General features: G+C 35.7%; 69 protein-coding genes and 1 other RNA gene. 63 read left to right on the plus strand and 7 right to left on the minus strand.

Features of this window, described 5'->3' with window-relative positions; translation table 11 throughout:
* Positions 1–803 (plus strand): ImmA/IrrE family metallo-endopeptidase (locus QUF91_RS00005; RefSeq protein ID WP_289416361.1); only part of this gene is annotated, 803 nt, incomplete at its 5' end.
* A gap of 33 nt (positions 804–836) precedes the next feature.
* Entirely contained in the window at positions 837–1,538 is a 702-nt protein-coding gene (locus QUF91_RS00010; RefSeq protein WP_289416363.1) for a serine--tRNA ligase, read from the plus strand.
* A gap of 816 nt (positions 1,539–2,354) precedes the next feature.
* On the opposite strand, the gene QUF91_RS00015 is transcribed toward QUF91_RS00010, so the two are convergent.
* Entirely contained in the window at positions 2,355–3,542 is a 1,188-nt protein-coding gene (locus tag QUF91_RS00015) for a tyrosine-type recombinase/integrase (protein WP_289416365.1), read from the minus strand.
* A 353-nt stretch (positions 3,543–3,895) separates the two neighbouring features.
* Here QUF91_RS00015 and QUF91_RS00020 point away from each other — a divergent pair, with 353 nt between their 5' ends.
* Positions 3,896–4,069, plus strand: coding sequence for a hypothetical protein (locus QUF91_RS00020; RefSeq protein WP_289416366.1), 174 nt, complete (start codon positions 3,896–3,898; stop codon positions 4,067–4,069).
* Here QUF91_RS00020 and QUF91_RS00025 read toward each other — a convergent pair.
* A complete protein-coding gene (locus tag QUF91_RS00025; protein ID WP_289416367.1) occupies positions 4,061–4,435 on the minus strand; it encodes a helix-turn-helix domain-containing protein in 375 nt (124 codons plus the stop codon). The two genes, QUF91_RS00020 and QUF91_RS00025, sit on opposite strands and share 9 nt — an antisense overlap.
* Positions 4,436–4,587: 152 nt before the next feature.
* Here QUF91_RS00025 and QUF91_RS00030 point away from each other — a divergent pair, with 152 nt between their 5' ends.
* The 53 genes from QUF91_RS00030 (at position 4,588) to QUF91_RS00295 (ending at position 39,147) form a co-directional block, all read left to right on the plus strand.
* Positions 4,588–4,764 (plus strand): hypothetical protein, encoded by a 177-nt coding sequence (locus tag QUF91_RS00030; RefSeq protein ID WP_289416368.1) that lies wholly within the window; start codon positions 4,588–4,590, stop codon positions 4,762–4,764.
* Between the two features lie 94 nt (positions 4,765–4,858).
* On the plus strand, positions 4,859–5,620 hold the full coding sequence (locus QUF91_RS00035) for a Rha family transcriptional regulator (protein WP_289416369.1): 762 nt from the start codon (positions 4,859–4,861) through the stop codon (positions 5,618–5,620).
* A 5-nt stretch (positions 5,621–5,625) separates the two neighbouring features.
* The gene (locus QUF91_RS00040) at positions 5,626–5,796 is read left to right on the plus strand and encodes a helix-turn-helix domain-containing protein (RefSeq protein WP_289416370.1); all 171 of its coding nucleotides are present in this window, start codon (positions 5,626–5,628) and stop codon (positions 5,794–5,796) included.
* 127 nt (positions 5,797–5,923) lie between these two features.
* Positions 5,924–6,349 (plus strand): hypothetical protein, encoded by a 426-nt coding sequence (locus QUF91_RS00045; RefSeq protein ID WP_289416371.1) that lies wholly within the window; start codon positions 5,924–5,926, stop codon positions 6,347–6,349.
* Positions 6,333–6,488: a hypothetical protein gene (locus QUF91_RS00050; RefSeq protein WP_289416372.1), complete on the plus strand. Its 156-nt coding sequence runs from the start codon at positions 6,333–6,335 to the stop codon at positions 6,486–6,488. The genes QUF91_RS00045 and QUF91_RS00050 overlap by 17 nt, the downstream gene beginning before the upstream one ends.
* A 14-nt stretch (positions 6,489–6,502) precedes the next feature.
* Positions 6,503–6,652 (plus strand): hypothetical protein, encoded by a 150-nt coding sequence (locus QUF91_RS00055; protein WP_289416373.1) that lies wholly within the window; start codon positions 6,503–6,505, stop codon positions 6,650–6,652.
* A 3-nt stretch (positions 6,653–6,655) separates the two neighbouring features.
* The gene (locus QUF91_RS00060) at positions 6,656–6,922 is read left to right on the plus strand and encodes a transition state genes transcriptional regulator AbrB (RefSeq protein WP_289416374.1); all 267 of its coding nucleotides are present in this window, start codon (positions 6,656–6,658) and stop codon (positions 6,920–6,922) included.
* Between the two features lie 8 nt (positions 6,923–6,930).
* Positions 6,931–7,113 carry a hypothetical protein gene (locus QUF91_RS00065; RefSeq protein ID WP_289416375.1) on the plus strand — a complete coding sequence of 61 codons (183 nt, stop codon included), beginning with the start codon at positions 6,931–6,933 and terminating at the stop codon, positions 7,111–7,113.
* Entirely contained in the window at positions 7,110–8,216 is a 1,107-nt protein-coding gene (locus tag QUF91_RS00070; protein ID WP_289416376.1) for a hypothetical protein, read from the plus strand. The genes QUF91_RS00065 and QUF91_RS00070 overlap by 4 nt, the downstream gene beginning before the upstream one ends.
* On the plus strand, positions 8,216–8,779 hold the full coding sequence (locus QUF91_RS00075) for a host-nuclease inhibitor Gam family protein (RefSeq protein WP_289416377.1): 564 nt from the start codon (positions 8,216–8,218) through the stop codon (positions 8,777–8,779). Before QUF91_RS00070 ends, QUF91_RS00075 begins: the two co-directional genes overlap by 1 nt.
* A 10-nt stretch (positions 8,780–8,789) precedes the next feature.
* Entirely contained in the window at positions 8,790–8,996 is a 207-nt protein-coding gene (locus QUF91_RS00080) for a hypothetical protein (protein ID WP_289416378.1), read from the plus strand.
* Positions 8,997–9,012: 16 nt separating this feature from the next.
* Complete coding sequence (locus QUF91_RS00085; protein ID WP_289416379.1) at positions 9,013–9,405, plus strand: organic solvent tolerance protein OstA; 393 nt, start codon at positions 9,013–9,015, stop codon at positions 9,403–9,405.
* A 21-nt stretch (positions 9,406–9,426) separates the two neighbouring features.
* Positions 9,427–10,125, plus strand: a complete 699-nt coding sequence (locus QUF91_RS00090; protein ID WP_289416380.1) for an AAA family ATPase — start codon at positions 9,427–9,429, stop codon at positions 10,123–10,125.
* Between the two features lie 2 nt (positions 10,126–10,127).
* Positions 10,128–10,622: a DUF669 domain-containing protein gene (locus QUF91_RS00095; RefSeq protein ID WP_289416381.1), complete on the plus strand. Its 495-nt coding sequence runs from the start codon at positions 10,128–10,130 to the stop codon at positions 10,620–10,622.
* 74 nt (positions 10,623–10,696) lie between these two features.
* Positions 10,697–13,072 (plus strand): phage/plasmid primase, P4 family, encoded by a 2,376-nt coding sequence (locus tag QUF91_RS00100; RefSeq protein WP_289416382.1) that lies wholly within the window; start codon positions 10,697–10,699, stop codon positions 13,070–13,072.
* 294 nt (positions 13,073–13,366) lie between these two features.
* Positions 13,367–13,792, plus strand: coding sequence for a hypothetical protein (locus QUF91_RS00105; protein WP_289416383.1), 426 nt, complete (start codon positions 13,367–13,369; stop codon positions 13,790–13,792).
* Positions 13,793–13,906: 114 nt separating this feature from the next.
* On the plus strand, positions 13,907–14,278 hold the full coding sequence (locus QUF91_RS00110; RefSeq protein ID WP_289416384.1) for a beta barrel domain-containing protein: 372 nt from the start codon (positions 13,907–13,909) through the stop codon (positions 14,276–14,278).
* Positions 14,275–14,814, plus strand: a complete 540-nt coding sequence (locus QUF91_RS00115; RefSeq protein WP_289416385.1) for an ERCC4 domain-containing protein — start codon at positions 14,275–14,277, stop codon at positions 14,812–14,814. Before QUF91_RS00110 ends, QUF91_RS00115 begins: the two co-directional genes overlap by 4 nt.
* Before the next feature lie 5 nt (positions 14,815–14,819).
* Positions 14,820–15,059 (plus strand): hypothetical protein, encoded by a 240-nt coding sequence (locus tag QUF91_RS00120; protein ID WP_289416386.1) that lies wholly within the window; start codon positions 14,820–14,822, stop codon positions 15,057–15,059.
* Positions 15,040–15,426 carry a hypothetical protein gene (locus QUF91_RS00125; protein WP_289416387.1) on the plus strand — a complete coding sequence of 129 codons (387 nt, stop codon included), beginning with the start codon at positions 15,040–15,042 and terminating at the stop codon, positions 15,424–15,426. Before QUF91_RS00120 ends, QUF91_RS00125 begins: the two co-directional genes overlap by 20 nt.
* On the plus strand, positions 15,417–15,644 hold the full coding sequence (locus QUF91_RS00130; protein ID WP_289416388.1) for a hypothetical protein: 228 nt from the start codon (positions 15,417–15,419) through the stop codon (positions 15,642–15,644). Before QUF91_RS00125 ends, QUF91_RS00130 begins: the two co-directional genes overlap by 10 nt.
* Positions 15,631–15,783, plus strand: a complete 153-nt coding sequence (locus tag QUF91_RS00135) for a YopX family protein (RefSeq protein ID WP_289416389.1) — start codon at positions 15,631–15,633, stop codon at positions 15,781–15,783. Before QUF91_RS00130 ends, QUF91_RS00135 begins: the two co-directional genes overlap by 14 nt.
* Positions 15,784–16,023, plus strand: a complete 240-nt coding sequence (locus tag QUF91_RS00140) for a YopX family protein (protein ID WP_289416440.1) — start codon at positions 15,784–15,786, stop codon at positions 16,021–16,023.
* A complete protein-coding gene (locus tag QUF91_RS00145; protein ID WP_289416390.1) occupies positions 16,010–16,537 on the plus strand; it encodes a nucleoside triphosphate pyrophosphohydrolase family protein in 528 nt (175 codons plus the stop codon). Before QUF91_RS00140 ends, QUF91_RS00145 begins: the two co-directional genes overlap by 14 nt.
* A gap of 31 nt (positions 16,538–16,568) precedes the next feature.
* Positions 16,569–16,859, plus strand: a complete 291-nt coding sequence (locus QUF91_RS00150; protein WP_289416391.1) for a hypothetical protein — start codon at positions 16,569–16,571, stop codon at positions 16,857–16,859.
* A 118-nt stretch (positions 16,860–16,977) separates the two neighbouring features.
* Positions 16,978–17,505 carry a CopG family transcriptional regulator gene (locus QUF91_RS00155; protein WP_289416392.1) on the plus strand — a complete coding sequence of 176 codons (528 nt, stop codon included), beginning with the start codon at positions 16,978–16,980 and terminating at the stop codon, positions 17,503–17,505.
* Positions 17,506–17,550: 45 nt separating this feature from the next.
* Positions 17,551–18,336, plus strand: coding sequence for an FAD-dependent thymidylate synthase (gene thyX, locus QUF91_RS00160; RefSeq protein WP_353957830.1), 786 nt, complete (start codon positions 17,551–17,553; stop codon positions 18,334–18,336).
* 37 nt (positions 18,337–18,373) lie between these two features.
* A complete protein-coding gene (locus QUF91_RS00165; protein ID WP_289416393.1) occupies positions 18,374–18,793 on the plus strand; it encodes a transcriptional regulator in 420 nt (139 codons plus the stop codon).
* Positions 18,793–18,960 carry a hypothetical protein gene (locus QUF91_RS00170; protein WP_289416394.1) on the plus strand — a complete coding sequence of 56 codons (168 nt, stop codon included), beginning with the start codon at positions 18,793–18,795 and terminating at the stop codon, positions 18,958–18,960. Before QUF91_RS00165 ends, QUF91_RS00170 begins: the two co-directional genes overlap by 1 nt.
* A 248-nt stretch (positions 18,961–19,208) precedes the next feature.
* Positions 19,209–19,424, plus strand: a complete 216-nt coding sequence (locus QUF91_RS00175; RefSeq protein WP_289416395.1) for a hypothetical protein — start codon at positions 19,209–19,211, stop codon at positions 19,422–19,424.
* A gap of 3 nt (positions 19,425–19,427) precedes the next feature.
* On the plus strand, positions 19,428–19,916 hold the full coding sequence (locus QUF91_RS00180; protein ID WP_289416396.1) for a hypothetical protein: 489 nt from the start codon (positions 19,428–19,430) through the stop codon (positions 19,914–19,916).
* A gap of 4 nt (positions 19,917–19,920) precedes the next feature.
* The gene (locus QUF91_RS00185; protein WP_289416397.1) at positions 19,921–20,256 is read left to right on the plus strand and encodes an HNH endonuclease; all 336 of its coding nucleotides are present in this window, start codon (positions 19,921–19,923) and stop codon (positions 20,254–20,256) included.
* A gap of 121 nt (positions 20,257–20,377) precedes the next feature.
* On the plus strand, positions 20,378–20,716 hold the full coding sequence (locus tag QUF91_RS00190; RefSeq protein WP_289416398.1) for a P27 family phage terminase small subunit: 339 nt from the start codon (positions 20,378–20,380) through the stop codon (positions 20,714–20,716).
* Positions 20,713–22,425 carry a terminase TerL endonuclease subunit gene (locus QUF91_RS00195; RefSeq protein ID WP_289416400.1) on the plus strand — a complete coding sequence of 571 codons (1,713 nt, stop codon included), beginning with the start codon at positions 20,713–20,715 and terminating at the stop codon, positions 22,423–22,425. Before QUF91_RS00190 ends, QUF91_RS00195 begins: the two co-directional genes overlap by 4 nt.
* A 52-nt stretch (positions 22,426–22,477) precedes the next feature.
* A complete protein-coding gene (locus QUF91_RS00200) occupies positions 22,478–23,644 on the plus strand; it encodes a phage portal protein (RefSeq protein ID WP_289416401.1) in 1,167 nt (388 codons plus the stop codon).
* Positions 23,622–24,392, plus strand: coding sequence for a head maturation protease, ClpP-related (locus tag QUF91_RS00205; RefSeq protein ID WP_289416403.1), 771 nt, complete (start codon positions 23,622–23,624; stop codon positions 24,390–24,392). The genes QUF91_RS00200 and QUF91_RS00205 overlap by 23 nt, the downstream gene beginning before the upstream one ends.
* 25 nt (positions 24,393–24,417) lie before the next feature.
* Complete coding sequence (locus QUF91_RS00210) at positions 24,418–25,557, plus strand: phage major capsid protein (RefSeq protein ID WP_289416405.1); 1,140 nt, start codon at positions 24,418–24,420, stop codon at positions 25,555–25,557.
* A gap of 34 nt (positions 25,558–25,591) precedes the next feature.
* Positions 25,592–25,771: a termination factor Rho gene (locus QUF91_RS00215; protein ID WP_289416406.1), complete on the plus strand. Its 180-nt coding sequence runs from the start codon at positions 25,592–25,594 to the stop codon at positions 25,769–25,771.
* Between the two features lie 9 nt (positions 25,772–25,780).
* Positions 25,781–26,074 carry a hypothetical protein gene (locus QUF91_RS00220; RefSeq protein ID WP_289416408.1) on the plus strand — a complete coding sequence of 98 codons (294 nt, stop codon included), beginning with the start codon at positions 25,781–25,783 and terminating at the stop codon, positions 26,072–26,074.
* Positions 26,061–26,426: a phage head closure protein gene (locus QUF91_RS00225; protein WP_289416409.1), complete on the plus strand. Its 366-nt coding sequence runs from the start codon at positions 26,061–26,063 to the stop codon at positions 26,424–26,426. The genes QUF91_RS00220 and QUF91_RS00225 overlap by 14 nt, the downstream gene beginning before the upstream one ends.
* Position 26,427: 1 nt before the next feature.
* Complete coding sequence (locus QUF91_RS00230; protein WP_289416411.1) at positions 26,428–26,787, plus strand: HK97 gp10 family phage protein; 360 nt, start codon at positions 26,428–26,430, stop codon at positions 26,785–26,787.
* A complete protein-coding gene (locus QUF91_RS00235) occupies positions 26,784–27,101 on the plus strand; it encodes a hypothetical protein (RefSeq protein ID WP_289416412.1) in 318 nt (105 codons plus the stop codon). Before QUF91_RS00230 ends, QUF91_RS00235 begins: the two co-directional genes overlap by 4 nt.
* Positions 27,102–27,113: 12 nt before the next feature.
* Entirely contained in the window at positions 27,114–27,689 is a 576-nt protein-coding gene (locus QUF91_RS00240) for a major tail protein (protein WP_289416414.1), read from the plus strand.
* Positions 27,690–27,710: 21 nt separating this feature from the next.
* Positions 27,711–28,067, plus strand: coding sequence for a hypothetical protein (locus QUF91_RS00245; protein ID WP_289416415.1), 357 nt, complete (start codon positions 27,711–27,713; stop codon positions 28,065–28,067).
* 264 nt (positions 28,068–28,331) lie between these two features.
* Complete coding sequence (locus QUF91_RS00255; RefSeq protein ID WP_289416416.1) at positions 28,332–33,056, plus strand: hypothetical protein; 4,725 nt, start codon at positions 28,332–28,334, stop codon at positions 33,054–33,056.
* A gap of 13 nt (positions 33,057–33,069) precedes the next feature.
* Entirely contained in the window at positions 33,070–33,945 is an 876-nt protein-coding gene (locus tag QUF91_RS00260) for a phage tail domain-containing protein (RefSeq protein ID WP_289416417.1), read from the plus strand.
* A gap of 4 nt (positions 33,946–33,949) precedes the next feature.
* Positions 33,950–35,047 (plus strand): siphovirus ReqiPepy6 Gp37-like family protein, encoded by a 1,098-nt coding sequence (locus QUF91_RS00265; RefSeq protein ID WP_289416419.1) that lies wholly within the window; start codon positions 33,950–33,952, stop codon positions 35,045–35,047.
* 2 nt (positions 35,048–35,049) lie between these two features.
* Positions 35,050–35,943: a hypothetical protein gene (locus QUF91_RS00270; RefSeq protein WP_289416421.1), complete on the plus strand. Its 894-nt coding sequence runs from the start codon at positions 35,050–35,052 to the stop codon at positions 35,941–35,943.
* Positions 35,943–37,340: a hypothetical protein gene (locus QUF91_RS00275; protein WP_289416422.1), complete on the plus strand. Its 1,398-nt coding sequence runs from the start codon at positions 35,943–35,945 to the stop codon at positions 37,338–37,340. The genes QUF91_RS00270 and QUF91_RS00275 overlap by 1 nt, the downstream gene beginning before the upstream one ends.
* A 2-nt stretch (positions 37,341–37,342) precedes the next feature.
* Positions 37,343–37,693 (plus strand): hypothetical protein, encoded by a 351-nt coding sequence (locus QUF91_RS00280; RefSeq protein ID WP_289416423.1) that lies wholly within the window; start codon positions 37,343–37,345, stop codon positions 37,691–37,693.
* A gap of 49 nt (positions 37,694–37,742) precedes the next feature.
* Positions 37,743–37,886 (plus strand): hypothetical protein, encoded by a 144-nt coding sequence (locus QUF91_RS00285; protein ID WP_289416424.1) that lies wholly within the window; start codon positions 37,743–37,745, stop codon positions 37,884–37,886.
* Positions 37,887–37,984: 98 nt separating this feature from the next.
* Positions 37,985–38,404: a phage holin family protein gene (locus tag QUF91_RS00290; protein WP_289416425.1), complete on the plus strand. Its 420-nt coding sequence runs from the start codon at positions 37,985–37,987 to the stop codon at positions 38,402–38,404.
* Entirely contained in the window at positions 38,404–39,147 is a 744-nt protein-coding gene (locus QUF91_RS00295; RefSeq protein WP_289416426.1) for an N-acetylmuramoyl-L-alanine amidase, read from the plus strand. The genes QUF91_RS00290 and QUF91_RS00295 overlap by 1 nt, the downstream gene beginning before the upstream one ends.
* 87 nt (positions 39,148–39,234) lie before the next feature.
* Here QUF91_RS00295 and QUF91_RS00300 read toward each other — a convergent pair whose 3' ends face one another.
* Complete coding sequence (locus tag QUF91_RS00300) at positions 39,235–39,927, minus strand: Slp family lipoprotein (protein ID WP_289416427.1); 693 nt, start codon at positions 39,925–39,927, stop codon at positions 39,235–39,237.
* A gap of 76 nt (positions 39,928–40,003) precedes the next feature.
* Positions 40,004–40,213 carry a helix-turn-helix domain-containing protein gene (locus QUF91_RS00305; RefSeq protein WP_289416428.1) on the minus strand — a complete coding sequence of 70 codons (210 nt, stop codon included), beginning with the start codon at positions 40,211–40,213 and terminating at the stop codon, positions 40,004–40,006.
* 389 nt (positions 40,214–40,602) lie between these two features.
* Here QUF91_RS00305 and QUF91_RS00310 point away from each other — a divergent pair, with 389 nt between their 5' ends.
* The 5 genes from QUF91_RS00310 to QUF91_RS00330 all read left to right on the plus strand — a co-directional run bounded on the left by QUF91_RS00310 (position 40,603) and on the right by QUF91_RS00330 (position 44,374).
* The gene (locus QUF91_RS00310; RefSeq protein ID WP_289416429.1) at positions 40,603–41,502 is read left to right on the plus strand and encodes a helix-turn-helix domain-containing protein; all 900 of its coding nucleotides are present in this window, start codon (positions 40,603–40,605) and stop codon (positions 41,500–41,502) included.
* A 138-nt stretch (positions 41,503–41,640) separates the two neighbouring features.
* The gene (locus QUF91_RS00315) at positions 41,641–41,805 is read left to right on the plus strand and encodes a hypothetical protein (protein ID WP_289416431.1); all 165 of its coding nucleotides are present in this window, start codon (positions 41,641–41,643) and stop codon (positions 41,803–41,805) included.
* Between the two features lie 194 nt (positions 41,806–41,999).
* A complete protein-coding gene (locus QUF91_RS00320; protein ID WP_289416433.1) occupies positions 42,000–43,295 on the plus strand; it encodes an FtsK/SpoIIIE domain-containing protein in 1,296 nt (431 codons plus the stop codon).
* Positions 43,296–43,299: 4 nt separating this feature from the next.
* A complete protein-coding gene (locus QUF91_RS00325) occupies positions 43,300–43,827 on the plus strand; it encodes a replication-relaxation family protein (RefSeq protein ID WP_289416434.1) in 528 nt (175 codons plus the stop codon).
* 13 nt (positions 43,828–43,840) lie between these two features.
* The gene (locus tag QUF91_RS00330; protein ID WP_289416436.1) at positions 43,841–44,374 is read left to right on the plus strand and encodes a hypothetical protein; all 534 of its coding nucleotides are present in this window, start codon (positions 43,841–43,843) and stop codon (positions 44,372–44,374) included.
* Between the two features lie 161 nt (positions 44,375–44,535).
* Here the strand turns inward: QUF91_RS00330 and ssrS are convergent.
* Positions 44,536–44,728: non-coding RNA, 6S RNA (gene ssrS, locus QUF91_RS00335), on the minus strand.
* 246 nt (positions 44,729–44,974) lie between these two features.
* Between ssrS and QUF91_RS00340 the strand changes: the two genes are divergently transcribed.
* Complete coding sequence (locus tag QUF91_RS00340; protein WP_285399725.1) at positions 44,975–45,313, plus strand: zinc ribbon domain-containing protein YjdM; 339 nt, start codon at positions 44,975–44,977, stop codon at positions 45,311–45,313.
* Between the two features lie 81 nt (positions 45,314–45,394).
* Here the strand turns inward: QUF91_RS00340 and QUF91_RS00345 are convergent, their stop codons facing one another.
* Together QUF91_RS00345 and QUF91_RS00350 are read right to left on the minus strand one after the other, a co-directional pair.
* Complete coding sequence (locus QUF91_RS00345) at positions 45,395–45,907, minus strand: zf-HC2 domain-containing protein (protein ID WP_289416438.1); 513 nt, start codon at positions 45,905–45,907, stop codon at positions 45,395–45,397.
* 104 nt (positions 45,908–46,011) lie between these two features.
* Positions 46,012–46,650 (minus strand): YfbR-like 5'-deoxynucleotidase, encoded by a 639-nt coding sequence (locus tag QUF91_RS00350; protein WP_285399723.1) that lies wholly within the window; start codon positions 46,648–46,650, stop codon positions 46,012–46,014.
* Positions 46,651–46,915: 265 nt separating this feature from the next.
* Between QUF91_RS00350 and QUF91_RS00355 the strand changes: the two genes are divergently transcribed.
* Positions 46,916–47,356, plus strand: coding sequence for a hypothetical protein (locus QUF91_RS00355; protein ID WP_285399722.1), 441 nt, complete (start codon positions 46,916–46,918; stop codon positions 47,354–47,356).
* The last annotated feature ends 279 nt before the right edge of the window (positions 47,357–47,635 follow it).

Below are 47,635 nucleotides of genomic sequence, written 5' to 3' on the forward strand. Positions count from 1 at the left end.
ATATTTTTTATCGAAAGGGTGATAAGATGTCAGAAAAAATAAAATTCACTGATCTTCTAATGGAGTTTGGTGAACAATTAGCTGAAATTACAGCTAGGCGTATGTTAGAAAATAATTTCGGTTCATCCACTTTTATCGGAGCCTATATTGAGCAGTTTGTGAGAAATTTAAGTAAATCAGCAATTATCTATGAATATATGAATGATCCATTTTTATTTGGTGGGAAAGTTCAATATTATAAAGATGGAAAAGAAGACAGTTATGTTTTTATTAATACATATCAATCGTATAGAGTTCAATACTTTACTTTAGCTCATGAATTATTTCATTTAACTCCTGAGCATGAGAAATTAATTAAAGCGTTTGATGCGAACAATTCTAACAATGATGAAAATCTAAAAAAAGTCGTTGAACGTTCAGCGGATCGTTTTGCAGCGACTTTATTATTACCGGAAAACTTAGTTAAAGGTATTTGGGAAAAACTCATTGATGAAGTGAAAGACCAAGAAAGAATTATCTATAACCTTGCAGACATGAGTTGTGCACCGTATGAAGCTGTTGCGAGAAGATTAGTTGAGTTAAACTTACATACATCAAGAAAGTTAGACAAATCATTTAAAGACAAAATCAAGAATTATAAAGATAGTGATTGGGAAAAAGAGCGCATTGATTTTATGGCTATCCCTAGTCCTCTTGATATTGCAATAATTGATAATGAAAAGCTGTATAAGCAAAGAATAGAAGACACTACTCCTAATCCCTCAACTTCTGATGAAGAAGATCCGTTGAAGGAATTTTTATAGAATAGTACTGGTTATAATTGGAAGGTGGTGAGGGTGAAAATGAAGAAGGGATACGGCTTACGTAATACCAATAAAGTATTAGACGAAAATGTATTTTTTAGTACTTACTACTCTAATGATTTTAGTTTTATACGATTATTGGACAAACTAGGTGGTATTATGTTCGTAGATGCTGCTGTTCTTGATGAATTGTTAGTAACCAATAAATTTCGACCGATTTTAACCGATTTATTTCAGCGGGGAATATTGATGTTATGCGATCCAGAAAATAAATATTCAGAAATTTCCGATAAAGTCGAATTGACAGATGAAGAACGAAGTATTTATCGTTTTGAACTAAGAAATATTAGGTCTGAATTCAACAAAATTGAAGCAGCTAAATCTAAAGCAAATCCTAATCGTCGGAAACCTAAAAATGATGGGGAAGCTGCATCACTTGCTTTAGCTAGAGTTCTGCATTTACCCATTATCTGTACAGATGATACGAGCGTTCCGCATGTAATTAAACAGTTAGAATTGCAAATTGTAACTAATTCTGATAGTGAAGAAAAATCTGAGTTTATTCGAACATATGGATTATATGATTTGTGTGAAGAGTTAATTATAGGTGGGGTAGTCACAAAGACAGCGTTGAAAAAAATCTATAAAAATGCAATAAAAGGCGACCGGAATGAAGAACATAAGTTGGGTAAATTCAACTCAATTCCAGAACCAGTAAACATAACGGACAAATGAAATACATATTAGAGGCTAGGACAAAACCTCATTTTTCTGCAGCGAAATTGGAGTAGAGCGCAACGCAGCGACAGAAATCTTTAATGAGCTGCAGTTTTGAGATTTGTCGAGAACTTTTGATTGTTTATCCAACTTTATCGATTTATCAACCAACTTTTTTAATTTATCGACCAACTTTTGAAAAATATCGACATCTATCTTCATGCAACGCTCTCGGACCGCACTAATGATTTACGTCGCTTATGACAAAAACATATTTTTTTACGCAAAATTTAAAAACTTAACATCAAAAAACGCGAGAAATCAACGTTTCTAAATTGAATTATCGTGCTTTTTAAGGTTTTGACCAGTTTTGTCCCACCCACTTTAAATTTTTCTTTAAATAATTGAACTGAGATTTTATTCAGAGGAAATAATTGGTGGAGTGCCCAATGAGAAGTAAACACCAGAATTACTTTGTTTTATGTTTTGAAACAATCTTTTAAAAAACATCCTCTCTCATGCGATTTTAAAACACACGATATGCACACGACACGAAAATCACATAAAAAAATCACCCTCCAATAATGAAGGGTGATTTGTTCAAAAGCCGTGTGGCTGTAAGATTAAATTAAAAAAGCCGCGTATGCCGTAGTTATTATAGAAAGTTTTAAACCACCACTCCTCAAATGTGAAAACCAGTGTGTTAATACATGTTAAGTAATATCGTAAATAGCTGTAATAAAAGGTTTTTGTGTTATTTAAGTGTTGTGTTTTATCAAATTTAATTTGGGGTTATCGTAAATTTTAACCCCAAATTAACCCCATTAACCCCAGTTATTTAACATTGGTATTGAATAATACTTCCAACTTATCAGCAGCAGCGCGATCTGCTGATTTGAAAGCATGTCCATAAGTATTCATGGTGATTGAAATATCTGAATGTCCTAAGCGCTCAGAAATGATTTTAGCATGTACACCTTGAGCAATTAACAACGATGCAGATGTGTGACGTAAATCGTGCAACCTAATATATTTAAACTTATTAGCCTTAAGAAACTTACTCCATTTATTTGTAGGGCTAGAAGGATGTAAATGATGTCCTTTTTCATTGCAGAAAACCCATTCATATTTATCTTCTTCCCATTGGTCAGCATATTTCAATTTGTTTTTAACCCATTGTTTACGATACCTTTTTAATTCCTCAATCATACTTGAAGGTAATGTAACGATACGTTTAGATGTTTTTGTTTTAGTTGTTTTAATATGAGGACCAGTTTTTGTTAACACAATTGTTTGTTTAATTTCGATTTGATTATTAACAATATCAACATTCTTCCATTCAAGACCTAATAGTTCACCTCTACGTAATCCAGCTGCTAATGCCAATGTAAACATAATCCTCCAGTGTTCAGGTTCATGTTGAACAAGCTTCATCAATTGAGCAATTTCATTTTCATCATATACTTGTAAATCTGCATGTTCATATTCTGTATCGTTAGGTTTCGGCTTTTCGATACCATCCATCGGATTGTTTGCTATGACTCTCCATTTCGTTGCGTATTTAAAAACACTTTGGAGAGTTCTATAAATATCTTGTTTTGAATGGAAAGATAATTCGCCTTCTTTTCCATCTTTACGTTTTAAGTTAGACAATAGATCAAGGAGAATAAGTTCATTTATTTTGTTTATTTCCATGTGTCCTATAACTGGAAGTATATGATCATTTAATTTTCGTTGATGATTTCCATAAGTTGTGCCAGCGAGAGTAGAAGCATATTTCTCTTCCCATTGTTTTGCGAAATCAGAAAAAATCATCTTTTTCGTCTCAATGAAATTACCGGAAAGTACTTCATTTTTAAATCTTAAATACTCGCTATCCAAATATTCTTTAAGTTGTTTTGGGGTATATTTGCCTTCTACAGTTATTGATTTTCTTTTTTTAGGATACTTTCCTTGCGCATCTTTTGGAAGGTATACTGTGAAGCGATAAGAATTGTCTCCTCGTTTCTCAATATTAGCCATTTCGTTACCTCCTTTGTCGTTATTTTCTTGATTATAACAGAATGAAATTATTTTCATGTGAATTAAAGCTATTTGGAAGAAAATACATTACAACATGATTCACCATTTTTCGATAAATAATGACAAATATTAAAACATTTTAGTCGGAGGAAATGTATAACGAGGAAAATATTTCTTCATATGTCGAGTCACGTAATGTAAAAGCTTTTCACAAAATAATAATTTATGTATACAATATAATTGAAAACAAAAATGTCGAATGTTGTGAAATTTGTATTGATTCCTTTGTTACATAATTATTATTGATTAAGAACAAGTGTTCTTATATAATTTAAAAATAAGAGGTGATTGGCGTGAAAAAAGAGCTGATTAAGTTAATTGAAAATTCAAGTGCAGAGATTACAATTACAAAAGAACATTTGGGAATTGTTGAAATGTTACTACAAATTTCCACACCTGTTAGATTGGATAATCTTTTGTACTTAACAAAAGCCAATTATAAAAAAGAAAAAAGCAGCTCAATTTGAGTTGCCTTTTTTCTTTGCGTTCATTAATCTTATTAAATTAAGAAATGTTTCTAATTCCTCATCACTTAATTCGTGAGCTTCAATAATTAAATCCCTTATCTGTTCATTTCCACGTTCCATTGCGTCAGTAACTATATCTGCATATAGCTCTTTAGATGATATGAACATCTCACCTTCTCCAGTTCTAAGCCATTCCTCATTTATGTTAAAACTACTACATAAATGTTTGATAAAAACATCATTAGGTGTCACTTTTCTTAATTCATAACTTGCTATCATAGGTCGTGTAACAGATAAAGCCTCTGCGAATTTATCTTGTGTAAGGTTTGAATTTTTCCTCACTAATTTAATTCTATCCCCTAACATTTTGTTCACCTCTTTTTCTTTATATTCTTATTATATACAAACAATTATGTATTCACAACTACAAAATAAAATAAAATTTTGTGTTTATGTATTTACAAATACTTTTATTCGTGATAAATTGTATTCACAACTACAAAAGAGAGGTGATAAATATGGAAAAGCAACATAGTGATCGAGAAAATACATTCAGACTTCTGTTGGCAGAATCATTAGAACTTGATAAAGAAGAAATTCCGATGGCTAGAGGTTTCTTGATGGGTTTAAAAGCTCAAAGACATTTAAAGAAAGATTTGGGACCAGAAGAAAACCTTAATCAAAACATTATCTAATGCACTCAGCTAAAATCCTAATAATCTAGCATATTCAAACTTATAGCTTATATGACGGTAGCAACGTTAATAAAGATCATAAGGAGAAAATATAGTGGAAATTGCTAATTTAGACGGTCAGTTAGTGATTGATAGTCGAGATATTGCAGAAATGGTCAGTAGACCACACAACGATGTATTGAAAGACATTCGAAGAATCGTTGATCAATTAGGTGAGGGAACTTCTTCCCAGTCCTATTTTATAGAATCAACTTATACAAACAGTCAAAATAAAGAGTTGCCTTGTTTCTTATTAACGAAGAAAGGTTGCGAACTATATGGAACTCGTATGACTGGAGCGAAAGGTACTCAATTTGCTGTAGCATATATTGACCGTTTCAATGAAATGGAACAAACATTACTTGACCAGCAACCAGATTATCATCTTCCCTCTACATTCAAAGAAGCGCTCTATACGCTCGCTGAATCTGTGGATGAAAACGACAAGCTTAAACAGAAAATAGAAAGTGATCGTGAAAAAGTTGTTCTAGCTAATGCAATCACCACAAGTGATGAAGGTCTTCTAATTGAAGGTGCTGCAAAGTACATGCGGCAAAATGGTGTAAACATTGGGCGTGACAGATTATTCAAATGGTTGCGTGGACAAGGTTATTTAGTTAGTCGTCAAGGTCGAGAGTTTAACAAACCTACTCAAAAATCATTAAATCAAGGGCTGATGAAAATACATGCCCAACAGTACTTTGATTCAGAAGGTGAGTTAAAAGTTAATAGACAAGTAGTTGTTACAGGAAAAGGTTTGATGTTCTTCATTAATAAATTCTTACATGATGGACAACTAACTTTGAGATTGGAGTGATCAATTTGGAAAAAATCACATTGTCAGTTGATGAAGTAGCTAAATTACTTGGTTTAGGTAAAACAACCATTTATACGATGGCTCGTCAAAATGAGATTCCGCACAAAAAAGTACGTGGACGAATTTTGTTTCATCGTCAAACTATTGAAAGTTGGTTAGGTGGTGAAACCAATTGAAAATCAAAGTAGCAGAGTGGTTGGCATTACCAGTTGAGCAACGTTTAGCTTTAATCAGCAATGCGATTAATAAAGCAGTAGCAGCACGTCAAAAGTAAAACTATCAAACTATTTGGAGGTTATGAGAATGCAACCAATTATAAATGTAAAAGGTACAAAGTTATCAGTAGTTTCAATTCATTATCGTGCGAATGGGAAGCCTTCCACAGTTTATGCAGCAGATGAAAATGGCCGTGAATCACTATTTGTTGAAAAGTCTCAAAGCCAATATGATGATCGCCCTCATGTTGCTGTGGAAAACTTGGCTGAATTGCTTGAGTATCCAGATGCTAATAAACAGATTGTGGATGACTTAGTTGAACTAGTTAAGGATTCCAAAGACCATTTGAAAGTATTGGGTAATCAAATAATTCAGGAAGTGTTAACTCATGATGGGTTACCGTTTGGTGATAGTGCATTACCAAATCTAGCAAAAGAGTATAAGGAACAAAGTGATTATATTGATGGGGTTGTATCAGCACTGGAGATAGTTAAACGTGACAACTATGCATAAGCAGTTGAAACGCAAAGCGGTAATCCAACAACTGAATAAACTTGGCATCCACAGTGTTGAAGGACAACCACTTGAAGATGCCATTTACACAAAGTTACTAAAAACATTAGCTCGTAAACGTGCATCACAGGATTGCTAGGAGGTGAATAACTGATGATACAAGTTTACTGTAATGATGAAAACGGCATAAACAAATGGTTAAAAGAGAACCACAATCTGGTTGATATTATCGATGTAAAAATCGCAATGAATAATGATGGCGAGTGGATAATGGTTGTTTATAAAAAATTAAGGAGTGAATGAGTGATGAAATCAACAGGAATTATTCGTAAGGTAGATGATTTAGGTCGTGTGGTAGTCCCAAAAGAATTACGTCGCACATTAGGGATTGAAAATGGTGATCCACTCGAAATCTTTATCGATGGTGACCAAATCATTTTAAAGAAGTACAAGCCAAATATGACGTGTATAGCGACTGGTGAAGTCTCTGATGATAATTACAGTTTGCTAGGTGGCAAGTTGATATTAAGTCGTGAAGGTTTAGAAAAGCTTCTTGATGAGATTGAAAAGTAGGTGATTCTATGCGTATAGGCTACACACACGCTGATTTATACGATAGAGAATCAGATTACTATCAAGACATCGAAGATGCACAAAATGCCCAAATAGAGGCACAAAAAAACTCGTCAAAGGCGGGAACCAATGGCGAGCGTGAAAATTTTATAAATGACACTGGTATTGTACCACAGGAGGATGTTAAATGACAAAATTTAATGTTGGGGATGAATTAACGTTCCTTAATAATACAAGCTCTTTTTTCACTAAAGGTAAAAAGTATAAAGTTATCAAAATTGATAAAACGATGTATAGCTTTATTGATGATAAAGGAAACAAGCATCATTGGGATTTTGATAAAGCACACAAAGCGTTTGGTGAAAATTCATCGAAAAAACAACGTATCACAGCATTAGAAAATGAAGTAGCTGAATTAAAGTTAATTGTTCATGAATTACGTGGTAAGAAATCGATTGAGCCTTCCACAATTAATACTGTGGAGGACATCATCGAATTTGAAGGTAAGCAATATCGCAAGGTTGATCGTGAAGCACGTGAAGGTGATGTGGTTGTATTTGATAAAACAGTAAATTTCAAAGGCGATGAAATTGTAACTAAAGGTCAGCTTTACAAAGCTAAAATAGGTGTCCTTGGTGAACTTGCTTTTGTTGATAATGAAGGCACTCCACTGAATGTTTATGATGGCGGTATTACTAAATTCATACCTGAAAATGTTAGTGTTTACGAACTAATCGAAGCCAAACCACTAACACCAAATCAAAAACGTGCTGTGATTATTGAGAAGGCTAAGAAGTTTGTAGAGGACAACAAAACGGAAATTACAGGAGAAGCGCTTTACGGCAAGTATAAAGGCAAGGTTCAAACTTGGCGCAGCATCTATGTATTCGCAAATAAATCAGGGAAACATGCTTGTAATGTTGAGTTTGTAGTCGATGCAGAAAAACGTACAATCACTGCTTTGATGCGAGGTGTTGATACAAATAACCTTTACGAAGAAGCTACTGCAAAATGCAATCCAAATGACGTATTCAACGAACACATTGGAAAAGCAATTGCGTTAGGACGAGCACTAGGTCTAGATGTTAGTGAGTTTGAACAGGCGGTGCAGCCAAATGAAATTGCAGTAGGTCATAAAATAGAAGGTAAGTATAAAGATTTTTTTGACATCACATCGATAAGTGAAACTAGATTCGAGACAAATCCAGGTATTGGTTTTCACAAATGGCGTTTTGATGAAGGTGAATTAAAAATCATCAACGACACTAACACTAAGTATGGAGGTGTTGAATAATGTTAGCAAACAAACTTGAACAATTAGACGAGCAGTTACAAGACAACTCGGTTGAATTAACAAAAGAAGAAGTGGTTGAGCAATTTAAAATCGATGGTTTAGATTCAGCAGATTGGGCATTACGCAAAATTGCTATTAACAATAAAGCACTACAAGAAAAGGAAGAACTTTTCGCTAAGTATGAACAATGGATTAAAGCAGAACGTGCTAAAACAGAACGTGATAATAGCTTCTTTGAATATTTACTAACGGATTATCATGCGCGTATTTTAGCCGAAAATCCAAAACAAAAATCGATTAGCACACCAAACGGTAAAGTTCAATCTACTACTCGCAAGCCAGCAATCGTTAAGCCGGAAAAAGATAGCCTTCCACAGTTGATTGAGTATGCAGAGCAAAATGAATTTGCTGATTTTGTGGAAGTCAAAAAGGAACTAAAGTGGACTGAATTTAAGAAGGAATTAACACTAACAGACGATTTGAAAGTCGTTGATTCTAATGGTCAAGTCGTTCCAAACATTCCGATTTCAGAAGGCGGCACAACATTTAAAATCACAACTTAGGAGGGTAATCATGGTACAAGTAAATGGCTTAACAGATGCATTAACAGAAGTTGATAACTTTAAAGATTCAGCAGTTTCAGAAATAAATCATGCATTAGACACACTTTCTGACATCGATTTCACAGTCAATTCAGAAGAAGATGTCCAATATATCGAATCAGAAGTAAAAAGCGCAATGGATGCTTTGAAAGAAGCACTTAGTACATTAGAAAGCTAATTAGGAGGAAAAACACTTGAAAAAATTACTTAATCAAAAAGAACAATGGTATGCAGATACAGCAGAAGATGCAGAGGAAATTGTTACTGAAGCGAAAGAAAATGAAGCGTTAGTTATGAAAAAAATCAGCGAAAAATACAACAAATACGGTCAGTATTTCCTTGTTGATTTAACGTACCAATATGGCACACCTAAAGAGGTAATGGAAGGTAAGCCGAAGGATGATGCTCCAGATGGTCAAATGAGCATTGAAGAAGTACATGAAGGTGTACCATATACAGTCAATCAAGATGGCAGTGTAAAAGTGGAAAATAATGATGAAGAATTGCCAGAGTTCGAAGATCCATTCGCTGATAAGGAAGAGGAAGAAAAGAAAAATGATGTCGATGATGAGAACTTGCCATTTTAATAGAAAAGGAGTGTGGAAGAATTGGAATTAACGAATGGAGCTCAAATCACTAAAAGTAAAAAAGCTCACATCATCATGTATTCGAAACAAGGTGATGGCAAAACAACGGTAGCTGGATTATTACCAGGCAAAACATTGGTGTTCGATATTGATGGTACAAGCCAAGTGTTAGCAGGTTATGAAAATGTCGATGTAGCGAAGATTGATGGAGAAAACCCTCGTGAAAGTATTCTTAAGTTTTACGCAATCGCTAAAGCTAACATCAAAAAATATGACAATGTTTTTATCGATAATCTTACGCACTATCAAAAGTTATGGTTGCTACAAAAAGGAGAAAAAACAAAAAGTGGTATGCCAGAATTGAAAGATTATGCATTACTGGACAACCATCTATTGAAGCTTGTTGAAACCTTTAACAGTTTAGATGCAAATATCATTTTCACATCATGGGAAACAACACGCGAAATCATTGAAGAGGGCGGTACAAAGTATAACCAATTCATACCTGATATTCGGGATAAAATTGTAAATCATATCATGGGCATTGAACATGTGGTTGCTCGTTTAGTAAAGAAAGCAGATGGTACACGAGGTTTCATATTAGAGGGCAATCAAAGCATGTATGCGAAAAACCACTTGGATGATCGTAACGGTTGTTTACAAAATGAATTATTAAATATTGGAAGTATGCCTTCCACAGACAATAAGGAGGAAAAATAATTATGGGTTTCAAAATTAATTTCGACGAAGAGAATGTATCATCAGGTGAATTTCAATTAGTAGCAGAAGGGAAATATGAAGCTGCAATAATTAACGCCGAGGCTAAAGAGTGGCAAGGTCAATATTCAATTGGATTTGATGTAGAAATTCGTTCTGATGTTGATCAAAAACATCAAGGAGCAAAAGTTCTGTATAACACGCTTTATTTAAGTAGCGATAAACCTGAATACGCTGAAAGTACAGAAAAGAAAAGAAACTCATTCTTAGTAGCTTGCGGTTATAGCGGTAAGCAAAGTCTTGATTTAGATGAAGTAGTTAAAAATATCATCGGTAAAAACGTATTAGTGTATATCAAGCATGTGGAGGATAAAAATGATAAGGAACGTAAATATCCACGAGTATCATTTGTAGCACCTTCTAAAGTGTCCAAGAATGAAGATCCGTTTGCTAACAACAAGGGTCCGATTGACATATCCGAAGACGATTTACCATTCTAAAAAACTTAATAGAGAGGTCTGTTTTAGGCGGACTTCTCTTTTTTATACAAAAAAACTGGTGAAAAGGTGAAAAAATGAAAGTACCAATCAATTTTAATGAAATACCATCTGAATTAAGGTCACTTTCCCAGTGGATATTGTGGAAGTCAGAAGAAAAAGGCGGACGATATACAAAAATACCGTATCAAACAGATGGTAACGAAGCTAGAAGTAATGACCGAAGAACATGGTCCACTTTTGCAACTGCAGCTAAATTCTATATGGAATCAAATGCAAATGGTATCGGCTTTGTATTCTCGCGTCAAGACAACTATATCGGTATTGATATTGATAAATGCGTTACGTATGCAGCAGAGGATACAGATAAAGTTAATCCGATTATAAGTGATTTTGCTAAAGAAATTATAGATACACTGGATAGCTATACAGAGTTTAGTGTGAGTGGTACTGGCATCCATATCATCATCAAGGGGAGCCTTCCACAAAGTGTGGTGGGTACAGGGCGTAGAAGTACAAAACGTGGCTTAGAAATTTACCAATATGGTCGTTATTTTACAATGACTGGGAATCGTGAAAATTCAAATGAAATTTATGATCGTACAGATGAGTTGGCCGAGATATTTGAAAAATATTTTGATGACAGCGATGTACAAGGTCGAGTCAATTTAGCAGAGTTTGAAAAAGACGAAATCAAGCTATCGAATGAAGCGCTTTGGGAGCGGATGTTCCGTAGTAAATCGGGCGATGAAATACGCTCTTTGTATAACGGAAATTTAACGAATAATGACCATTCATCCAGTGATTTATCATTGTGTAATCATCTTGCATTCTGGACAGGTAAAAGCTCATCAAGAATGGATTCGATGTTTAGAGAAACAAGCCTTATGCGCGACAAATGGGACAGAATCCATTTTAGCGATACTGGTGAAACATATGGTGAACGTACCATAGCAGAGGCTATTACCTCAACTACAACTACCGTATTGGACCACAAGCATGAAGAAGAATATGCTGAGTTCGATGTGTCATTCACAGTTGATACAGTAGCAGATGATGTAGAAAAAAAACCGAAAAAGAAATTCCGACTTAATGAATTAGGAAATGCCGAACGTATTGCGTATGAATATGGCCATGTAATCAGATTTGTTGGCGATACAGGACATTGGTATTTATGGGACGGAAAACGATGGAAAGTTGACCGGGCAATGCAGATTGAGCGTATAGCAAATAAAGTTTTGCGTGAACTTGAAAAATCAGATAACGAATTAGAAGTAAAATGGGCACGTAGTTGCGGAAAGAGGAATATACGTATGAATAGCATAAAAGATTTAATGCCATTAGTACCAGCTGAACGTGAAGAGTTTGACCGCCATAAATATTTATTCAACGTAGATAACGGAGTTATTAATTTACGTGATGGCAAGTTACAACAACATGATCGTGAGTTGCGGTTATCAAAAATATCAAATGTTCCTTTTGATGAAAAAGCCGAATGTCCAACATGGTTAAACTTCCTGGATCAAATTTTTAAAGGTGATAAAGATTTAATTGAATATATGCAACGATTAATCGGTTACTCACTTACAGGTGATATTTCTGAGCAAGGTATGTATTTTCTTGTTGGTGGAGGCTCTAATGGTAAATCAACATTTGTGAATACTGTTAAAAATTTAATGGGCGATTATGGATTGCAAACTAAATCAGATACGTTTATCAAGAAAAAAGACCAAGGCGCAAATAACGATATTGCGAGGTTGGCCAGTGCGAGATTTGTATCAGCAGTTGAATCGGAAGAAGGCGAGAAATTACAAGAATCACTTGTTAAAACAATAACTGGTGGTGAGCCGATATTGGCCCGATTCTTACGACAAGAATTTTTTGAATTTATTCCAGAATTTAAAGTCTTCTTTACAACAAACCATAAACCGATTATTGGCGGTGTGGACGAAGGTATTTGGCGCCGAGTAAAAATCATTCCTTTCACTTTGAATTTAAAACCACATGAGCGAGATAAAAAACTTGAAGAGAAATTATCACTCGAGATGTCAGGAATTTTGAATTGGGCGCTTGAAGGTTGTTTGAAGTGGCAACAATCAGGTTTGAAAGAGCCAAAGGTTGTGGTGGATGCAACAGGAAATTACAAAGAGGAAATGGATATTCTTGCTCCGTTTCTTAGTGAAATTTGTTATACAGATGAACCGAAGAATGAAGCAATTCGAATTGAAGCACAAGAATTGTACAAGGTTTATGACAATTGGTGCTTTAAATCTGGAGAGCGCCAAATTGGAAATCGATCGTTTTATCGCATGTTAGAAACGAAAGGTTTCGGAAAAACGAAAGGTGCTGGAAATAAAACATTTTTGACAGGAATTACCTTAAATGAACGAAAGCCAGTTACTAAAGAGGTTACTGAAAATGAAGAAACAGGTGGTTTCAAGCTCTCTTACTAACTATCAGGAGTGTTAAATAACTTTCAATAACTTTTTATAAAATCAGTCATACCAAGGGTTTAAGAGTTGTTTTTTACTACTTTAGTTATTTTAGTTATTTGTTTTTAGGTTAATTAAAAAAATAAAAAAATATATAAAGATATATATAGAGCGGTAATACAAAAAATGGATAACGAAATTAACTATTTTCCTTCAAACACTTGTGGCTGTAAGAGCGAAGTGAGTTATCGTTTAATAACTTTCGTTAACTTATGGGGAATTTGATAATTTTCAGTAACTAGGTGGTGGGAATAATTGGTTTTACGTATATTATCACTAATTTGGAAAAATGGTGCTGAAATATATCGGGATGAATCGGATGGTAGATTAGCTTTAAAAAATGCGAGGTTGGTTCCAGAGGATGTATTAAAAGCAGCTGATCCGATTTTCGGTGAAATAGAAAAGTGGTTTAAGTCATGGGAAGAAGCTAAAGCAATCGATAAACACATTCGAATGATGATACATCAAGCTTGTGGATGGCAACACAATCCGAAACTCAATGAATGGATATGCGAGGACGTTGATGCATTGATGTTGTTCATGGAGTGGCAAGAAACGTTAGCCAAAAACGGATGGAATGATATCTATGAAGATTATCGACAATTTGAAAATGATGAATCAAATGTGATGAAACAAAAAATATATGAACGTGCTATTTTATACGCTAATCAAAATAAGTGATTTGAAGACGTTTTAAGACGTTTTAGAGGACGGGTGATAAATATATCAAACTTGTAAAAAGAACGCTTGTACGGTGCTTGTTTTAAGCGAAAATGAGGAGGTAAATAGATTGGTATGACTAAATATGAAAAATTAGAAGTTGGACAACGAATTTGGATTGAATCAATTTGGTACTTCTACACAAATCGTGACCGTTCAATAAGTGAATACGAAATTGTTGAGGCAAATCGTAATAGTGCTTATGCAGTTAGAGTTAATAACCTAGATAAAGACAAACCTTATCGTGATCGTATAGACCAAAGAACGCGCAAAATAAAAGGCTCGGGTTCATTCGGTGTTGGTGAAGTCTTTCGGGAGAGTAAAGAGGTATTTGAAGCCGATGTCAAGCGTGTAAATGATACAGAGATTGCTAGAGAAAAAGCGATAAAAAAGGTGAATAAGATGTCACTAGAACAACTCGAAGAATTGCTAGGTGATGTTCAATGATTCACTACGCTTACACCAATACTGAAATAGATAAAATCATAAAAACACTCACAATCGTAATAGACACTCGTGAGAAATCGAATGAGCATATCAGAGAATATTTCGTAGCACGGGATATACCTTTTCGAATTAAAAAATTAGATGTTGGTGATTACGGATGTCTTATTCCTAAAAACGATGAATTAGGAATACCAAGAGATATTTATCTCAATAGTTTCGTTGAACGCAAAAACGGAGTAGATGAGATTACTGGCAACTTACAAAAAGATACACAGCATGCATTTGAAAATGAATTGATTCGTAGTCAAGGAAGTCGATTTGTGCTTTTTGTTGAAGAATTAGATTTTGATGAAAAAATAGTTGCTGGTGATTACCGTAGCGCATATGATCCTAAAGCATTGAAAGGTCGATTGGAATCATTTAAAGCTAAGTACAATTTTGAAATTGTTCCAATGTCCAAAAAAATGATTGGTCACAATATTTACAACAGATTCAAACAGCATATGAAATTAGCTTTGAAGAAAGGTGCTTTCTAATCATCGTGAACATGCGCAATGGGATTCCTATTGTTCAGTCGGTGAAAAGTAAAAAACAACTACAGAGAAGATTGTGGAAGGCCATTCCCAATCCATTTACAAAGTATATCGAGATGTTTATGACGGTCGATGGATGCGAAGTGAGTATTTCCATACCTTACGATTTTGAATATGTTCAGCAGTATATAAATGAGGGTTGGATTGAGAGAGGAGTGTGGGATGTAGATGAACGCAAAAATGCTTGAGAAACGTAGGGAGATTATTAAGAAAATCGATGCTCTTTCATCAAAATGTAATTGTCACACAGCCATTGAATTTAATAGCTGTCCGAATTGTAAAGAGATTACTAAATACGGTCAATTATTACTCAAACTAGTTAATAAACGAAAGTCTAACAATATCGTTGAATTAGATGATTTCATTCCAGTTAAAAACTCAAAGGTTCAATTAACAAAACAAAAATATCTTAAATTAAAAAGTGCTGATAAAACAGATAAGGAAATTGCTGAAATATGTGGTGTATCTCCAGGAACAATTAAAAATTGGAAAATAGCAAATAACATTGTAACCGAACGTGTTATAAGAAGGAGTTATAAAAAGAAATGTCAATAGAAGAACAAATCTTAGCAAATCCAGTATTACGAGATATGCAAAACTTACTAGAATTACAGACTGCAAAAGGACTTGCAAAGTATGGAACAACAGTCAATCCAATGGATTACACAACTATTCAATGGATTGAACATGCTAGACAAGAGTTAATGGACGAACTTGTTTATTTGACAGTTTTAAAACAGAAAATGGAGGAAATGCAGAATGAGAGAGATTAAGTTTCGTGCATGGTATCCTTTGAAAAATAAAATGATTTACTTAGAGGAATGTAGAGCAGATAAATGGTTTTGGTTCTTTAATGATGTAACGCTAAAACGTATGGAATACACAGGCCTTAAAGATATGAATGGTCGTTAAATTTATGAAGGTGATTTATACAAGTACACACTTTCTCATGATATGTACGACCCTGAATCATCTGGTCACACATCTTTTGAAGTAGAACATATAAAAGCAGTTACTTTCGAAAATGGTGCATTTTATCATGGTGCGGATTTACTTTCAGATGTAGTTGAGTATGATGACACTTTGAAGTATGTAGGTAACATCTACGAAAATCCTGAACTACTGGAGGAATTACAAAATGGAACTAAATAAATTTCAAGAGTTATCAAAGCGAACAATGCCGTTTAAAGGTGAACCGAAAAACCCTATTGAGTATGAAAATGGCTTAACGAATTACGCCATGGGATTGATTGGTGAATGCACCGAGGTATTAAGTGCTGCTAATGATCGTGAATCGATTCTGAAAGAAATAGGTGATGTTTCACATTACGCTTTTGGGATATTAACGTATCTGGGTGAGACATACGAGCCACTAGCTAACTATTTTGTGGAAGGCACAAAGGAAAAGTTGATTGAAAAAATCTTAATTTTATCAGGCGACATTTCAGAACAAGTTAAGAAATTCATATTCCATCGTCATGAATTAAATTCGAGTAAAGTCAAAATAGCATTAAAAATGTTAATCGAAAATTTGGTTGTTCTTGCTGAGAAATACGATTATTCACTTGAAACTATTTGCGAAATGAACATCGATAAATTGAAAATGCGTTATCCGGAATCATTTAACACAGAAGATAGTAAAAAGCGTGTAGATACGGTGCAGTAGAAAGAAAATGCGAAGTAGGAAGGTGAATCTTTTGAGCAATACAACAACTGAATTGAACGTAAACCGTCAAGACAATATCGGAAAAGTCATTTTGCGCTTTGCTAATCGCATCGATGATAAATTAGAAATCAAAGTCCGGATAGAAGGACATATTTATCAAGAAGCAAATCTCCGTATTGAGTGGCAAGATCTAAAAGATGCTGGAGCAATTAAAACTAAAGGTGCTTTTAGTAAAGCAGAAAGGTGGATGAATAATAACAAAGACTTTGTATTGAAGTTAATCGATACCCAGTATCCAACTTTTTGGGAAGTCTTTTACTAACTATTTGAAACAAATTGTTCAGTACTCTTTTGAAAAAGGTTACCGAAATCAATTGTATTTTCTGTTCTAGGTGATATAATTTGATTAAGGTAACTTCAATCAAAAGGGGACGTATTACATGAATGAATTATTAAAAATGACAAAACCAAAACTGAAAGAGTTGTACATTCAAAAGTTAAAAGAAATAGAGTCATTATTAGGCTTGTTAGAAGAGCAAAGTATTCCAGTAACAACTGAACTCATCATTAACTCAAATTACTTAGAAAGTCGTTCTTACAAAGATCCAGATGAGTTTGGTCATAAGGTAATGAAAAAAGAGAACTACGCATTAGATATTGAAAAATTTCAGTCTCTTATAGATGCACTTGAAAAATTAAAGCAAGAATATGAAATAGGTAACCAAAATCAAAATGGTGATAAGGATTTAGAAAAAAGTAACTTAATTCAAACCGAGAATGAAAAGAGTAACCTAAATCAACGTGGTGGCAAAAGAAAAGGTGCTGGACGAAAAGCGTTCGGGATAACTAAAAAGGTATCATTGACACTTTCAGAAGAAACTTGGAGCGAAATAGGTGTTTTAATTGGTAATGGTTCAAATCAATCGGAGGTTTTAAGAAGCCTTATAGAAAAAGGATTGAAAAGTTAGTACTGCACATTTTGAGTAAATAAACAAACAAGGTAGGTGCTGCACATGCAAAAAATGAAAGTAATTTTATTAGGACACACGCAATTAGTGGATAAAATAACTAGTAATTTATTCATGAAAGGATTAGAAGAGTGTTGCTGGGAAGATGACCCGACAAGTGGACAAGTAATTGCACTAGCAGCTATACGACAATGCTACTCACATAAAACGGCATTAGAAGTATTAGAAACGGAATCAGAAAAATATTTCGGTGATAAAGGCCAAGAAGGAAAACGATTATTTAATCACATCGTTAAAAGTGGACACACATCCACTATGGAGCATATCAACTTTACATTTACTGTGGAAGGCGTATCACGTGCATTACTCGCTCAATTAACAAGACATCGCCAACTATCATTTAGCGTTCAATCACAAAGATATAACAAGCTTAGTAGTGACAGTCGTAGTGGTGGGTTTGATTATGTTGTGCCTGAAATTTTGGACTATAAACACGAAAGATTTAAAAATTATGACGAAGAAAAATATACAAAAGAGTGGAATAAGACTGTTGAAGCCAACGAAATATTCGAAGGTTTGATGCATGAAATCCAGTGTGCGTATGACGAATTAATAGCATTAGGCATTCCACAAGAAGATGCACGAGCAGTATTACCAAACGCAACAACTTGTAATTTAGTCACAAGCGGAAACTTGCGGTCATGGTTAGAATTTTACAACAAGCGTAAAAATGGCAATGGTGCACAACATGAAATCGCGGAATTTGCCGAGCTCATTAAAAACGAAATTATAAATGTTGAACCTTGGACGAATGACTATTTCGGATTGTAAGTAGTTATAAAACCATATCTTCAACTGTGGAGGGTATATGAGCAAACTATCAAGAAATGATATACAAAAACTTGAAGATTATTGGATTAATCTTAATGAATATAAAAAACTATTACAGTTTCGTGAATGGGAGTTACTTAATCCTCATAAAGAAACAGATACAAACATTGGCGGTGGTCGTAGTAATAACACATCTGATACAACAGGGCGAAAAGCTATGATTCTTGCAGAAGATACACTGTATCAAAATTTAAGTCGTATTGTTTCAACCATTGAGAATATGTACGAGAAATTAGATCATGACCAGAAAACAATTGTTGATATGCGCTATCGGGATAAATTAGAGTGTTACGAGTGGCAGCATATCGGTGATGCATTATATATGTCAGTACAGCGAGTATTACGTAAACGGAATGCGTTGATTGATGAAACAGCTAGAAGATTGGGGTGGGTATGATGCACATAATACAAGCAATAGAACAAATGCAAGCCATGCTACGAGATGTTTCTCCGTTGCTATGGGAATATAAACAAAACTTGAAGAAGCAAGGTTTCACAGAGCAACAATCTTATGATTTAGTGAGAGATTATCAAAAGATAATGTTCACACAAAACAACAAATAAAAACGTAATTGTGGCATATAGCGAATTACGCTATAAACCATGTTAAATTGATATTGTGATAATTTTCAAAAGCGCACGGAAATGCGCTAATAAAACAATGCATTGCATAATAGCACGTTGCTTGTACGTGCACTTTAAAAACAAGTGTGAAAGGTCGTATCTAACAAGGTGCGGCTTTTTATTATGCCTTGAGATGTCTGGTGCATGTTGAACCAGATATGTAAATATAAATTGTGGAGGGCGAATAAATGGCAAACGAAATCGTAATCAAAATGAGTTCGGCTAATGAACCACCAAAGATAACACTTAATGGCAAGAAGATAAAAGGAATCATAGGTCTTGAATATAACTACGCAACATCTAATGCAGAATCGAATGGGCAACATAACTTCGTAGTTCGATATATCGATGAGGATACATCAACTATTCGTGCAGCTATAGTTCACAAAACGTTGGAGGGATGAACAATGGATAAATCAAATGTAACTATCAAACCCGATAGACCAGTAACATCTAAGAAATACTTAGCTAATTGTTGTATGAAAAATCCTAACCATCAAATGTTTAAGGTTACTGATGGCGCTCGTTGTGTTGAATGTAATGGCTTAGTGAATGTTAAGGAAGTTACGATGGATGAACATTACTCACTTCCAACTTATACAGAATTACACAAAAGCCGAAATGAAAAGCCAAGTAAATCATTATCCATTTCAGTTGATATGAACACAGACAAGATGCAATTAAAGTTAAGAGCGATTGAAAAACATGTAGGAGCATTAGCCGATGAGTTAGATGCTATTGATAATACAGAACCTTGTGATAGGTGTGGTTGTATTAAAACAGAAACACATACATTGTACTCTTCTAAAACTACTTACGAAACTATGCGCTGTTCAGAGTGTGGATTAAAGATAAGTGAAGAAGAGTTTCCTAATCGATTAGAAGGCAGCGACTAACATCATGCAAGAATACAAATCACTCGAGCAAAAGCGAAAGTTCTATGACAGTGGTGATTGGAAACATATTCGTGCTGAAGTAAAGAAACGCGACAACAATGAATGTCAGGAATGCAAACGTAATGGTCTTGTTAGAATCGATGACATTAACGAACTAAACAATGATGGCACACGAAAGAAGATTCAATTAGTCGTGCATCACATTAAAGAGTTAGAAGATCATCCAGACTTAGCACTCGACATTAACAATCTCGAAACACTTTGTGTTGATTGCCATAACCGTATTCATGGTCGAGTATTCAGCAAGCCAAACAAGTGGAGAGACGATGAAAAGTGGTAATACCCCCCGGGTCAAAAAGTTTTGCGATTTTTTAAATCGTGGGCACCGGTGATGGGGTCGTTTGTCTAAAAATATTCAAAAATACGCCTTCACATTAGAGGGGTAAGGGGGGAGGGGTTACATGAGAAAAGTCGATGTCGAAGCATTACGTGAGCAGCTGTTAAGTAAGATTGATACAGCTGACTTGAAGGAAGTAGAAAAGGTAGAGCGTTATTGTGATCTAATTGAAATAGTGCAAGATTGTCGTGCCAAGGTTAAGGATGAAGGACCAAGCATTAAAATCATAAATGGTAAGCAAGAATTTACGAAAAGTCATCCTTGTATGAATGATATTGCTAAATTTAACGCTCAAATCATTGCACTTGAAAAGTCTATGATATTCAAATTGAAGGCTGATATTCCAGTCCCTTCACCCTCATCCTCTGTGGGGGGCAAGAACAAACGCGGTGGTTTAATATGATTAGTTATAAATATGTTGATGATTATATCCAACAATTGCGTGATGGAAAAATCATTTTAAATAAACGACGAATTAAACTGATGGAATTAATTGAGCGTGAAATCTATCCGGCTGATGATATGTATTTCGATGCAAAGCAAATTGAAAGTTACATAGCCTTTACAGAGAAATATTACTTCCCGTTGACGTTGGCGCAAAAATTTAAAACGTGCTTCATTTTCTTGTATTATAACGACGGCTCGCTAGTTTTTAACGAGCATTTAGATTACGAGGGGCGTGGCGGTGGTAAAACAGGTCGTATTTCTTCACTAGCAAATTACTTTATTAGCGATTTACACGACATTCCTTATTACAATGTTTCAGTTGTTGCTAATAGTGAAAAACAAGCGAAAATGTCATTTACGGAAGTTTATAACAAGATTGATCAGGACGATTCGCTCAAACAATATTTTGACCATAAAAAAGCATTGATAGAATCGTATGATACGAAATCGGTTTTCCAATACCATACATCTAACGCGAATACAAAAGATGGTTTACGTGATGGCTGTGTAATCTTTGAGGAAATTCATCAATATGAAGATGCCTCAACAGTAAATGTATTTACATCTGGTTTAGGTAAAGTTAAAAATCCACGTATCTTTTATGTTGGGTCTGATGGTTATGTTCGTGATGGTTTCATGGATAAGTTAAATGAACGTGCTGACAATATCCTAGATGGGAACGTAAGTATTCGAGATGACGGTTTATTTCCATTCATGTGCTGCTTAGATGATGAAGCCGAAATGCATGACCCGAATATGTGGCAAAAAGCAAATTCACAATTCCATCCACCATTGTCCGAATATGCGAAAACACTATTCAAAACAGTCATGCAACAGTACAAAAAACTAGAGCATGACCCGAGTGGTTACGAAGAATTTGTTACAAAGCGTATGAATTTACCAAAAGTCGATTTAGAGAAAAGTGTTACGTCTTGGGAGAAAATCGAAGCAACTGATCAAAAATATAACCTTGAAGAACTTAAGAATCGTGAATGCATTGGCGCAGTGGATTATGCGTCTATTCGCGATTTCGTAGCGTGTGGATTACTTTTCTTTAAGGACAATAACTATATCATTCCACGTGAATTATTTCAGGAGTTTGTTTGTAAGCCGTTTGCTGACAAGCATTATGGTTATAGCCAAACAAAAGCAGAAAATAACAATAAGAAAGACCATCGTAAATTCGCGCCAATTCGTGAATGGGAGAATGATGGTCTATTAACTGTGCTCGATAAAGAAGCTATGGATCCGTATATAGTAGTGAATTGGTTTGTTGAACGCCGTAACGAAGGTTGGAATATAAAAAAAATTGTGGGCGACAACTTCCGGATGGAAATATTACGACCACTTTTTGAAGCTGAAGGATTTGAAGTAGAAACGATTCGCAATCCAGATGCAGCAAGTGCTTTGTTGGCACCAAAGATCGAATTAGCATTTGATGAAGGCAGAGTAATTTTTGGTGATAATCCAGTACTACGATGGAATACGAACAATGTATTAGTTGTCATCGATAGCAAAGGAAATAAGCTTTATCGCAAAAAGGAAGCTGTTAAACGTAAGACAGACGGTTTCATGATGTTCCTTTATGGTGTATGGGCTACTCGCGATTTAGAAGATTTTGATGTCAGAACAACATTGAAAGCATTGAATTCGATTAATTTCTAACGTCTATATTCTCAATTGTGGAAGGCGTACAAAAGGAGGTGAGACATTTAAAATGGGGTTTTTATCAAACATCTTTCAACGTAATCAAAACTTAAAGTCGTCGTATGAATTTAATTTTGAGGGCTTAGAAGTTGAACAACGTGCTTACCTGAAAACTATGGCTTTAGAGGTTTGCATTGGTTTTATTGCTCGCACAGTTGCAATGGCTACATTTCGTATTTCCCAAAATAACAAACGCGTTTATGATAATTGGGATTATTCACTTAACGTTAGACCAAATACAGACCAATCGGCAGCGGAATTCTGGCAAGACTTTGCTTATCGTGCCATCCACAATAATGAAGTGTTGGTGGTAGTGAGTGATAACGGGGATTTGTTAATTGCTGATTCATTCACTCGTAAAGAGTACGCTGTACTACCTGATACATTTTCTAATGTAACAGTAAAGGAATTTACGTTCCAACGCACCTTTAAAATGAATGAAGTTATTTACATTACTTATAACAATGAAAAATTAACAAAATTCATGAAGGGGCTATTTGCAGATTACACTGAATTATTCAGCCGAATGATTCAAACATCGATGTTTTCAAATCAAATTCGTGCAACAGCTAGTATCGACGCAAATCAAAGTCTTGATGATGAAAACCTAGCTGAATTAGGAAGTTTCATCAATAAAATGTTTAATGCCTTCAAAACGAAAGTGTTTGCAATCGTGCCAAAACTGAAAGGTTTCGATTATGAGGAAATTACAGATGGTACAAACGGTGGTCGTTCCATCGAAGATATTACAAAAATATCTGACAAAGCGGTTGAGCATGTAGCTCAACTTTTAGGTTTACCAGTCGCTTTAGTTCGCGGTGATATGTCTGAGTACGAAACTGCTTTAAAAGCTTATGACAAGTTTTGTTATGGTCCGTTTCTTAAGAAAATTTCTGATGAATTGAACAACAAGACAATCGAAAAGAAGGATTATCAAAATGGGCGCAAAATTAAAGTGTACGGCATTGTTATCGACGATCCGTTGGAACGACTTGATAAAGTTGATAAAGGCATTGCAAGTGGAGCTATTACACCAAACGAAGGGCGAGTGGAGTTCTTGAATTTAGAGCCATCTGATGACCCGGCAATGGACAAACATTATATTACTAAGAACTATGCGGAAGCAGAGCACTCGAAGGGAGGTGAGAATAATAATGAAGGTGAAACGACTGTTTAATTACAAAAACACTCAATTCGATGATGAATTAAAGAGCGTTCCTCACAATTTTGCTGTAAAACATGATGAAGAAGCAAAAACATCTGAACTTACTATTTACGGTGTTATCGGTGAATCATGGTGGAATGAAAAATGGACCTCAGCAATGGATGTAGACAATGCATTAAAAGAAGCAGGTTCAAACAATCTTGTTATCCGATTAAATTCTCCAGGTGGTAGCGCATTTGATGGTATTGCAATTTATAATCGTCTAATGAACTACAAAAATGAAACAGGTGCTAAGATTACAATTCATGTTGATGGCTGGGCATGTTCAGCAGCATCAGTAATCGCTATGGCAGCGGATGAATTAATTATGGGCCTTGGTGCCATGATTATGATTCATGAGGCTTCTAGTGGCGTTTGGGGTGCAAAAGGTGATTTCCGAAGTGAAGCTGATTTATTAGAAGAGCTTGAAGAAGGTATCATCGATATTTACATGACAAAAGCAACTGTAAAACGAGAAGAAATTCGTCAGAAGGTAGACGCTGAAACATGGTTTGGAGCGTCTAAAGCTATCGAAGTTGGATTCGCCACTTCTTCTACCTCATCAACTGTGGAGGGCAACTCAAAAGAGGAGCTATCGAATTTAAAAGCGCAGAATGCTAACTTGCAAAATGAAATTCAACAATTAAAAAATCAACAAAATCAGGAACCAACGCCAGAGCCAGTACAGCCGACTAACAAGCGTAAAGGGTTCCTTTTTTAATACAAAAATTTGGAGGTAATCATAAATGGTTATTAAATTAAACAATCACACTGAAACTTACGAGGAAGCAAAATTAAATTATGCTGCTGTTGTGAAAAACGAAGAATCGACACCAGAGCAAGTAGAAGAAGCTTGGGTGAATATGCAAGATGCATTAGTGAATTCTTTAACAACTCAAATTACAAACGAAGTAGCTAACAACACGATGGATCAAGTGATTCTATCGAATCGTGGAGCAGATGTAATGACTGCAGAAGAAACAAAATTCTTCAATGTTGTTGTATCTGATGGTTTCCAAGACGAAATTGTTCTCCCGTATACGATTGAAGAACGTATTTACGAGGATTTAACAAGTGATCACCCATTATTATCTGTAATCAATTTCCGCAACTTAGGAACAATCACATTAACTGCAATCACATCGGAATACGAAGGTGCAGCTGTATGGGGTCCAATCTTCGGAGAAATCAAAGGTCAATTAAATGCTGCATTCAAGCAAGAAAAAATCGCTCAATCTAAATTAACTGCATTTGTTGTATTGCCTAAAGACCTTGAGAAATTCGGTCCTAAATGGGTTGCTGCTTATGTTCAAACTCAAATTACCGAAACATATGCAGTAGCATTAGAAAATGCAATTATCAACGGTGCTGGTCCAACAAAAGAAGAACCAATTGGTTTAATTCGTGATTTAGTAGCAGCAGTAGATCCAACTAATGGACATGCAAAAAAAGCGGTAGCAGGAACATTAACATTAGCTGACCCAAAAACAATCATCAAAGAATTCGCTGGAATCGGTAAAGAATTATCAGAGAAAGAAAATGGTAAACCTTTAAACGTTAGTGGAAAAGTTGCACTAGTGATTAACCCTGCTGATGCTTGGGATTTAAAAGGTGACTTTACTATTCAAAATTCACTAGGTGATTACATTACAAAACTTCCTTACAATTTCATTCTTATTGAATCAGAATTTGCTACAAAAGGTGAGTTAGTTGCATTCGTTAGTGATCGTTACGATGCGTACCGTGGTGGTGGTATTGAGGTTAAGGAATACAAAGAGACATTAGCTATGGAAGATTGCAATTTACACATTGCGAAAACATTTGCCTTTGGTAAGCCGCGTGATAACAAAGTGGCAGCGATTTACAAATTACCGGTAACTCCTTAATTTTAAGGGGTTTCCGTTTTGAGGAGGGATAACAGTGTATAAAGTAGTCCTAGATTTCAAGGATAAAGACGGTCGGTTTTATCGTGAGGGTGACATTTTCCCAGCACCTGACGCTAGCAAACAAACAGCTGCACGAATTAAAGTATTGTCGTCCACAAATAACTTATACGGCCAGGTTTTTATTAAGAAAAATGAAACACCAAAAGAAAAGTAGGTGAGTTAAATGAATGAAATCACACCAGAACTTTTATCTGAATTTAAAGACCGTATGAAGCTTGGTGATGATGAAGACGACAATTTGAAGCGTATTTTAAAAGCGTCACACGATGATTTACAGCGCATTTGCGGTGATTATGATATAAATACTCACGAAGTCTTTAAAGAGCTTGTATTCGAGCGTTCTCGCTATGTTTATAACGATGCGCTTGAATACTTCCACAACAACTTTCTAACTCAAATTAACAACCTTAGTATTGCGAAAGCACTTGAAAGTAGTGAAGTCGATGAAAAAGTTTAAGTACAACGAAAATAATCATTCTGGCTTGTATCGACATCGTATTTTAATTCGTAAACGCACTATTACTACAGATGAATTGCTACAAGAAATCGAAACGTTTGAGTACTACGGACGCTATTGGGCCATGATTAAAACGCTAAAAGGTAGTGAAATAATGGGAGCCGGAAGAGAGCAAACAAAAGTCGAGAAACGATATGTAGTGAAGTATGCGAAATCATTAGATGAATTTATCGATAGTGAACATACAACTTTTGAAGTGGTGCAAAAAGGCATTGTTTATGATGTGAAAAGCGCTGTCAACGATGATGATATGAACATTACTGTCACTATCGTTGTGGAGGGGCAGTCTTAATATGGCAACAAATATCAATGATCTTGCTGCTGAAATAAATCGAGCTCTAGCAAACTATGCTCATGGTGTTGGTGAAGATATAGAAAAGGTTGCTGAAAAAGTTGCTAAAGAAGGCGCACAGCAACTTAAAGCTCGTTCTCCTGTTGGTGCAACACATCGTTATGCTAAAGGTTGGCGAGCTAAAAAAGTGGGTAATCAATGGGTCGTCCACAATATTCATTATCAACTCACACATCTGCTTGAAAAAGGGCATGCAAAAGTAGGTGGTGGTCGAATTCCAGCTGTTGTCCACATAGCACCTGTAGAGCAAGAAATGATCAATGAATTTGTCCAAGGTGTAGAGGAGGCGATTAGAGGGTGACATTATCTGAACTTGCTCAAAAATTAAAGGCACTTGGTTATCCAGTTGCGTATTCACATTTCAAGAGCGTACAAGTGCCTCCCTTCATCTGCTACCTCATTGCGGATGGCGATACATTCAGTGCTGATAATACAGTTTTATCAAAAATCACTTATGTAGATATTGAACTATATGTAGCCAATAAAGATTTGGCTGCAGAGAAAAAAATCGAAGATATGTTAAAAGAAAACGAACTCCCTTGGGGCTATGATGAGATTTTCATCAAAGACGAGGGAGTTTTTAAATGCACATTTTCAATAACTTTAATTAATTAGGAGGTCATTTAGATGGCAGAAAATAAAGTACGTTATGGTTTAAAGAATGTTCATTACGCAGTAGCTGCAGAAGGAGCAGATGGAAAATTAACATATGGAACACCAGAACGTTATCCTGGTGCCGTTTCTTTAAGTCTGGAACCACGAGGCGAAACATCAGAGTTTTATGCGGATGATCGTGTTTATTATGCAACAACAGTAAATAACGGATATGAAGGCACATATGAAGCTGCAGAATTACCTCTGAAGTTCCGTACAGATGTAATTGGAGATCAATTAGATGAAACTACAGGGGTTCTTACTGAAACAGCAAATTCAAAGCCTAAAACAATTGCATTAATGTTTGAATTTGATGGTGATGTAAAGGCAACACGTCATGTATTGTATAACGTTACTGTAAGCCGTCCTGGTACGTCAGGAGAAACGAAAACAGAAACAACAGAGCCAACTACACAAGAGTTAACATTCATCGCTGCACCAACTATAGATGGTGTTGTTAAACGAGCTACAACAGGTACAACGACACCTGAAATTTACGATGCATGGTATACAAAAGTATTTGAACCTACAGCAGTACCAACACCTTAATGAATTGTGGAGGGCAAATAGATGGAAATTACATTAACAATCGATGATAAACCAGTTAAATTCAAATCAAGTGGCGCTGTAACAAAGCGCTATAAAATGCAGTTTCAGCGGGACTTCTTTGCGGATATATCAAGTTTTGGACTTGCGATGCAGAAGGAAGATATTAAGTCAGCGGATAGTGAAAAAGCAATGCAAATCATGAGTAAAATTGATTTTGATTTATTCCTAGATATTGCATGGGTATTTGCAAAAACAGCAGACAACGCAATTCCAGACCCATTAACTTGGTTAGATGGATTTGAAACATTTCCGATTATGGAGATTTTGCCAGATTTACAGGATTTAATCGCACGTACAATTGGCTCTAAAAAAAAGTAGATAGTGAGGGTACGTCTTCAGGGGAAACAATATCCACGGAGACATACCTTTATTTATGCAAAGAATGCGGACTAGAACACGATGATTTAGAAACAATGACAATTGGCATGACACTTGATTATATCGAAGATTATTTAGAAAAGAAAAATCCGAATAAAAAAGAAAAGAAAACTACTCGCAAAGCATCGCAAGCAGATTTCGACTCATTCTAGCACTTGCCTTTTGGCAGGTGTTTTTATTTGTGCAAAAAGGTAGGTGAAACGAATGTCAAATAGTCGAATAAAAGGAATCACGATTGAATTAAATGGTGATACAACTGGATTAACTGATGCGCTGAAAGATGTTAATAAAGAAAGTAGTAAAGTTACTAGTGAGTTAAGGGAAGTTGAACGAGCTTTAAAATTAGATCCAGGTAACGCAGAATTAATTGCCCAAAAACAGCAGCTTTTAGCAGAGCAAATCCAAAATACAAGTCAAAAATTAGACACATTAAAGCAGGCACAAGCACAGGTAGAACAACAATTCGCCAATGGTGATATTGGTGCAGATCAATATCGAGCATTCCAACGTGAATTAGCAACGACAGAAGCATCTCTTAGATCATTACAAGGTCAAATGGATGCTACATCTCAAAACTATAATAGTTTAAGAAATGCTAATAGAGATTTACAAACGTTCTTTGAAGCAACTAATACTACTGTGGCTGATTTCGCTGATGTGTTAGGCAATCGTTTAACTTCTGCTATTAACCAAGGTACAGCTTCCACAGATCAAATTAATAGAGCACTACAAATAATGGGTAGACATGCATTAGGTGCTGGTGCTGATATCGATATGATGCAAACTGCATTACAAAATATCCATACAACTGGGTTACAAGGAGTTAGAAATGAATTTGCTCAAATTGCAAATGCCGCTGATGATGCAGGAGATTCGGTAAATGGCTTTGGTGAGAAGCTACAAGGGGTTGCAGCTGGATTAGTAGCAGGTGGAGGTATTGCTGTTGTAATCCAAGAAGCATTAGATGTATCGAGTTTAAATACCAATATTGAAATATCAATGGGTATTAAAGGCGGAGATGCTGAAGCAGTAAGAGATAGTATTAATGGTGTGACAGCAGCAATTGGTGACGAAGAAGCAGCTTATGAAGGTGTTAGAAGACAAATGACTCTTAATAAAAATGCTTCTATGGAATCTAACCAAAAGATCATTGAAGGTGCGGCAATGGTTAGTCGTGCATACAAAGAAGTTGACTTTAAAGAGTTGATTCAAGAATCACATGAAATCGGTAAAGAGTTAAAAATATCTCAAAGTGATGCGTTAGCATTAACTAATCAATTACTAAAGATTGGTTTCCCTCCAGAGCAATTAGACATCATTTCTGAATACGGCGGGCAACTACAACGTGCTGGATATACAGCTGAAGAAGTTCAAGCTATTATGGCAGCTGGTGTTGAAACGGGAACTTGGAATATCGACAATTTACTTGATGGATTGAAAGAAGGTCGTATTAAAGCGGCTGAATTTGCCGAGGGTTGGGATAAATCCATGACTTCCCTTATTGATGATATCGGTTTATCGAGAGATCAATTAGACGCATGGGGTAAAGCTGTTGCTAACGGTGGTAAAGAAGGTTCAAAAGCCATGATTGAAATGGCTCAATATCTCGACACAATCGAAGATAAATCTAAGCGGAATGCTTTAGGTGTAAAATTCTTCGGTACAATGTGGGAGGACCAGGGCGATAACATTGTAGCTACTCTCACAAATATGGATAACCATTTAAAATCTACCGATGAGATGCAGAAGACTCTTAATGCTGATACCGAAAAGCTGAAAGCTGATCCAGCATATAGAATGGCAGAAGCAATGAACTCTATTAAACAATCACTTGCTCCTGTATTAGCGGATATGGCTGAAATGATTGCACAAATTGCCGACTGGATAGCAGAAAATCCTAAACTTACAGCAACGATTGTTGCAGTTGTAGGAGTTTTAGGAACATTAGTTGCTGCATTTGCTGCATTAATGCCTGCAATTGGTTCATTTGTCGGATTAGTCGGTGGAGGTTCAGCCGCCTTGGGTATATTAGGTTCTACTTTAGCAGTAATAACAGGTCCTATTGGTATAACTGTCGCCGCATTAGCGGGATTAGGGGTCGGAATATATGCAGTAACTCAAGAATTGAGTGAATCGTCTATTGAGGTAGAAGATTGGACTACGAAAGTTTCAGAAGGTACAGCAAAAGCTGTAGGAAGCTTTATGGAATTAAATACAGGTGCTACAAATGCTTTAACACAATTAAAATGGTCTGGCGGTACTTTAACTACTGAAATAGCAAATGATTTAATCGAAAAGAACAACCAAATGACTACACAAGTCTTAGAAGCTATGAAATCACGTCATGAACAACAGTTGACAGAACAAACTTCATACTTTGACCAATCATCTGCATTATCAGCACAACGTGAGCAAGAAATCCTTGAACAAACTAAACAAAAGCATGTTGAGCAAGAACAAGCAGTTTCTGAGGGGCAAGCACGTATCAATGAAATATATAAAACTGCATCTAGTGAAAAGAGAGCAGTAACTAAAGAGGAATTCGCAGAAATTGATAAAATTAATGCTGATTTAAAGAATAATGCTATTCAGTATCTATCAGAATCAGAGAGAGATCAAAAAGTTATTTACGAAACTCTTAAACATAATGCAAGTGAAATATCTGCTCAACAAGCGGCTGATGTTGTTAAGAATTCTAATGAACAGAAAACTAAAACAATTGAGGATGCAGAACAAACTTATAAACAACGTGTTGCAGCAATTACTAAAATGCGTGATGAAGATAAAACAATTACCAAAGAAGAAGCAGATGCAATGATCGCAGAAGCTGAACGTGGTAAAAATGATACTATCAAGAACGCTGAATTAATGCATCAAAACGTTGTGTCAGAAGCTAAAGCCCAAGCTGGCGAACATGTTGAACAGGTTAACTGGGAAACTGGTGAAGTCTTATCTAAATGGGGAGTATTTAAAAATGACGTATCAAAAAAGTGGGATGAAATAAAAAATAGTGCATCAAAAACGTGGAATGAAATTAAAACTAATACGATTACCATATGGGACGAAATAAAGGCTTGGCCAGGTAAGAAGATTGAAGAAATGAAATCGGCTGTTGAGAAGAAGATGGGCGAAGTCAAAACCACGATTGAAAAAAAGTGGAAAGAAGCAGAGGCATTTTTTAAAAAAATAGATCTTATTCAGATTGGTAAAGACATCGTTAATGGACTAATTAAAGGTATCGGAGATATGTTTAATGGTGTTAAAAGAAAAGTTGAAGAATTAGCAGGTCTTATTCCTGACTGGGCTAAGGATATTTTAGGAATACATTCTCCGTCTCGTGTTATGGCTGAAGTTGGTATGTGGACAGGCGAAGGTCTAGCGCAAGGTATTGAATCTACCTATGGACGCAACGAAAGTGCTATGAAGGAACTTAGCCAACTTTTAATTGATGCTACGAAAGATAATCAAGCAGCTGTAACGGATATTGCAAATAAAGCCGAAAAAGAACGTACAGCGATTCAAAACGAATCCGCAGCTAAAAAGAAAGAAATTGAAAAGAAATTAGCAAGTGACATTCAAGCGATTCAATCTAAAGCTTCAGCTAAAAAGAAAAAATTAACCAAAGAAGAAAACAATCGTATTGCGAAATTAAAAGAAGAAGCTAACGACAAACTTCTAAAACTAGATCAAGAGAATCAAAAGAAATTCGAAAAAATCAACACAAAAGCTTGGTCTGATATGGTCAAGAAAGAAGAAAGTGCATCTAGCGAACGTTTGAAGGTTATTAAGCAATATATTGCTGATAAAGATTCAACGAATGAGCTCTCATTAGCAACAGAGAAACACATCTTAGAAGAATCGATGAAGTTGTTTAAGGATGGTACGGCTGAGAAAATCGAAATTCAAAAGATGTATCAAAAAGTTACTGGAGAAATCAATAAAGAATCTGAGTCAATTAATAAAACCTATGTCGACAATGTGAAAAAGCTTAACGCTGATTACATTGCCCAAGAGCAAAAGCTCACAAAAGAATATGAAGATACACTTCAGAAGCGCAGAGATGCGCTTTATTCATTTTCCGGATTATTCGATGAGGTTGTTCGAAAAGATGTAAGCGGAAGTGCATTAATAGCGGCTTTGCAGTCTCAAGTAACGGCTTTCGAGGATTGGCAAAAGAATATAACAGAATTGGCTAACAAAGGTATAGAAGATGGGCTTCTTGCTGAATTACGTAATATGGGTCCAAAAGCCGGAGCAGAAATTGCAGCATTAAATTCTTTAACAGATGAACAGTTACAACAATATGTATCACTGTGGAAGGAAAAGAATGAGTTAGCTCGTACTCAAGCTGAAGCAGAGCTTACAGGACTTAAACAAAATACCGAAAAGCAGATAAATGAATTAAAAACAAAGACAGCTGAGCAACTACGTATCTATCAAAATGAGTGGCGCAATAGTATGATTTCACTTAAGGGTGAAGTAAAAAATGAAATGGACGAAATGCCAAGCATCGGTGAGTTTGCTGTAAATGGATTAATTTACGGTATGATGTCCAAACAAGGAGATTTATTGAGTGCTGTACAATCACTAGCATCTATTGTTTCAGATGCATTTACGTCTGCTTTAGACATCCACAGTCCATCTAGGGTGATGCGAGGATATGGTATTAACATTGGTGAAGGACTTGTGCTAGGTATCAATGATATGGTTGGGAAAGTCGCCGGGGCAACTAGACGATTATCTAATGCTGTAACCGAGAAAGCGAATAACTCAATGCCAGGTAATACAACGTCATCCACAACAAATCGTACTGAAAACAATACAGAAAACAATTTCAACTTAACTGTGAATAGCCCTAAACCAATCGATCCTTACGAAACAGCAAGGTTAAGTAGGAATGGGTGGAAAGAAATGGGGTTGCAATTATAAAGGGGGCTAGAACATGATTGAGTCTTTCCAAAGTCGAGAAAAATTAATATTCGATAATCATCGAGGGCAGACATTCGAAATTTCAGTGTCTAGCCCTTTTTATTTAGACAACGCAGATGGATTGGAAGCATTAGAAAATGAATTTTATAACGTGAAGAATTACAACGAGGATGGCACAAATGTAAAAGGTTCTAGTGTTAGAGAACGAAACATTGTCATCAATGGTCGTATTCGATTGGATAAGGATGTTAATAGGCAAAAGTTAATTCGTTTTTTTAATCCAAAGCATAATTTCACACTTAGATATGAAAATGGTGAGGTTACACGTTATATCGATTGCAAGGTAGAAAAATCACCAGTTGTAAGCAGGCATGTGATAAATGAATTTATTATTTCGTTTTTATGCCCTAATCCTTGGTGGTACACCGAAGAACAGAAATACGAAATAGCAATGTGGGTACCAGCGTTCGAATTTGAACTTGAAATTGATGCAGAAGGTGACGGCATTGAAATGGGTTATCGTGAGCCTAACAACATTGTGAATGTCTTCAATGATAGTGATACTGCTTCACCTTTACGGATCCAATTCAAAGCTTTAGGTTCTGTTGTCCGTCCACAGATTGAAGTAGTAGATACAGGTCATATCATTATGATTGATGCAACTTTACAGGGTGGAGATATTGTCACCGTTAATACTCAAAGAGGTAATGAGTATGCCATTTTAGAACGAAACGGAACACAAATTAATTACTTTAATTATCTATCGTATGATTCAGATATTCAATTAAGTGTGGATGTCGGGGACAATTTAATTCGATATGATGCAGCCGAATTTGTATCAAATCTAGAGGTGTCCATTTACTTTACGCCTCAGTTTGTGGGGGTGTAGTGACATGCTTTATGTATGCAATGAAAATTTTGAGCGTTTAGGATATATCGGTAAGTTCTCGTATCTTCTGTGGAGGAAAAAATACGGGCCGGGTAGTGAGGCAGAATTACATGTAGATGTTACACCGAAAAATATCGAGCTATTGAAGAAGGGAAATATTATTTATCGTCAGGATGATAATGAAGCCATGTTTATTTACTATCGTCAATTTGATGATAGTTCTGGTGTAGATCAATTGGTTATCAAATGCTTTTCTCTCACACGATGGACAGACCGTAGAATCCTGTGGAAGCAATACGATTTCAATACAACACCTGAAAAGATTATGAGGCAAATTATTTCAGAAAGTATGATTAGTCCTACTGATGCAACTCGTAAAATTTCACAAGTACAATTAGCCGCGGTAAAAAATATTGGTCAAGCTATTCAACAGCAAATTTCATATAAACAGGTGTATGAGGTATGTGAAAATCTATGCACTACTCATGACGTTGGGATGCGTTGTCTATTCGATAAACGGACACTGAAATATGACTTTTATGAAGGTGCAAACAGAACTATTAACCAAATGGCAAATCCACGTATAATCCTATCTAAAAACCGTAGTAATTTATTAAAAAGAAACTATGAGGATGCTGATAACGATTTAAAAACAACTGCTCTTGTTGGAGGTGCCGGAGAGGGTTGGGCACGTAAAACAACCTCTGTAGGTGCATCGTATACAGGATTAAAACGTCGAGAAATATTTATCGATGCGAGGGAAGTTTCTGAAACAAGGGAAGTAGATGGTGAACAAATATCAATTCCATTATCAGAGTATAACGCTTTACTTGCAGCAAAAGGAAAAGAAAAATTATCCGAGTATACAGAGTTCATAGGCTTTGATTGTGAACTGGATGTAACAAAAGAAAATACAAAATACAACGAGGATTTTTTCTTAGGGGACTTAATTACAATTAAGGATGATGAATTAGGAATTTTAATGAATAGTCGTGTAATGCAAGCGGATGAGGTATTCAAAGAAGATGGTAAATCAATCTTTGTAACTGTAGGTAAGTCAGTACCAACCCTTCCACAGGCTATAAAAAGGATGGTGAAGTAATAATGTTTAGATTTGGAATGTTTAACTCTATTAATGGAGATAGACGATACAAAGCAGAGGATTTTGCACAGTATTTCGCAACATTCATCGGGAATGGTATTTTTGTTAAACCTTCTGATTGTTTACAGATTCGTGCAAATGGAGATTCAATGAGTGTATATGTTCGTCCTGGTAAAGGATGGGTCAATGGGTATTATTTAATTAATGATGAGGATTATAACTTGTCACTTGCTGTTGGCGATGCAACACTTAATCGTATTGATCGCATCGTAATTAAATTAGATTTTACACTCCGTAAAATGAGTGTGGAAGTCAAAAAAGGTGCTTTATCGGCTTCTCCAATCGCTCCAACTTTAAAACGTGATGCAGATGCTTACGAGTTAGCTCTTGCGGATGTTTATATCGCTAAAGGAGCTTTGACGGTTAGTCAAGCAGCTATTACAGATACACGATTAAATAATAGTCTTTGTGGTCTTATGCACGGTGTTGTAGATCAAGTTGATACTACAACAATCTTTAATCAGTATCAACAATGGTTTGAGGATTATTCAGTAACAAAAGCAGCAGAATTCTTACAATGGCAAAACAAAGTGATGAGCGAACTAGAGGTATGGATTGATGCTCAAGAAAAGGATTTTGAAGCTTGGAGACAAGCGGAAGAAGCATTGTACTACACGTGGCTACAAGGTCGTAAGGACAACTTTGATGCATGGTTTGAAACTGTTAAAGACATTTTGGATACGACAGCAGATGGCAAATTATTTAATAAAATACAAGACCACGAAGATGCTAGTTTGCCTCATAAATTTTTACTAGGTAATGAAGTGTATAAGTATGGTTTCGCATTTAATCCTGATTTGAAATGTGTATCGTTTATATTTAAGGAGGTGGAATGATGACAGAAAACAATATTTTAAATTTACCCACTTACGAACAGGTAGAACAAATCAAAGAAAACGTTGGCGAGGTTAAAAATACTAGTGGTCAACTTTTAGACATTAACAATATGCAATACAAGGCTATAGTACAACAAGACGCTATATTATCACCTGATTATATCGACCCTATCGAGGTGGCTACTAAAAAGTTTTTTGAAGCTAATCCAGATGAACTGGTTAACTATCGCCACTACGCACAGACACCTTATATTATAGGGCGCGAGGATTATGATGGTGGTAATCTTATAGCTTTACGATTACAAACTATCCCAACAGTAGTAACTTCGGTAACTAGTTATAATTTAGATACATCTGAAATTGTTAACCATGTCCGATTGCCAGAAGGTTTTAAATTTTTATATCAAGTTAATCCGAATTGGATTACAACAACTGATGATAAATATCTTTACATCTTAGGACAACAAGGAACGCAAATTTCTTTAGCTGTTTTAGATAAAAATACATTAGCAATAAAGAAAGTATTAGTTACTGCAAGCACTAACATTAATGTTGATGCTTTAGCTGGTAACGTTTATCGTTGTCTTATTATAAGAGATAATGTTATGCATTTCACTCTTAGAGTAAACGATGATACTTCTACTATTTACGGGTATGATTTAAATAAAGATGTTAACGGTGTTCCTACTACTTTGAATTACAATATATCTTATGTACAATCGTACAATGATTTACCAAACGTAGCCACTTTATACAACCTTTTCGAATCCAAATATAATGATTTCATATATATCGTGGGTCGACCTAGAGGAAATACTACTATTAGTTTCGTAAAAGCTCGTTTAGTTGCTGGTAAATTACAACAAGTATCAGCGTTAGTCATGGGAAATACTTCTTCATCATCATGGGGCGATTTTTTAGAAATAACTGATAAAAAAGCATGGGTTCAAGTAGGTTCTGGCGGTCTTTCTTCGTTAAATGTTGTTAACTTAGAAACCATGACTCTCATGGGGAATATAGGTGTAAATAACTTGGGGTATATTTTACCTTTAACTGCAGATTTTAAAAGAATAATTTCTTGGGCAGATACTGTGTATTATAATATTGGCAGACCTGTAGGTATGGTTAATATAACAGAATTAATCGATATAGAAAACAGTAATACTTTGAATCATATTTCAACTCCAACATATGCAATTGTTCCACGTGTTACCCAACAAACGTTAAACGGAAACGCAGCTATAACGCAAAATGGTATTTTTGAAAGTGCAGGACCTATGTCAACGACTATCATTCACAACGGACAAACTTATGCTAGAATGGCTAACACTAGAGATAATGGATTCTATAAAGTTATGTTTAGCAGTCAACTAATAGGTTACGCAGGAGGTAATTAATCATGATATTTCTAGTGCCATCCGGTGATACGTTTGGTGTTTTTTACAACATGAATGATATACCTGAACATTTACACAATACAATTATTGTCGTAGACTCGTTGCCTGAAGGGTATGGTATTTTACGTCGAGACCCTCAAGGTAATTTCTACTATGAACCATTCCCAGACATACCATCAGTTATTGATCCACCAACACCTTTTGAAGTACTTGAAGAAAAGATTACTAAATTAGAGGCTATTATAGAGCAAAATAACTTAATTGCTGTCGATTCTATACTAGGCGTATATGAAGAATTGGTTAGTATGCGTGAAGAAATGGCAGTAATAAAAGGAACAATCAACAATGCTTAGAGCAATGTTAATTAAAATAAAATTAAAACTAAAATTGGAGGTCTACAAAATGGTAGATGGATATGTATTATTAATTGTAAACACTGACAAAACAGGCTCAACGATTGATCGTGTGCCAACAAAATTAAAGGCACCTGTATTAACTAAACTGAATGCTTTAGGTCTAGACGGATATGGCAATCCAATTGAATAGGTAAACGTAGAGACGCAAGCATAAGCTTAGCGTTATTTTTTATGCCTTCCACAGATAATTGGGGAGGGCTTTTATTATGTAGAAAAGGAAGGTGTCAGATGAAAACAGACACACTATATACATCATTAATTGGCGGCACAATGGCATGGATAGGATACCTTGTTGGAGGTATTGACCATCTTATAAAAGCCCTTGCTATTTTTATGGCTATTGATTTCTCGCTAGGAATCATGGTCGGATTTTTATTCAAAAATGTTGAGAGCAAAAAAGCTTTTAAAGGTCTAATTAAAAAGACGGCTATGATATTAATGGTCGTTGCAGCGGTTCAATTGGACTTAGCGACTGAATCAGGTAATTTCATGCGTAATGCAATGATTCTGTTCTTAATTGGGATGGAAGGTATCAGTATGATTGAGAATCTAGGTAAGCTAGGTATTCGCGTACCGAAGTTTTTGGCGAATGCATTCACTCAGTTACAAATGGATAACGATGACAAACCGAAGGATGGTGAGAAATAATGGTCACTATTCGTAAAAAGCTAGTTCCTGATGCACAAGCGAACAAAGTAACTTATGGCAAAGGGAACAGTAAAAAATATATCGTTGTACATGAAACGGATAATACACGTTCAGGAGCCGATGCAGATGCACATGCACGTTTACAAGCAAACGGTAATAGTCGTTCAGCATCTTGGCACTATACTGTGGACGGCAAAGAAGCTGTACAATCATTTGAACATGCTTGGAGATGTTGGGCTGCAGGAAGTAATAAAGGAAACAATGAAGGTATTCAGGTTGAAATTTGTGTAAATGCTGATGGTAACTATTTAAAAGCTGTACAAAATACAGCAGAGTTAGTTGCAAAGATCATGAAAGATGAAGGTATTCCAATTAGTAATGTGGTCCAGCACAATCATTTCAGTGGCAAAAATTGTCCTCGGAATATGCGTGAAGGTAAGATTAGTTGGTCCCAGTTCATTACTATGGTTAAAAACGCAAGTGGTAATACACAGCAACCAAAGCCTTCCACAGATGATGATAAGTATCGTGTTTTAACAGGCACTTACAGCACAAAACAGGCTGCTGAAAATGTACAGGATGTTCTTAAGCATCGGTTCGGTTGGGTGGCATACATTGAGCCAGATGGCGATAAATATCGTGTTAAAACAGGTACGTTTACCGGAATGGATGCAGCACAAGCAGGTGCAAATAAAATTAAAACAGCTAAGTTGGCTCAAGTAACAAATATAGTAGCTGAATAAATTAATGCCCAGGTACTCAATTAATTTTGAGCCTGGGCTTTTTTTATTGGCAAATTAAAAGCCAATTATTTTAGTGGCTTAGAATAGTTATTCAAATTCTTTAGCAAGTAACCCTGGTAATGCAATATCAAATCCGGCTTGAGATTTATATGAATATGATCCATAAATTTCTCCATAAACAGTGATAATATCATCATCCACAAAGTCTGTGTAACCATAATACTCTATAAATATAACATCATTAGGATCATATCCATAAGAAGTAGGTGTTACAGCAAGTCGGATGTTTGTAACGTTGTCACCTTCAAGAATTTGTAGAATCTTTCCAGTGTATTTTACGTATTCACCTTTGTAACGATCTGGATTCTTTTTCAATTGTGGATAGTCAATAGTTTTTGCATTTGCTTTTTTAGCAGCAGCAGCTTGTTCTGCTTTTATACGAGCTTCTTCTTCCGCCTTAGCTTTCGCCTCTGCCTCTTCTTTTGCTTTCTGTTCAGCTAATGCCTTTTCCTCAGCTTCTTTTTTCTCACGTGCAGCTTTTTCTTCTGGAGTTTCTTCCTTAGGTTTTGCTACAGTTTCTACTTTTTCATTGTCTTTAGAGTCAGTAGATGATTCAGTACCGTTTGTAGGTACCATTATAAATCCAACTATAAAAACAACAATTGAAATACCGAGAACAAGACCACCTTTCATTTTTTTCTTTCTTATAAGTCCAATTACTAATAGAACAAGACCTACAAAAAAACCAAGCATACCTAAAATTGCTAATATAGTTCCCATAAATAAACTCTCCTCTCAATTTCCATTTTAGGAAACTTAGATGTAAAAGTATATATAAAAAAACAGACAACTATGATTAGTTATCTGTTATCCCCCATTCCAATATATCGTCAAAGCTTGTTATTTCTAATGTCTTACAAATGGTTTCTAGATGCGCTTTGTTAATTGTGTCTCTTCGATTATTTACTATTTCACTAATAGCAGCTTGGCGAATACCTGTCATCTCAGCCAACTTTGATTGAGTAAGTCCTCGTTCTTCCATTATTTCTTTTAATTTTATCCGCATAGTAAACCACCCTTCGTTAATTATTCTCATATTCAAAATATATCAGAATATACGTTTATACGCAATATCAAATAAAATTATAGGATTTATGTTGACTATACGAATATGCGTATAATATACTGTTATCAAGAAATACGAAATATCGAATAAACGTATAATTGAACAGAAGGAAGGTGAACAAATTGAAAACATTCGCGCAACGTAATGAGTACCACAACCTTAAATTAAAACAGTTGGATAAAATCACTGATGCTCGAAAGCACACAAGAAGATTAGCACGCATCATGAAATATCACGAATTGTTAACAGCGCTAGAAGTAGAACATATGCGTCAGAAATTGAAGCAAGTATTTAACTAGTGGTTATAGAAAGAAAGTGAGGTGAAAACGATGGCATTTGAATACTTAGCAACTTACACAACATTTGACTCAGTAGAAGATATGGATTTAGAAATCAATGAACGAATCAAAGAAGATCGATTCAATTTGACTAAATCAGAACGTGCCATCGTTTTCGCTATCAAGTCACACTGTTTAGATTATCCAGGTGCTTGTCATTTACGAAACGAAACAATCGCAAAAGAAGTCGGAGTTTCTTTAATTACAGTTAGCCGCACGATCAAAAAGTTAGTCGAGTTAAAAATTATCGGTAAAGCAAATCGCTCAAAACTAAACGGTATCAAGGGAGCCAACATTTATTTCTTTTTACCACAGAATGATGTATCGGATATGATGCATCGAGAAGAAGTCATTGAAGCTAGTAACGACAAGGCTTTAGGAGATGTTTCGGAAGATGTAAGCATTAAATCTTTTAATCTTTTAAGTTCTAAACAAGCAAATAATAATTTATGTGAATTAGAAAATGAATTGGCTTTGCAAGCTGAAAAGAAAAAAGAATACATGAATGAGTATCAAGTGATGCTATTTGATTTCATGAATAGTTTGCCATTAGCAGATAACTTAAAAGATGAATTACACAAAGTTGTATTAGCTGCTCAGGTTCAAAGTACAACTGACTTCATTAAAGCTAAAAATGTTCTATTCAAAATTGCAATGGATATTAAAGAAGGTGTACTGACAGTTACTAGTACATTAAGAGCTGTATTCGTATGTGCTTATAGTAAGGCTGTAGAGCGTTTAAATAGTAAGTCGATTAATTCCTCATCTGTGGAGGACAAAGCGCGCAGAGAACGTCCAGTACCTTTCTATAACTGGTTGAATGAGCGTGATAGCCTTCCACAATCGATAGTGCATGATGAACCATCGTTAGATAATTGGTTGGAATGGTAAATAGGAGAAACCGCTATGAATTAGTGAAGTCTGACAAAAAACGGTTTAGTCAACAGGTGAATTCATAGCGATTGTATTACAGATTTAAGTATTCACATGATGAAATTAATTTAGACACTACAAAGGAGGAAATAGAAGATGTCACATTTTGAATACATGGAGCAACAAGGACAAATGACTATTTTTGATTTGTTGGATCAATATGAAGAAATGCAAATCAGAAAGCCGTCCACAACTGTTAGTAAAACTGTTGATAAGAAGAAACTAAAAGGACCTCGTATAAGAGGATATATTGTTCGCTGATGTTATAAGAAATATATGCTCACTTGTATACCCGATGCTGTGCCTGATTGATTACCCAGTGGGAATTAGAGTGGGCATTTACAGAATGCTGTTGTATCAATCGATTGGACTTTATTTCATGTATGCTCATTCTTAGCAACTCTTACTATGTAAGATAACCGTGACGATAATGAAAATGAAGAAAGGATGAAACTGTGCTGTTTGAAATTTTAACAACTTCATTGATGGGTGGAATTGCACTAAAAGCATTTTCAAAACATAGGGGTCTGTCCTCAAATGATTCAGGGAAAATCCAAAGAATCATGTCCTTATCTGGATTAAATGTTAAGGATGGAAAAGATACATTGACTACACAATTGGTCAAAAAGAAAAAACATGAATGGGGATGGGAGTATCGCTATAGAATTCCACTTGGTCGCTCATTCAGTGATTATGAAGCTAAGCTAAAGGTTTTTGAGGATGGGCTGAATAATCGTAAGAAGAATATTACGTTTAATGATTTACGACAATTGGATATTAATAAAGACCTTCTACTGCAGCTACAAAAGTTGTGGAAGACAAAGCTGACTGAGAAAAAGGAAATTGAATTAGCTTTTGATGGCTTACTAATCGTTAGGGTATACGATAAGCCATTGGCGAAAGAAGTGCCATTTGTTCAGGGGGATGCTTGGAAAGTACCAGTAGGATTAATTCGAGCACTCAACACATTTAAATTTCATGATTTTGAAATGGTGCCGCATTTAGTCCTTGGAGGCGCGACGCGTTATGGAAAGAGTAATTTCATCAACGCGATGATTACATCTCTAGTACAGGGTGTACCAGACCACGTTAACTTTTATTTAATTGACTTAAAAGGTGGAGTGGAATTGTGCGACTATGAAAATATTAAACAGACAATTTCCATTGCATACGAAGCACACGAAGCCCTCCACACTTTACAGATGGCATATGACAAAATGCGTGATATTCAACGTGATTTAAAACGATTAGGAAAGAAAAATGTACAACAGGCAGGCATAAAGGAACGTTACTTCGTAGTCATCGACGAAGTAGGGGAATTAAATGCTTCAGAAGCTGTTACACGCGATGAAAAAATATTAAAGCAAGAATGCCAAACAATTATGAGCCAAATAGCAAGGCTAGGGGCTGGGCTAGGCTTTAGGTTGGTTGTTGCTACACAATATCCAGTAGGTGACGTTATACCACGACAGGTAAAACAAAATGCTGATGCAAAGCTTTGCTTTAGGGTACAGTCAGGAGTGGCCTCACGTGTTGTACTGGATGCAGAAGGTGCCGAATCATTGCCAATGGTCAAAGGTAGAGCAATTTACCAAACAGCTGACAAAAGAGAAATATTACAAACTCCACTAATTACACCACAAATTATCCACGATACTATTCAACCACACATTATTGAGAAAGGGGAACGCGTTGAAGGATCAGCTATCACCGAGAGACGAGAGCATACTGTTACTTTTGAAGAAGTTTGATTTTATGACTCGTGATCAAATCAGTCGATACTTTAACCTTGGAAAGAAACGTAATACAAATAGGGTTATACACAATTTATCATGCTATCTATCCTCAATAAGAGATGGATATGAAACGATTTATTATTTAAATAAGATTGGTCGCATATATGTTGATTGCGATAAAGTGCGTAGGGTAAGTAGTAATGTTCAGCATACCATCATGCGTAATGAGTTTTGGTTGTTTTATAAGTGTCCAAGAGATTGGAAGAACGAAGTGAAAATATCAGATGGCACTACAAGTATTATTGTGGACGGCATGTTTTCTAAAAATGGATTCCAGCACTTTCTTGAAGTGGATAATCTTCAAACCATGAAGGAAAATCGCGAAAAGATTAAACGGTACAAATCTTTGATGGATAACCTCGTTAAACAAATGGGTTATTATCCAATGGTTGTTTGGCTTACCACAACAGAATTACGTAGGCAACAACTAGAAGCATCCTGTGAAGGTCTGAAGTGCAAGGTGTACACAATAAACGATATTCAATAAGGGAGGAATATAAATGTTTAAAAAACGTATTAAAACTGAGGTAGTACCTACGAGTGAGTACACAGATTTCAGTGATCGATTTGTTGGTGATGAAAAGTATGCCACATTAAAACACGTTGCTATTGCTGCAGTTATACCTTCCACAGTTGCAGTAGGTTCAGGATTATTTATTTTAAATAAATTTAATGCTGTTTATTCCTCCACAAACATTCCTATAGACGTTCCAATCCAACAACCTGTATTAGCTCCAGTGATGGCACAAATGCCTTCCACAACACCTGTTAATGCTATTGCACAACCAACTGGAATGATTGCTGATAAATCATTAGAGATATTAGCGACTGCTTTAGATCCAGTTGTACAGATTTTAGTTGCGATTAGTTTTCCGATAGCCAGCGTAATCATGGTTGGCGGTTGCTTCTTCTTCATGCTTGGAAATTCTGAAAAGGCTTGGTCAATGATTATGAATGCTGGATTAGGTTATGTGTTGATTCAGATGTCACCATTATTCTTGGAAATAATACGTACAATTGGTGAAGCTATTTAATAGAAAAAGACTGATATATGATGGTTTGTTTATTGTTATTTATCTTTAATTACCAAGTATTTTAACCCCAGTTTAACCCCATAGACTTTTTAGGGATGAAAAAAGCACCTTAACCAATTTGGCTAAGATGCTGTATAAACGTTGATATAACAGTATTTAGAGTAAAAGCCGCGTATGCCGTAGTTATTATAGAAAGTTTTAAACCACCACTCCTCAAAGTGGGTGTTCGCAGAAGCTTTCCTGCTTATCCTCATGCACCTTGGTGTGAGGCCCGTCATTCCAACTCCAATAATAAAACTCCCTTTTACAGCTTAAAGGTTAAAACTTAATATTGTACGAACAATGCAGCCTTTAAGGATATAATAAATGATGATAAACAAACTTGCAAGTAAGATGGTTTGCGTAAAAAAGTCAATGGGCGAGAGTTCCAAATCATTTAAGACTGGAATGAAAATCCCCCAAAATACTTGAAGCTGCTCATATATTATTCACAAATGAGAACGAAAAATACGAACAACCTTTGCTAAATAGGACGAATTATGTAAAGATAGGAGCATAAATAGGATTTACCTAGTAAAAAAGTTAAGGGAGGAAGCTGAATTGGCAGCATATCCAAATTGTCCGAAATGTAATTCTGAATACACTTATGAGGATGGAACGAATTTTGTATGTCCAGAATGTGCGCATGAGTGGAGCGCAGATGCTACAGAGCAGGAGTCAGATACACTAATTGTAAAGGATGCACATGGCAATCTACTTGCAGACGGTGATTCCGTAACAGTTATTAAGGACTTAAAGGTTAAAGGCAGTTCTTCAACATTAAAAATTGGGACAAAGGTGAAAAGCATTCGTCTCGTTGAAGGAGATCACAATATTGACTGTAAAATCGATGGCTTTGGTGCAATGAAATTAAAGTCAGAGTTCGTTAAAAAAGCATAATAATTATAAAAAGAGTCGAGGAAATGAAGAGCCCCAACTAAGGAAACGATGTTGGGATACTATTCAAAACCGACTCTTTTTTTATTTTTTCAGCCTACGCAACATAATAGCAAAAGCAGCGCCGATTAGTGCAAATATAGTATGTAAAATAGCGATGTAGCTAGCTCCAATCAACAGTGTCCCAATTTCCGTAAAGGAATAGTTAGTGACGTAGAGTGGATTATTAATATTATGGATGATGGCCCATACGAAAACAGGTACAAAGCTAATAGCAAAAACAATCCAAATGTTTTTGTAAAAGAAGTAAGTAAGACAGCCAAAAATTGCGTATGATACAACAAAGCTTTTATGATTGCCTAGTAAGGATGAGTTAATGGCAAACATAAAGGACAGTACGATAAAAACAAGATGGAAAAATGTTACCGTTCTTTTCATCGGTAAATGATGCTCGCGTGATTGCTCTGAAGTAGCGAGCTGATGACAATGCTCACAATTAGCTAAATGTTGTTCGATATATTCTACAGTATGTGCTTGGAGCGTTTGATTTTTATACAAAGGTAATAAATCTTCTACAATTGAACAATCCTGTGCCAAAGGCTTCCCTCCAATCGATCTCTTACCATTATACGACTTTTTTTGAGAAAATAAAAAAAGCCTTCCGTGAGTTAATTCGTCGGAAAACTTGTACATGCACCATATTAATTTGATGTTAATACTTCATTTGTCAAAGCTTGAATATCAATATGTGTTTTTTCCTTCACAGCATCCTTCAAAATCTCAGTACGGAAATAGTGAACCGAAGCTTCGAGGGGGATCACTAAAAGTTTGGTAAGAGCTGTTTGATACATATAGACAAATTCTTTGTCGGTGTTTCCGCGTTTTAATTCAGCAAAGGCTTCATAAAATTGGTCAAGCTTATCAGCAAATTCAAGTAGACGACCTTCTAATGTGCTGTCCTTGCCTTCTTTCATTCGCTCAAAGAAGATAGCTTGAAATTCTTGTGGAATCTCATTGATAATGAATTTTTCCATCATTTTTTCTTCAACATGTGCAAGCATTTGTTTAAGCTCAGGGCTCGCATGCTTTACCGGAGTTTTAATATCGCCAATAAACACTTCTGCAAAGTCGTGATTGATGGTTTTTTCATATAACGATTTCCAATTTACCGTAGCTCCATTCATTTCCTCAAGTGTAGCGAAGAACATGGCGTACTGTGATACCTTCCAAGAGTGAGCAGCCACATTATGCTCTTCAAATTTGAAGCGTCCAGGGCAACGAATAATACGCTCTAGGTCATTAAGGCTTGTAAAAAATTGATGAATTCCTATAAAAATCACTCCTTTTCGTTCTATATGTGCATGTTACTATAATCCATACCCTCTTTGTGCAGATTTCAAACAATTTAACAATGATTCAATTTGCGTTTACAAATGATTCACAATTGCCGATAAAGCACGCATATGTTGGGTGCTATAATGAGGGGGACTGACATCCGCTGGAGGCTTTAACTACTTTCAGCAAATGTCTTTTGTACCGAAAGCGTAGCGACAGGTGCAGGTGTTTAAACACCCACTGAAAAAGTTAAAAAGGGAGTATGCACCAATGATTTCAATTTATACACTTCTTCTTTATATACATATTTTAAGTGCTATTCTTTCGATTGGGCCTTTGTTTGTAGTTTTACCAATTGTTAAGAAAATGCGTACAGCATCCCGCGTTGAGATGTCACCGTATATTGAGGCTTTTAAAGGAGCAATTACAATCGTCAAGCATTCGGGACATGTTCTTGTTGCATCGGGTATTTTATTAATGTGGCATGCAGGCTATCATTGGAGTACCTCGTGGATTGTTCTTACATTTCTTGTGTTGCTTGCCTCCATTGTTTTTTTGGCAAGAGCGTTCAAACCGACTTTACGAACATTTAATACACCTGCCTATGACCAACAAAAATTTGCTTCATTACTACATCGAAAAGCATGGATGTACATTTTCTTATTGCTCATTATGTTATGGCTAATGGTAGCAAAGCCTGTACTTTGGTAAAGGATGAAAAAATTCGCACCCTGAGAGGAGTGCGAATTTGTCATAGTGTTGAAAAATTCAAGGAGATCTTTGTGACTGTTGTGGCGGCTGGGCGACTCCTTGGAGATCAGCGTCACTAGATGAGACCTTGGAGCGCAAGCGGATGTTTTCTGTGCGAAAGCGGAGTGTTAACGTAGCGGCAGCAACAATTGTTTATCTGTGCGAAAGCGAAGCGACAGCAACAAATGTTTTATCTGTGCGAAAGCGAAGCGACAGCAACAATTGTTTTATCTGTGCGAA

It is taken from the genome of Lysinibacillus sp. G4S2 (assembly GCF_030348505.1).
GTDB lineage: Bacteria > Bacillota > Bacilli > Bacillales_A > Planococcaceae > Lysinibacillus.

Excerpts from the sequence above, each read along its gene's own strand:
- QUF91_RS00015 (WP_289416365.1), bottom strand. The coding sequence starts at position 3,542 with ATGGCTAATATTGAGAAACGAGGAGACAATTCTTATCGCTTCACAGTA.
- QUF91_RS00025 (WP_289416367.1), bottom strand. The coding sequence starts at position 4,435 with ATGTTAGGGGATAGAATTAAATTAGTGAGGAAAAATTCAAACCTTACA.
- QUF91_RS00030 (WP_289416368.1), top strand. The coding sequence starts at position 4,588 with ATGGAAAAGCAACATAGTGATCGAGAAAATACATTCAGACTTCTGTTG.
- QUF91_RS00045 (WP_289416371.1), top strand. The coding sequence starts at position 5,924 with ATGCAACCAATTATAAATGTAAAAGGTACAAAGTTATCAGTAGTTTCA.
- QUF91_RS00055 (WP_289416373.1), top strand. The coding sequence starts at position 6,503 with ATGATACAAGTTTACTGTAATGATGAAAACGGCATAAACAAATGGTTA.
- QUF91_RS00060 (WP_289416374.1), top strand. The coding sequence starts at position 6,656 with ATGAAATCAACAGGAATTATTCGTAAGGTAGATGATTTAGGTCGTGTG.
- QUF91_RS00065 (WP_289416375.1), top strand. The coding sequence starts at position 6,931 with ATGCGTATAGGCTACACACACGCTGATTTATACGATAGAGAATCAGAT.
- QUF91_RS00070 (WP_289416376.1), top strand. The coding sequence starts at position 7,110 with ATGACAAAATTTAATGTTGGGGATGAATTAACGTTCCTTAATAATACA.
- QUF91_RS00075 (WP_289416377.1), top strand. The coding sequence starts at position 8,216 with ATGTTAGCAAACAAACTTGAACAATTAGACGAGCAGTTACAAGACAAC.
- QUF91_RS00080 (WP_289416378.1), top strand. The coding sequence starts at position 8,790 with ATGGTACAAGTAAATGGCTTAACAGATGCATTAACAGAAGTTGATAAC.
- QUF91_RS00095 (WP_289416381.1), top strand. The coding sequence starts at position 10,128 with ATGGGTTTCAAAATTAATTTCGACGAAGAGAATGTATCATCAGGTGAA.
- QUF91_RS00100 (WP_289416382.1), top strand. The coding sequence starts at position 10,697 with ATGAAAGTACCAATCAATTTTAATGAAATACCATCTGAATTAAGGTCA.
- QUF91_RS00110 (WP_289416384.1), top strand. The coding sequence starts at position 13,907 with ATGACTAAATATGAAAAATTAGAAGTTGGACAACGAATTTGGATTGAA.
- QUF91_RS00115 (WP_289416385.1), top strand. The coding sequence starts at position 14,275 with ATGATTCACTACGCTTACACCAATACTGAAATAGATAAAATCATAAAA.
- QUF91_RS00125 (WP_289416387.1), top strand. The coding sequence starts at position 15,040 with ATGAACGCAAAAATGCTTGAGAAACGTAGGGAGATTATTAAGAAAATC.
- QUF91_RS00130 (WP_289416388.1), top strand. The coding sequence starts at position 15,417 with ATGTCAATAGAAGAACAAATCTTAGCAAATCCAGTATTACGAGATATG.
- QUF91_RS00135 (WP_289416389.1), top strand. The coding sequence starts at position 15,631 with ATGAGAGAGATTAAGTTTCGTGCATGGTATCCTTTGAAAAATAAAATG.
- QUF91_RS00145 (WP_289416390.1), top strand. The coding sequence starts at position 16,010 with ATGGAACTAAATAAATTTCAAGAGTTATCAAAGCGAACAATGCCGTTT.
- QUF91_RS00155 (WP_289416392.1), top strand. The coding sequence starts at position 16,978 with ATGAATGAATTATTAAAAATGACAAAACCAAAACTGAAAGAGTTGTAC.
- thyX (WP_353957830.1), top strand. The coding sequence starts at position 17,551 with ATGCAAAAAATGAAAGTAATTTTATTAGGACACACGCAATTAGTGGAT.
- QUF91_RS00165 (WP_289416393.1), top strand. The coding sequence starts at position 18,374 with ATGAGCAAACTATCAAGAAATGATATACAAAAACTTGAAGATTATTGG.
- QUF91_RS00170 (WP_289416394.1), top strand. The coding sequence starts at position 18,793 with ATGCACATAATACAAGCAATAGAACAAATGCAAGCCATGCTACGAGAT.
- QUF91_RS00175 (WP_289416395.1), top strand. The coding sequence starts at position 19,209 with ATGGCAAACGAAATCGTAATCAAAATGAGTTCGGCTAATGAACCACCA.
- QUF91_RS00180 (WP_289416396.1), top strand. The coding sequence starts at position 19,428 with ATGGATAAATCAAATGTAACTATCAAACCCGATAGACCAGTAACATCT.
- QUF91_RS00185 (WP_289416397.1), top strand. The coding sequence starts at position 19,921 with ATGCAAGAATACAAATCACTCGAGCAAAAGCGAAAGTTCTATGACAGT.
- QUF91_RS00190 (WP_289416398.1), top strand. The coding sequence starts at position 20,378 with ATGAGAAAAGTCGATGTCGAAGCATTACGTGAGCAGCTGTTAAGTAAG.
- QUF91_RS00195 (WP_289416400.1), top strand. The coding sequence starts at position 20,713 with ATGATTAGTTATAAATATGTTGATGATTATATCCAACAATTGCGTGAT.
- QUF91_RS00200 (WP_289416401.1), top strand. The coding sequence starts at position 22,478 with ATGGGGTTTTTATCAAACATCTTTCAACGTAATCAAAACTTAAAGTCG.
- QUF91_RS00205 (WP_289416403.1), top strand. The coding sequence starts at position 23,622 with ATGAAGGTGAAACGACTGTTTAATTACAAAAACACTCAATTCGATGAT.
- QUF91_RS00210 (WP_289416405.1), top strand. The coding sequence starts at position 24,418 with ATGGTTATTAAATTAAACAATCACACTGAAACTTACGAGGAAGCAAAA.
- QUF91_RS00220 (WP_289416408.1), top strand. The coding sequence starts at position 25,781 with ATGAATGAAATCACACCAGAACTTTTATCTGAATTTAAAGACCGTATG.
- QUF91_RS00225 (WP_289416409.1), top strand. The coding sequence starts at position 26,061 with ATGAAAAAGTTTAAGTACAACGAAAATAATCATTCTGGCTTGTATCGA.
- QUF91_RS00230 (WP_289416411.1), top strand. The coding sequence starts at position 26,428 with ATGGCAACAAATATCAATGATCTTGCTGCTGAAATAAATCGAGCTCTA.
- QUF91_RS00240 (WP_289416414.1), top strand. The coding sequence starts at position 27,114 with ATGGCAGAAAATAAAGTACGTTATGGTTTAAAGAATGTTCATTACGCA.
- QUF91_RS00245 (WP_289416415.1), top strand. The coding sequence starts at position 27,711 with ATGGAAATTACATTAACAATCGATGATAAACCAGTTAAATTCAAATCA.
- QUF91_RS00255 (WP_289416416.1), top strand. The coding sequence starts at position 28,332 with ATGTCAAATAGTCGAATAAAAGGAATCACGATTGAATTAAATGGTGAT.
- QUF91_RS00260 (WP_289416417.1), top strand. The coding sequence starts at position 33,070 with ATGATTGAGTCTTTCCAAAGTCGAGAAAAATTAATATTCGATAATCAT.
- QUF91_RS00265 (WP_289416419.1), top strand. The coding sequence starts at position 33,950 with ATGCTTTATGTATGCAATGAAAATTTTGAGCGTTTAGGATATATCGGT.
- QUF91_RS00270 (WP_289416421.1), top strand. The coding sequence starts at position 35,050 with ATGTTTAGATTTGGAATGTTTAACTCTATTAATGGAGATAGACGATAC.
- QUF91_RS00275 (WP_289416422.1), top strand. The coding sequence starts at position 35,943 with ATGACAGAAAACAATATTTTAAATTTACCCACTTACGAACAGGTAGAA.
- QUF91_RS00280 (WP_289416423.1), top strand. The coding sequence starts at position 37,343 with ATGATATTTCTAGTGCCATCCGGTGATACGTTTGGTGTTTTTTACAAC.
- QUF91_RS00285 (WP_289416424.1), top strand. The coding sequence starts at position 37,743 with ATGGTAGATGGATATGTATTATTAATTGTAAACACTGACAAAACAGGC.
- QUF91_RS00290 (WP_289416425.1), top strand. The coding sequence starts at position 37,985 with ATGAAAACAGACACACTATATACATCATTAATTGGCGGCACAATGGCA.
- QUF91_RS00295 (WP_289416426.1), top strand. The coding sequence starts at position 38,404 with ATGGTCACTATTCGTAAAAAGCTAGTTCCTGATGCACAAGCGAACAAA.
- QUF91_RS00300 (WP_289416427.1), bottom strand. The coding sequence starts at position 39,927 with ATGGGAACTATATTAGCAATTTTAGGTATGCTTGGTTTTTTTGTAGGT.
- QUF91_RS00305 (WP_289416428.1), bottom strand. The coding sequence starts at position 40,213 with ATGCGGATAAAATTAAAAGAAATAATGGAAGAACGAGGACTTACTCAA.
- QUF91_RS00310 (WP_289416429.1), top strand. The coding sequence starts at position 40,603 with ATGGCATTTGAATACTTAGCAACTTACACAACATTTGACTCAGTAGAA.
- QUF91_RS00315 (WP_289416431.1), top strand. The coding sequence starts at position 41,641 with ATGTCACATTTTGAATACATGGAGCAACAAGGACAAATGACTATTTTT.
- QUF91_RS00325 (WP_289416434.1), top strand. The coding sequence starts at position 43,300 with ATGACTCGTGATCAAATCAGTCGATACTTTAACCTTGGAAAGAAACGT.
- QUF91_RS00330 (WP_289416436.1), top strand. The coding sequence starts at position 43,841 with ATGTTTAAAAAACGTATTAAAACTGAGGTAGTACCTACGAGTGAGTAC.
- QUF91_RS00355 (WP_285399722.1), top strand. The coding sequence starts at position 46,916 with ATGATTTCAATTTATACACTTCTTCTTTATATACATATTTTAAGTGCT.